Raw genomic sequence first — 57,303 nt, 5'->3', positions numbered from 1 at the left:
CCCACGTGTCCACCAGTCAGCTCAGCCGAGTCGAGAACGGGGAGCAGCCGGCCGGCCCGTCCGTCCTCGCTTCCGTAGCCCGTGCGCTCGGCGTCACGCTGTCCGTGCTGCACGGCCAGCCCTACCTCCACATGCTCCAGAAAGACCAGCTCGACCAGCTGCTCGCACCCAGACGGAATCGTGACCGGGCGCACAACATGCAAGCGGAGGTCGCGCGTACGACGGTGATCACCGCCTACCGGCTCGGCTTCATGGACCTCACCCGGCTGTCGCCGTGTCGCACCAGACCGCCGACATCCCGTCCATTCACGGCATGGCCGGCCATCTGCTCGTCATCGCGGAGCGGTCGACCAACTGAGACACCGGGTTCGCAGCCCACAGCCGACTGCGCCCAACTCCGTGGTGTCAGTCCACCGTTCGACAGCAGGCGCTCGTCGTAACGCGTAAAACCTCGCCGCCGCCAGGCCGACGGCAGTCGCGGCCTGAGACCATCGGCATCATGGGCAAGCACCGCCGACCCGGGCCACCGAACCAGCCGTCCCGCGCCACCGCGCACGTCGACCCCCACGATCCGCTCGCTACGTACGTCAAGAGGCGGCGTGCGCCCATGGACCAATAGCTTCATGGCGGTGGCGGCCACCTCCACCCCGGCGAAGCGAGGGTCCTGGAAGAATGGACTGGTTTCGCGTACGAACCAGTCGGCACCGCTCCCGATCTCGCTACGGCGCAGGCATGGCTGCATGATCTCGATCCCGGCGCCGTGGATGGCGAGGAGTAGAAGCACCGCCGAACCTACCCGATGGCAGCACATATGTCCGTCATGTGGTGTCCCGGATCTGATCGCGCATCACGTTCCGCAGGACCTACCGGACAGAAATCAGTTCGTCCCCGGCCTCGGCGAACGCGGACTCCAGGCCGTCCCGGTCCGCTTCGACGCGGACCAGCCTGCCGACGACCCTCCCTGGAGCCGGATGGTACGGCGGACGCTGCGGGTATCCGCGCAGGGGCCGGGGCCCAGGCTGTGGGGCGTGCTGCGGCGGCCCGCCTTCGGCTGCTTATACGCTCCGCGTCCGTGGGGTGGATGGCCGTGGCCGGCACGGCGTCGCGGTCCACCCCCAGGCATTGATGTGGGTCACCAACTTGCGGGCGAGGTCAAACCCGGCAGGTCCGCAGCCCGCTGCTCCCAGATGCCGAGACTGCTCCAGGTCGGCATCTTCCCGTTGGAGGATCAGGTAGGCCAGAGACCCGCCGACCACGAGAGCAGCGCTGCGTACCAGGATCGCCGACCGCCGAGCTCCCGCGTCAAGCTCGCAATGTGGCCACGCCGGGAGAGTGGTGCTCGGACCGCGCGGAACGTCCGCGAAGCCGAGGGGGCAGCGCAGTACGAAGCTGTAGCGGACGGCAAGGTGGCCGGTGTCAACACGACGGCCCCCACCGGAGCGGGGGCCGATCATGGGTGCTGGAGTGGGCCTAGATAAACAGTTGCCCACGCTGGATTGCACCGACGAACGATGACCACTCGTTCACGCCGAATGTGAGCGCCGGACCGTTCGGACTCTTGGAGTCACGGACGGGGACCATTTCATGCCCCACGAACGCCACCTCTACGCAAGCCGACTGCCCGTTACTGTAGCTGGATTTGAACCACGCCGTTCCGGTCAGATCAACCCTGTGCATATCTCCCTGCCACTTCGGAGATCAGACGCTTTGAATCCTGCGCATCAAGCGCTGTCTCCCAGATGTTCTTGAACGCTGCGTCGTAGCGCTCAACTTCATTTTCCTTGTCCAAGTACAGATCACCCGTGTAACCGTCTGCGTAGACGGTCGGGGGCTCCGTTTCACTGCCATCCGCGTTGAGCGGAAAGCGAAGCACCCCGAATGAACCTGACATGACGCCCAGGTGCAGTCCTGCCGTGAACGGCACTACCTTGATCGTCACGTTGGGCAGGCTCGCGCCTTCCATAAGGTGGACCAGTTGCCCCGCCATCACAGCCGTCCCGCCCACTGGCCGTCGCAACACTGCCTCGTTGAGCGCAACGTCGAATCGTGGCGGATCGGTAACTCTGGTGAGTAGTACTTGCCGAGCGATTCGAAGGTGGACGCGTTGTTCGATCTCGCCGTCGTCCTCTTCGGGATTGTCGGCACGCATGATCGTGCGCGCATATTCCTCAGTCTGAAGCAGACCAGGGATCAACTCGCTTTCGTACCAGACTATCCGTGATGCCGCCTCCTCCAATCCGATGAAAAGATCAAAGCCTTCAGGGATTACGTCCCCGTAGGCGTGCCACCAGCCGCGGGCTTTCGTCTCCTTCGCGAGACCCATCAGCGCCTCGGTGAGACTGGAGGGTGCGCCGTAGACCTTGCACATGGCCTCAACGTCATGACTGCGCAGCGAGGTCTGGCCCGTTTCGATGCGCCACATCTTCGCCTCTGACCACTCCAGTTTCCGCGCTGCCGCACGGACAGTCAGTCGCGACTGGTTGCGTAGATCACGCAGGTATCTGCCGAGTTGCCTACGCGGCACGGTTGACCCGGTCCGTCCGTCCGCCATCGGCCACCCCTTCCCGAGACTCAGTATGAAGCACTCCTGACACTCAAAATGAAAGCATTGCTCTGCTCGTTCCGCAATGAAAGTCAACAGATCGAGTCACGCAGCACGAAAACTCAAAATGAAGTCTTGCAAGTTGCTCAACTGATGGGCACTCTGGGGGGTGTTGAGCCGTCGACGCTCCCGCTCCGGGGCGGGACGGCTGACGAAAAGACCCCCGCGACCGTGCGACCGGTCCGGGGGCTTGGCCACCAGCTATTGAGGAGCTGACGACAGTGAGCATTATCTACATCTACACGTTCGTGTGGTGGATCCTGGACGTGTTAGCCCCCGGTACCGGCAGGCGGCGGGCGGGTGCGCGCGTCGCGCGCGTACCGGAGGCGTCCGCTGCGCCAGGTGCGCCACGGCTCCCGGCACCGCGTTCGCCGTACGGCCTTGAAACCACCTTGCGCGGCGAGCAGACGGCCATGGTCCGGCCGTACGTCTCTCTCGCCGAGCGGCACCACGAGCCGCTGCACGAGCGGGCGCAGCAACGTCGGCGCCGGGTCGCCATGGTCCTCGCGGCGGACTTCGGGATCGATCTCGACCGGCATGTGGTCGGCGCCGTGGCGGTGGCCGGGTGAGCGAGCGGAGCGAGCACCCAGTGACGGGTCCGGGTGGGACGCGCCCACCGGGACGGATGTGCGTGCGCTGCGGCGCGATCACCGAAACTCCGGTCGTGATCTCGGTGGTGCTCCAGAACTCCGGACCCGGCTTCACCTTCTACGCATGCCTGACATGTGCGGTGGATCGAGAACCCGGTCAGCGGACTCGGGTGGCACGGTGAACGCCGGCACCCCACCCGAGCCGGGCGCGTCCCGTATGACCATCGGGACGTACCGGGTCGGCCCGGACGGTGAACGCCTGGGCCCGACCCGGCGGCAGACTTACCGGCCCGTCCCCGACCCGGAACGGCTCGTCGACGCGCTCAGCTGGCCGCCGTGCCACTGCTTCCGCTGCCGGAGCGGCCAGGGCCCGCACGACCGATGACACCGTGACACAGGCGGCCGGTGAACGACCTCCAGGTGGTAGCCGTCACCAGCCGCACCCGGAAGCCGACCCGTTGCCTTGGAACCCCCCGGACCTCCGGTTCAGAAGGCCGCCGTGCGGTCCTCGCTGCGTGGGTCGGTCACCTGGTGCCCGGCGTAGCGGCCCGTGCGTACGTCACGGCGCCAGGGCCGTGCGTAGGTCACTGATGCGGCGGCGGCCTCGGAATCCTCGTCGAGGTCCGCGACCGCCACGGACGGCGAGCCGTCCGTGGGGCACCGCTCAAGCCAGTCGCCGCCCGGGGCGATGATTCCGGACGGCGCGGTGGAGCTGTGCTGCGCGGGCACCGAGAAGCTGACCCAGTAGCCGTTGACCGCGGCATGGCCCTGGGCCTGGACGGCGGCGTTGCCCGGAAAGACGCCGGTCGTGGAGAGCAGGACGCAGTCGACGTCCAGCTTCTCGTACTCGGCGAACAACTCCGGGTAGTGGATCTCCGTACCGAGCAGGCAGCCGAAGCGCACGCCGTCGACGTCGAAGGTGACCGGCGAGGCGCCCGGCGCGTACAGGTGGGAGACCTTCGTCGTCGACAGCAGGCGCTCGTCGTACCGCGTGACGACCTCGCCGCGGTCGGAGACGACGTAGAGGCTGTTGTGCGGTCGGTTCGGCTCGGTCAAGCGGTGTACCGAGGCGATCACCGTCCACAGCCGCAGCTCACGGGCAACATCCGAGATCGCGGCCAACTCCGCTTGCAGAACGGGCCATTGGCACCGGCTCCAGTCCGCCGGGCCGACCGTGTCCGGGCCGTCGACGGACATGACCCGCTTGCCGGGAAAGCAGATCGCGCCTTCCGGGAAGTGCACGATCCGCGCGCCCTGATCACTCGCCTGACGCATCAGGGCGCGGACCTGACGGCCGCTTTCGCGTAGCGCGTCGGCGTCTCGGGGGTCGTCGCGCACGGGTGTCTGCGCCACGGCGAGCCGTACGTTCTTGGGATTCTTTGCTTCCGGCATGACGTCTCCTGGGGGAGTCGAGCGGAAGTGCCGGAGGGCGGACGTGTAGGACTCGCCGGTCTTTGCGGCGCGGGCACGCACCCGGCGTTTGAAGTTCCCACGGGCTGTCATCGCGGCCTTCCAAGCCTTGAGCGGCGGCTCCCCAGCAACCCCGCCCGAGGCCGTCGGGCTGCGACAACGGCCTGAGACGCTGGTCCCTTTGCCTCCGCTGGAAGACCGCGCTGGGGGCGGGTCGTGGGAGGTTCGGCGTAGGCCACGCGGTCGCTTATCATGCCGTCGCTCACCGGCTCCGTCAATCAGGGGCCGTGGTGTGGCGTGAGGTCGGTAGCGGTCGCGACGGTCGTGAGGTCACGTGGCGACAGGAACGGCAGGCACGCGGGCACGCGCCCGGCCGGCGGCCCCGTTGCCGGTTGTTCCGGGGCCGCCGGCCGCCTCGCTTCCCGGCCGGTGCGAAACGGCGGTTACTTCTGCCAGCCGATGGTCTCCGGCAGGGGGGTGCCGAAGATGGTGGCGCCGACGTTGGCCAGGCCGTCCTTGACGCCGTAGATGGACGGGCCGCTGTACAGCGGCAGGAAGGCGTACTGCGCCAGTTCCTTGCGCTCGATGGCGTTGGCCTCGGCGGTCTGCTTGTCGGGGTCGGAGATCTGGGCCGCCGCGTGGATCTCCTTGTCCAGCTCGGGAGTTCCGGCGCCGGTGAGGTTGGAGTCGCTGTCCGTGCCGTAGAACTGGTTCAGGTAGCGGGCGCCGAAGGGGTCCATGGAGCGGTTTCCGGACAGGAAGAGGTCGAAGTCCCGCTCGCTGAGGATCTTGGCGAAGTCCGCTTCGTCGGCCTTCTTGATGTCGAGCTGGATGCCGACCGGCTTGAGCATCGCGGCGAAGGCGTTGGCGGTGGCCTTGTTCAGCGGGTCGTCGCCGAGCAGGGTGTAGCCCACCGTGAGCTTCGTGCCGTTCTTCTCCCGGACTCCGTCGCCGCCGGCCTTCCAGCCGGCGGCGTCCAGGATCTTCTTCGCGTCGTCCGGGTTGTACTTGAACACCGCCGAGACGTTGTCCGAGTAGCCCTTCTGGAAGCTGTAGAGCAGGGCGGAGCCGGGAAGCGGCTCGGAGTAGTCCAGGCCCTGGAACTGGATCTTGGCGATCTGCTCCCGGTCGACGCTCTCCAGCAGCGCCTTGCGTACCTGGGCGTCCTTGAGGACCGTCGACTTGGTGTTGACGTACAGCGAGTACTCGAAGGGACTGCCGCCGCTGCGGACCTCGGTGCCCTTGACGCCGCTGATCTGCTTCAGGTCCTCGGCGCTGCCGGTGGCGGCGTAGTCGGTCTGGCCGTTCTTGAAGGCGTTGATCGCGGCGGCCGAGTCCAGGTTGACATAGATCCGCTTGTCCAGCTTGCCCTTCTTGCCCCACCACTTCGGGTTGCGGACGAAGGTGACGTTGCCGGTCTTGGTGTCGAACGTTCCGACGGTGTACGGACCGGCGCCCCACTCGGGGTGGGCCTTCTTCACGTAGGCGTCGTTGTAGGCGTCGACAGAGGCGGCCTTGGGGTTCAGGAACGTCGTGAACAGGCTCGACCACCAGGGATCGACGCCCTTGAAGTCGATGACGGCCTGCTTGTCGTCGGCGCCGCGGGTCACCGAGGTGATGTTGCTGTACCCCTCGGTGCTGCTCGCGTTGTAGTCCTTGTTCTTGCCGTTGTTGGCCTGCCAGGTCGCCTTGACGGCCGTCCAGTCGATCGGGGTGCCGTCGTTGTAGGTGGCCTTCGGGTTGATGGTGAGGACCACCCGCTGGTTGCCGCCGCTGTCCGTGACCTTGACGTCGCTGAGGTAGTCCGGGTTGTACTGCACCTCACCGGTGGGGGAATAGGTGATGACGTCCGGGTTGTACCAGAACCAGATGCGGGAGGCGGTGAGGGTGGCGTTGGCGTTGAACGGGTTGCCCTGGTCGTCGAAGGTTCCGGCGGTGGTGTAGGTGCCGCCGTCCTTGATGTTGTCGTAGGGCTGGGGGTTGTAGTCGGTCTTCGCCGAGGCCGCGGCGGGCGTCGCGCCCTTGCCGCTCGTTCCGCTGCCCGACGAGCCGGACCCGGAGGAACTGCAGGCGGTGACGGTGAGGGCCAGGGCCGCGGTGACCGCGGCGGCAGAGGCAATTCTCGATCCCATGGCGTGGATCCGTTCTTTCGCAGGATGGGGCGGCGCCGTACGGCGCGGCGCCGGTGAGGCAGGGGCCCGCGGTCAGCGGGCGTGGCAGGCGTGGCGGTGGCCGGAGCCGGATGCCGCCGGGCCGAGGACGGGGCGTTCGGTGCGACAGCGCTGTCGCAGCCCGTCGTCGAGCAGCCGGTACAGCGGACAGCGGTCGACGAAGACGCAGCCCTGCGGCAGGCGCGCCGCACTCGGCTGTTCGCCCTCCAGCACGATGTGCTCCCGGGAGCGCTCAAGCCCCGGGTCGGGCACCGGGATGGCCGAGAGCAGGGCTTCGGTGTACGGATGCCTGGGGTCCGTGAAGAGGTCTTCGGTGGGGCCGGTCTCGACGATGTGGCCGAGGTACATGACCGCGATGCGGTCGGACACGTGCCGCATCACCGCGAGGTCGTGCGCGACGATCAGATAGGCCAGGCCCAGTTCACGCTGGAGCTTCTTGAGCACATTGACGACGCCGGCCTGTACGGAGACGTCCAGGGCGGACACGGGCTCGTCCAGGACCACGATCCGCGGCCCGGTCGCCAGTGCCCGGGCGATACCGACCCGCTGGCGCTGACCGCCGGAGAGCGCCGCCGGGAAACGGTCCGCCACCGACGCGTCCAGTCCGACCAGGTCCAGGAGTTCGGCCACCCGCGCCCTGATCTCCGGCCGGTCGCTGCCGATCGCCTGCAACGGCTCGGCGAGCAGGTGGAAGACCGGCAGCCGCGGGTCGAGGGAGCCCATGGGGTCCTGCATGACGATCTGCACCGCGCGACGCAGCTCCCGTGCCCGCTCGGGAGAGCCCGGCGCGGCCACGTCCGTGCCCGCGACCTCGATCCGGCCGGACTCGGGTTCCTTGAGCCGCATGATCTCCAGCAGCGTCGTGGTCTTCCCGCTGCCGGACTCGCCCACCAGGCCGAGGGTCTGGCCGGCCCGCAGTTCGAAGCCGACGTCGCTGACCGCGTGCAGCGTGCCGACCCGGCGCTTGAGGAACGCGCCCTGGGTGACCGGGAACGTCTTGGCCAGGCCGGAGACCCGGAGCACCACCTCGCCCGGTGAGCCGGTGTCGCGGCCGTGCTCCCCGGCGTCCGCGGCGGCGGGGAAGGACGTGTCCGCCGCGGCCGGGAAGATCGAGTCCGCGGCCAGCCGGCCGTCGGCGATCTCGTCGGCGCGCAGGCAGGCGACCTCCCCGTGCCCGGGGACCGGGACCAGCGCCGGTTCCTGTGTGCGGCAGCGGTCGACGGCGGCGGGGCAGCGGTCCGCGAAGGGGCACCCCGCCGGGAGTCCGACCAGCGAGGGGGGCTCGCCCCCGATCGGCACCAGCGGCCGGTCCGCGCGCGCGTCGGGCCGTGGCACGGCGCCCAGCAGCCCGACCGTGTAGGGCATGGCCGGGTGCCCGAACAGCTCGTGCACACCCGCCTGTTCCACGATCCGGCCCGCGTACATGACGGCGACGTCGTCGGCGTACCCGGCGACCACCCCCAGGTCGTGGGTGATGAGCACGACGCCCGCACCGGTCTCGGCCTGCGCGGTCCGCAGCACGCCCAGGATCTGCGCCTGCACGGTCACGTCGAGGGCGGTCGTGGGCTCGTCGGCGACGATGACCTTCGGCGAGTTCGCCATCGCCAGGGCGATCACGACGCGCTGGCGCATGCCCCCGGAGAACTCGTGCGGGAACGAGCGTGCCCTGCGCTGCGGTTCGGGGATGCCGACCAGGTCCAGCAGTTCGAGCGCGCGGTTCCAGGCGGCCTGCTTCGTCAGGTCCTGGTGCACCCGCAGCGCGTCGGACAGCAGCCTGCCGACCGAGAAGATCGGGGTGAGCGCGGACAGCGGGTCCTGGAAGACCATGCCGATGTCGTTGCCGCGCACCGCGGACAGCTGCCGGTCGTTCAGCCCGACCAGGTCGCGGCCGCCCAGCAGTACCCGGCCCGACACCCGGGCGGCGTCCGGCAGCAGTCCCATGACGCCCATCGCGGTCGCGGACTTGCCCGACCCCGATTCGCCGACGATGCCGAGCGTCCGCCCGGGCAGGACGTCGAAGCTCACCCCGCGCACGGCTTGGACCGGACCGGTCTCGGAGGGGAAGGAGATGGTCAGGTCCCGCACCGACAGCACCGGGGCCGGAGTGGCCGGTGCCGCCGCCGAGGGTGTCCCCGTGACCGTGGATGTCATCGCCGGCCTCCGGAGGCCGCGGTGGTCGATGTCGGGTCGAACGCGTCGCGCAGTCCGTCGCCGATGAGCGTCATCGACACGGTCAGCAGCACCACCAGCCCGGCCGGGAAACCGAACAGCCACGGGGCGCTGGTGATGGTGCCGGTTCCGTCGGCGAGCATGGTGCCCAGCGACACGTCCGGCGTCTGCACCCCGAAACCGAGGAAGGACAGGGCTGTTTCACTGAGCACGGTGGCGACGACTCCGAGGGTCAGGTTGACGATGAGCAGGGACCCGAGGTTGGGGATGATGTGCCGCACGACGATCCGCCACGGCCGTACGCCCATGAACTCGGCGGCCAGCACGTAGTCCCGTTCGCGCAGGGAGGTGGAGACCGCCCAGATGACCCGTGCCGTCGACATCCAGCCGAACACGGTCAGCACCAGGACGAGCACCCGCCAGTCGCCGGCGAGGCGGTGCGAGACCAGGGCCAGGATCAGGAACGACGGCACGACGAGCAGGAAATGGATGACCGTCAGGGTCAGCTTCTCCACCCGTCCGCCGAAGTAGGCGGCGCCCGCGCCGATCACGGCGGCGAGCACGATCGTCAGCACCGAGACGGTGACCGCGATCACCAAGGAGCGCTGGAGGCCGTGCACGGCCTCGGCGTAGACATCGTTGCCACCCTGGTTGGTGCCGAAGTAGTGCGCCGCGCCGGGCGGCTGGGTGAGCGCCGTGAAGTCGGTGTCGGTGTACGCGTAGTGCGTGAACAGACCGCCGAACACGGTGAACAGGACCAGGAGTACGAAGATCGCCACTCCGAACAGGGCCCCGCGGTTGCGGGCGAACCGTCGCAGGTAGAGCCGGCCGCTGCCGAGCCGGGGCGTGGGAGGGCCGTTCGTGGCGCCGGGATCGAGCGGTTCGGGCAGGGGGGTCACCGTGGTCGCCATGTCAGCTCACCCGCACCCGGGGGTCGAGGAGGACGACCGCGATGTCGGCCAGGACCGCGCCGATCGCGGTCATGGCCGCGCCGAAGGCGGCGACAGCGACGGCACCGTGCACGTCGTTCTTGCTGATCGTCTGGATGAAGTACTGGCCCATGCCGTTCCAGCCGAAAACGGTCTCGGTGATCACCGCACCCGTGAAGATCGCCGGGATGCTGAACGCCACCGACGTGGCCGTGGGGATCAGCGAGACACGCAGCGCGTGCCGGCGGATCGCCTGCGCGCGCGTCAGTCCGGTGGCGCGCGCGGTGCGCACGAAGTCCGAGTTGATGTTGTCCAGGAGCAGCGAACGCTGGGTCAGGTGGTAGCCGACATAGCCCAGCAGGGTCAGGCTCAGCGTCGGCAGGATGAGGTGCTGCAACCGGTCCGCGACCGTCGGCCACAGTCCGGTGACGGTCGGCGACTTCTCCCCGGCGACGTACAGGAAACGCCAGCCGAGGTGCTGGTTCAGCCAGATCCCGGCGAAGACGACCGCCAGCGCGGCGACGGCCGCCGGTACGTTGAACAGGAACACCGAGACGAGCTGGGTGATCCGGTCCCACCAGCCGTACTGCCGGGAAGCGGTGAACACGCTCAGCGCGACACCCGCCACCACGGACAGCAGCGTGGCCGCGGTGACCAGCTGGCCGCTGACCAGGACCCGGAAACCGATCTCCGAGTCGACCGACACCCCGACCGGGGACTTTCCCCAGTCGAAGTGCAGGACCACGTCGCTGAACCAGTGCCACCACCGGTCCGCCAGCGGCACCCGCGGATCCAGGTTGTACGGCGCCAGGGCGCGGTCGATCTGCTCCTGGGTGCGGACCGGGCGCAGTCCCTGGTAGTTGGACCGCGGGTCGAGGAACCACGAGGCCAGCACGTAGGTCACATTGGTGGCGACCACGATCATCGCCAGCCACCCCACGGCCTTGCGTGTCACATGGCGGAGCACGGGCCCGCCTTCCCGCGGGAGCGGGATGCGACGGCGGTTGCCGCGCGGCGAGTTGGCGGGTGTGCACCGGATCTGGACATCGTCGAGCTGCTTTCTGACAGGCGGGAGTGCGCGCGCCTGTTGAGGCAGTGGTGCACTCGTTCCAAGGCCCCGCTGCTTTCCGTGGAGAAAGTCGGGGCCGAGGAACGATTTTTAGGCCATGGTCGTTTTCACGCCAGCTTTCCAAGGTTCCTGCCATGTGATCGCAATACCGGCGACACAAATGGCGGGATGCCGAGCCGATTGACGCCTGTCCGGATAACGCCCAGTGACGGCCGCTTCACCGAACCCGGACGGGCGTCACCCCGTCGGTCACTCGACGACAAGCTCCACCGGCACGTTGCCGCGGGTGGCGTTGGAGTACGGGCAGACCTGGTGGGCCTGTTCGACGAGCGTGCGGCCGGTCTCCGCATCCACGGTGTCGGGCAGTTCGACCCGCAGCGTCACCTTCAGGGCGAAGCCCTCGCCCTGCTTGCCGATGCCGACCTCGGCGGTCACCGAGGCGTCGCTGACGTCCACCTTGGCCTGGCGGCCGACGGCGCCGAGGGCGCTGCCGAAACAGGCGGCGTACCCGGCGGCGAACAGCTGCTCCGGGTTGGTGCCCTGGCCGTTGCCGCCCATCTCCACCGGGAAGGCCAGGGGCAGGTCGATCCGGCCGTCGGAGGAGACGGCGCGGCCCTCACGGCCGTGGGTTGCGGTGGCGACGGCGGTGTAGAGCGCGTCCATGGAAGACCATCCCTCTCGAAGTGACGTTCGCGTTCCGGCGGCTCCTGTCCGGCCGCCCTCACGACCACAAGTAGAGCACACAATTCAATTGCGCACAACTAAATGGCCCACTAGAGCTATCCTGGAGCCATGACCGCCACCGACACCGCCACCGACACCACCACCGACACCAGCACCGACGAGGCGGACTGGCTCCGGCTGGACCGCCAGATCTGCTTCTCCCTGCACGCCGCGTCCCGCGCCTTCAACGGCGTCTACCGGGTGGTCCTGAAGGACCTCGGGCTCACCTACCCGCAGTACCTGGTGATGCTGGTGCTGTGGGAGCACGGCGACCTGCCCGTCAAGAAGCTGGGCGAACTGCTGCGGCTCGACTCCGGCACACTGTCCCCCCTCGTCAAGCGGCTGGAGGGGGCCGGCCTGGTCCGGCGCGAGCGCAGCACGCGCGACGAGCGGTCGGTCCAGGTGCGGCTGACCGAGGAGGGCACCGCGCTGCGCGAACAGGCGTTCCGGGTACCGCGCCGCATCGGCGCCGCCACCGGCTTCGACCTCGCCGAGATCGACGAACTGCGTGCGCGCCTGGACCGGCTCACCAGCGCGCTGGACGCCGCGGCGGCGACGATGTCGCGGGAGCGACCCGAGGTTCGGTAGCGACCCGAGGTTCGGGAACGACCCGAGGTTCGGGAGCGACCCAAGGTTCGGGAACGACCCGAGGTTCGGGAACGACCCGAGGTTCGGGAACGACCCGAGGTTCGGGAACGACCCAAGGTTCGGGAACGACCCAAGGTTCGGGAACGACCCGAGGTTCGGGAACGACCCGAGGTTCAATGGCGATCGGAGGTTCAATGGCGATCGGAGACTCCGGTGGCGACTGGGGACTCGGTGGCGACCGGAGACCCGGTGGCGCGCGTGCGGCGGACGTACAGCCGCAGCAGCACCCGCTTGCCCACCGACTGCTCGCGCAGCGCGAACTGGTCGTTGACGACGGCGAGTTTGAGCCGGTCGACGGGGTTGCGCGGGGAGCCGGGCGACTCCACGACCCGCCGGTCGGCGACCACCCACACCCGGTCGAGCGCGGCGAGCCTGTGCCGCAGGATCCGCGGGTCCACCTCCGTGCCGTAGAGCGTGCCCGACACCGGCGCCCCCGCCGCCAGCGCCACGTCCCGCGTCCCGCGGAACCCGGCCGGATACGCCAGCGCGGTGGCGCGGGCGGGTCCCGGCAGGAACAACACGGCGTCCCCGGGGCGCAGTTCGCGGGCGGCCGCGCGCGAGACGGCGGCCAGGTTGTCGGGGCGGTGGTCCGGCGAGCGGTCCGCGCGCAGCAGCGGGAGCTGGTGGACGAGCGCGGCGGCGACCGCCAGGGCACCGGCGGCGGTGAGCAGCGGCGAGCCGGACCGCGCGCGCCCCAGCAGCCCGGCGAGCCGGTCCGCCCCGGCGGCCACCAGCAGCGGGAGACCGGCCAGCGCGTACAGCACATAGCGGTCGACGTACAGCGGCGAGAGGCGGGAGACGAGCATCAGCACCGCCGGTGGCAGCACCGCGAGCGGCAGCGCGACCGCCGCGCAGGTCAGCTCGCCGGGCCGGCCCACCGGCCGGGTCAGGCCCAGCACGGCGAGCGCCAGACAGGTCCAGAACACCGCGGGCGCCGGCCCCGCGAACTCGTGCAGCAGGGTGTCGGCGCTGTGCAGACCGGGCTCCCGCAACCAGGCGACCTGCGCCGACTGGGCGTGCGAGACGAGCACCATGGGCAGCACCGCGAGGACGACGCCCCCGGCCGCGCAGGCCCAGCGGCGCCACACCCGGCCCGCCACCCGCGCGAGCGCCAGCGTGCCGGCGTGGGCGAGCAGCAGCAGGACCGCGAACTCGTGCAGCAGGCAGGTGACGCCCAGGACCGCGGCGTACGCCCACCAGAGGCGGCCACCCGGCGCCCGCCACCGGAGTTCACCCGAATCGGGGGTTTCGCGGATCGCCCGCACGAGCAGCAGCGTCGCGCCCGCGGCGCCGGCCGCGACCAGGGCGTACGAACGGCCCTCCTGGGCGTAGTGACCGGTCATCGGCGTCACCGCGTACAGCAGCCCGGCCCACAGCCCGGCGCGCGGTCGCACCAGCCGGGCGCCGAGCGCTGCGACCAGGGCCGCGGTCGCCGCCGCGGCGCACACCGAGGGCAGCCGCAGCAGGACCTCGCCCGGACGGGGGGCGAGGACGGCGTGCATGGCCAGGTAGTACAGGCCGTGCACCGCGTCCACGTCGTGCAGCAGCCGCCAGATCTGCGGCACCGAGCGCCGCGCGACCTGGAAGGTGACGGCCTCGTCGCGCCACATGCCGCCACGGTCGAGCCCCCACAGCCCGAGCGCGAGCATGACAGCCGCGGGGGCGGCCACGACCCCGGCACGCCGGACGCGGTTCGACGGCCGGATCAGCAGGCGCCCGATGTTCGCCACGGTGTTCACCACGGTCCCGATCTTTTGCGATTAGCCAACCTTTGCCGGGCATTGACGGCGTATCGGCATGAATACACCATCCGCGCGGCTTACGCTCCCGGATGATGAACCGCCGTCATTTCCCCCTCCCGCCCCGCGCCCCGCTCGCCGCCCTCTGGCTGGCCACCCGCGCGCTGATGCTGTGGCTGCTCGCCCACGACGCCGCGCCGCTCCTGGGCCGGGGCGCGGTGGGCCGTGAGGTGTGGCGCCTCTACCAGCACTGGTACGGGCTGCTGTCGCACGGCACCTTCCCGGCCCACGACACGCTGTGGCAGTACCCGCCGGGCGCGGGCGCCGTGCTGCTGTCCCCGGCGCTGCTGCCTGGCCTGACCTACTTCCAGGCGTTCGTGGCCCTGACGCTGGCCGCCGACGCGGTGATCACGCTGGCGCTGGCCCGCGCGGGCACCCGGCCGGGCCGCAGCCCGCGCGGGGCGTGGCTGTGGACCGGCGGCCTGCCGCTGCTGCTGCACCTCCCGCTGGCCCGGTACGACGTGCAGGTCACCGCCCTCGCCGTGCTCTCCCTGCTGACGCTGTCGCGCTCCACGCGCGCGTGCGGGGTGTTCGCGGCGCTGGGCGCGCTGGTGAAGGTCTGGCCCGCGCTGGCGCTGCTGGGCACGCCGCGGGGGCGGGCGACGCGCTCCGCGTGGCCCTGGGCGGCCGTGACCGGCACGCTGGCCCTGGGGCTGTTCGCGCTCTGGTTCAGCGATCCCCTCTCCTTCCTGCGGCAGCAGAGCGGCCGGGGCGTGCAGATCGAGTCCCTGGGCGGTACGGCGCTCAGCCTGGCCCGGCACGCCGGCTGGCCGGGACGCGTCCACTACCGGTACGGCGCGATGGAGTTCACCGGCCCCTACGTCTCCACGGTCGCCGGCGCCTCCCTCGCGCTCTCGGCCGCCGCCTGCTGCGTCCTGCTGCTGTGGCGCGTGCGGGCCCGGCGCTGGAACGAGGCGACGCCCTTCGACGCCGCCCTGTGCGCCGTCCTGCTGTTCACGGTCACCAGCCGGGTCATCAGCCCGCAGTACCTGATCTGGCTGCTCGGCCTGGCCGCCGTCTGCCTGACCTCGCGCCACACCGCCCAGCGCCCGGTCGCGGCACTGGTGGTGGCGGCGGCCGCGGTCAGCTCCGTGGTCTATCCCACGCTGTACGGCGAGGTCGTCCACTGCACCTGGACCGGCTCCCTGCTGATGGTCCTGCGCAACGGCCTGCTGGTGACCGCCGCCGGACTCTCCTTCGTCCGGCTGTGGTGCTCCACCCGGCCGCGGTCCGCAGGGCAGCGCCCGCCGTCGACACCCCGGCCGGCCGCGACGGCACTCCCCGTCGGCCACTGAGCACACACCTCCTGACGGGAGAGCACGGACATTCCCACGACATCGGAGCCGCCGGCGGCGAGCGTCGTCGTCATCGGTCACAACGACGCCGCCCATGTGACGGAAGCGGTCCGCTCGGCACTCGCCCAGGGACCCGCCGTACGGCAGGTGGTCGCCGTGGACGACGGCTCCACGGACCGCAGCCCGAAGGTCCTGGCGCGGCTGGCCGCCGGCGAGCCACGGCTGGCGGTGCTGTGCCGGGCGGCCAACAGCGGGGGCTGCGGCAGCCCGCGCAACGACGGCCTGGCCGCGGTGACGTCCCCATACGTGATGTTCCTGGACAGCGACGACGTACTGCCCGCCGGCGCGGTGGCCGCGCTGCTCGCGGCGGCGGCCCGGACGGGCGCCGAGGTGACGGCCGGCCGCTGCGTGCGCCGCGAACTGCCCTCGGGCCGCGAACACCCGTGGCAGCCGGACCTGTACGCGGCGCACGCCGTCGTCGCGCACCCCTCCCGGCGCCCGCGTCTCGTCCACGACACGCTCTGCGTCAACAAGCTCTACCGCACCGGTTTCCTGCACGAGCACGGCATCCGCTTCCCCGAAGGGCCCTTCCGCTACGAGGACTTCGTCTTCGCCGCGCGCGTGCTGGCCGCCGCGCCGCGCATCGCCCTGGTGCCCGAGACGGTGTACGTGTGGCAGGTGCGCCGCGCCGCCGACCGGCTCTCGCTCTCCCTCGACCGGGCGGACATCGGCAACTGGCGGGCCCGCACCCGGGCCTGCGCGCTGGCCCACGCCATCCTGCTGGGCGCCGGGCACAAGGAGCTGGCGCGCGCGGCACGGGCCAAGTTCCTCGACCACGACCTGCGGATGTACGCGCGCGAGCTGGCGTTGCGCGACGCGTCGTACCGGCGCGCGTGGTGGGCGCACACCCGGGCGTACCTGGAGCAGTACGACGTGGCCGACTTCGAGGTCGACCCGGCCGCGCCCGGCCCGCTGCTGGCGCGGGTCGTCCTGGCCTCCCCCGGGCCGCGCGACCTGGGCCGCCTCGGGGAACTCGCCGCCCGCCCGGCCCGGCTGTGCCCGCCCTACGCCCGCACCCCGGACGGCACCCCCATCTGGTCCGAGGACCTGCCCCGGGTCACTCTCACCCCGCTGCTGACCCGCCCGGTCCGGCTCCTGCCGCTCGCCGTCGACGCGGAACTGCGCCCCCGCGCGCGTGCCACCCGGCTGCGGCTGCGCCTGCACGAGCTGTACGGGCGGGTGGCGCGGGCGGATCCCACGGAGGTGGCGGCGGAGTGGCGGTCCCGGGCAGACGGGCACCCGGTGCAGCGCCGTACCGCCGCCCTCACGCCCGCCGCCGACGGCACCTGGTCGGCCGCCGTCTCCGTCGACCTGGACGCGCTGGGCGGGCCGGGCGCGGGCACCTGGGATCTGCGGCTGCGGGTCCGCTTCGCCGACGGCGCGCACCGCGACCTGACCGCGCACGCCGTCACGGGCGCCGGCCGGCTGCGCCGCCGTGCCCTCCCGAGCGCCCGGCACGGACTGCTGCTCGTCCACCCGTACGCCACCCTCTCCGGCGCGCTGGCGCTGCGTGTGGCGCCCGGCGTCCGCGGTGCCGTGCCGGTGATCGGCGCGCGGCTGCGCCGCCTGCTTCACTGGAGGCGTTCCGACCAAGAAGGGGATTACCGCAGATGACCTGGCTGATCACCGGAGGCGCCGGCTACATCGGGGCGCACGTCGTACGGGCGATGACCGAGGCGGGAGAACGGACGGTGGCGTACGACGACCTGTCCACCGGCCGGGCCGCGCGGCTGCCGGAGGGGGTCCCGCTGGTCGTGGGCTCCGTCCTGGACGGCGACCTGGTGGCGCGCACCCTGTCCGAGCACGCCGTCACCGGTGTCGTCCATCTGGCGGCCAAGAAGCAGGTGGGCGAGTCGGTGGCGCGTCCGCTGCACTACTACCGGGAGAACGTCGAGGGCCTGCGGGTCCTGCTGGAGGCGGTGACGGCGGCCGGGGTCCCGTCGTTCGTCTTCTCGTCCTCCGCGGCCGTGTACGGCATGCCCGCCGGGGCCGGGGACGACGCCCTGGTGACGGAGGAGACGCCGTGCGCGCCGATGTCCCCGTACGGCGAGACCAAGCTGGCCGGCGAGTGGCTGGTGCGCGCGGCGGGCCGGGCGGCGGGGCTGTCGACGGCGTCGCTGCGCTACTTCAACGTGGCGGGCGCGGCGGCCCCCGAACTGGCGGACACCGGTGTCTCCAACCTGGTCCCGATGGTCTTCGAGAAGCTCACCGAGGGCGCGGCGCCGTGCATCTTCGGCGACGACTACCCGACGCCGGACGGCACCTGTGTGCGCGACTACATCCACGTGGTGGACCTGGCCGAGGCGCATATGGCCGCGGCCCACGCCCTGCGGGCCGCGCCCGGCCGTGCGCTGACCCTCAACATCGGCCGCGGGGAGGGCGTCTCGGTGCGCGAGATGATCGACCGGATCAACGCCGTCACCGGTCACGACCGCCCCCCCGTGCTCGCCCCGCGCCGCCCCGGCGACCCGGCCCGGGTCGTGGCCTGCGCGGACCGCGCCGCCGCGGAACTCGGCTGGAAGGCCAAGCACGGCGTCGAGTCCATGCTCACCTCGGCCTGGGCGGGCTGGCAGCACCACCATCCGGACGGCCGCTGAGGCCGACGGGCCGGAGGGGCCGAAGGGGCACCGGAACCACACCGCGGCGGGGGCCGTGCGCGGACCGCTCACGCCCCGAATGTTTATACTGGGCGTTGTCTTTGAATAAAGGGGTCCAGTATGAGTGTGACGACGATCGACCTGGACGACGACGCACTGGAAAAGGCCATGCGCGTGGCCGGCGGAGGCACCAAGAAGGACGTGGTCAACGCTGCGCTTCGTGAATACGCGGAACGCCACGAGCGGGCCGCTCTCGTCGCCAAGCACTTCCGAGCCGCACAGGAGTGGGACTACGAGGGCTGGCAGCGTCTGCGCGCCGAGGACGAGCGGGATGCGGGTTGATCCACTATCTGCTCGACTCCTCGGCCCTGTGGCGCCTCCAGCGTGAGGAACATCTGAGGGACGCCTGGCTGGAGACAACCGTCCTTCGGGCCATGGGTTCGTGCGCCCCCCAGCGGGCCGAGTTCCGACGCTCGGCCCGCAACGCTGCCGAGTACGAATCCATGGGTGAGATGTTCACGGACCTCTACCCGGACGTGCCGCTCCCCAAGAGGCTCTGGGACTGGGTCGACGCCGCCCAGTACACCCTTGCCGGGAACGGGGCCGTCAGCGCGGCGAGCCCGTTGGACCTCATGATCTGCGCGACCGCCGCACACCACGGACTGATCGTGCTGCACGACGACGCCGACTTCGTGACCATGGCCCGCTTTCTGCCCGACGTCGGCGAACGCAGCGTACGCAGCGTCCCGGGCAGGTAGCGCGGCTCGCCGGACGGCATGACCGACGCCCTGGGCGTCACCGGGTCAGCGGCCCGGCGCCGGCGCGCGGTTCACAGCGCGCGCAGGGCCTCGGTGGTCGCCCGCGTCAAGGACGCCAGATACCCCTTCGGGAGCTTCGGCCCGCGGATGACCACCGAGCGCCAGTACAGGGGCCCGGAGATCAGGTCGAGGGCCAGTTGGCGGTCGGCTCCGGCCCGGATCTCGCCCCGCTTCTCGGCCGCCGCGAGGATCGTGCTGGCGACGCCCTCCTGCCCGTCGCGCAGGGCCTTCTGCATGGCCTCGGCGATGTCCGGGTTGCGCGCGGCCTCGGCCTGGAGGTCCGGGATGACCTGGGAGGCGACGGGATGGCGCAGCGCGCGCGAGGTCACCTCGTACAGCAGCCGCAGGTCGCCCTCCAGGCTGCCGGTGTCGGGCGTCGGCAGGCCCATCACCGCGACCGCGGAGACGACGTCGAGGACCAGGTGCAGCTTGGACCGCCAGCGGCGGTAGACGGCGGTCTTGCCGACACCGGCGCGGCGCGCGATGCCCTCGATGGACATCCGGGCGTAGCCGACGGACGCCAGCTCCGCGAAGACGGCGGCGCGGATGGCCTCGGTCACGTCCTCCCTCAGGACAGCCGCCCCGGCGGGGGGCCGCCGGCGGGGCCGCGCGCCTGGCTCGTCGGCATTCGTCGTCATGCAGTCCAGCATAGGGCGTTACGACGAAACGGTTGCGTTCCGACGTCAACTCGGCTTACGCTCCCGTTGCGACGATACGGTCCCGTCCCGACGTAAGAGAACGTGAAGAGACGTACGGGGAAACACGGAGAGACGGACCACCGGCCGGACGCACGCACCCCCCTCCCCCCGAGCGAAAGCAGCGGATGTGAGCCAGGTCCTCCACACACCGCCCCCGACGACCGCCCCGGCCGACGACGACCTGGCGGCGCTCGCCGCCCGGCACGGGCTCACGGTCAGCGGTGCCCGACCCACCCTGCCCGAGTACGTCCGCGAGCTGTGGGACCGGCGCCACTTCATCACCGCCTTCTCGACCGCCAAGCTCACCGCGCAGTACAGCCAGGCGAAGCTCGGCCAGGTCTGGCAGGTCATGACCCCGCTGCTCAACGCGGCGGTCTACTACTTCATCTTCGGTGTGCTGCTCGGCACCAAGCACGGCGTGCCCGACTACATCCCGTTCCTGGTCACGGGCGTGTTCGTGTGGACGTTCACGCAGAGTTCGATCATGGCGGGCACCCGGGCGATCTCCGGCAACCTCGGCCTGGTGCGCGCCCTGCACTTCCCGCGGGCCGCGCTGCCGATCTCCTTCTGCCTCCAGCAGCTCCAGCAGCTGCTGTTCTCGATGGCCGCGCTGGTCGTCATCCTGCTGTGCTTCGGCGTCCCGGTCTCCCTCTCCTGGCTGCTGGCGATCCCGGCCCTGGTCCTCCAGTTCACGTTCAACGCCGGCGTCTCGATGATCATGGCCCGGATGGGTGCGAAGACCCCGGACATCGCCCAGCTGATGCCGTTCGTCCTGCGCACCTGGATGTACGTGTCCGGCGTGATGTGGAGCATCGACCGGCTGACCAGCAAGGACGACCTGCCGCACGCGGTGACGGTCGCGCTGGAGACCAACCCCGCGGCCGTCTACATCGACCTCATGCGGTTCGCGCTGATCGACAGCTTCCACGCGAGCCAGCTGCCCCCGCACGTGTGGGCGGCGGCGATCGGCTGGGCCCTGCTCGCGGGCGTCGGCGGCTTCATCTACTTCTGGAAGGCTGAGGAGACGTACGGCCGTGGCTGAGAACCTGAACGACACGAACATCCCCACCGTCGTCGCCGACCGCGTCGACATCGTCTACCGGGTCAACGGCACCGGCGCCGGCCGCGGCACCGCGACCGCCGCCCTCAACCGGATGCTGCGCCGCAAGAACGCCGAGAAGGCGGCCGGCGTGCGCAGGGTGCACGCGGTCAAGAGCGTCTCGTTCGTCGCCTACAAGGGCGAGGCCGTCGGCCTCATCGGCACCAACGGCTCCGGCAAGTCGACGCTGCTGAAGGCCGTCGCGGGCCTGCTCCCGGTGGAGAACGGGCACATCTACACCGACGGCCAGCCCTCCCTCCTCGGGGTCAACGCGGCCCTGATGGGCGACCTGACCGGCGAGCGCAACGTCTACCTCGGCGGGCTCGCCATGGGCATGTCCCGCGAGCAGATCAAGGAGCGCTACCAGGACATCGTCGACTTCTCCGGCATCAACGAGAAGGGCGACTTCATCACCCTGCCCATGCGGACGTACTCCTCGGGCATGGGCGCCCGGCTGCGCTTCTCCATCGCCGCCGCCAAGGACCACGACGTCCTGCTGATCGACGAGGCCCTGGCGACCGGCGACCGGTCCTTCCAGAAGCGCTCCGAGGCCCGCATCCGCGAGCTGCGCAAGAGCGCGGGCACGGTGTTCCTGGTCAGCCACAACAACAAGTCAATCCGCGACACCTGCGAGCGGGTCCTGTGGCTGGAGCGCGGCGAGCTGCGCATGGACGGGCCGACGGAGGACGTCATGAAGGAGTACGAGGCGTTCACCGGGGACAAGAAGCCGGCCAGGCCCGCGCCGAAGCCGCAGCCGAAGGCGTCCGTGCCGCCGCAGGACAAGCCCAAGGACACGCCGCAGAACAAGCCCCAGGACACGCCCCAGGACAAGCCCCAGGACAAGAAGGTCGCCCAGCCCTCCTGACCCACGACCGGCGTAACCCGGGCCGCCCCATTCCTCCGATCAGTGACACTATGACCTGAAAAGGTGCGGCCTGGAGACGACGAGGCGAAGGAGTCCACGCGATGCCCGAGCTGAGCATCATCGTCCACGGGCCCGACACCCAGGGGCACTTGACGGAGCTGCTCGACTCCCTCGCCGCCCGCCCCCTGCCGGACACCGAGGTGATCGTGGCCGCGGTCGGCGACTGGGCCCGGGAGACGGCCGAGGGGCATGCCTCCCGGGCGGTGGTGCTGCCCCTGCCGGACGGCACGGGCGAGGCGGCGGCCCGGTCGGCGGGGGCCGCGCGGGCGACCGGCCGCTGGCTGCACTTCGTACCGGCCGGGGACGGCCTGCCCGCGGGCGCCCCGCGCCTGGTCGCCGAGCGCGCCGCAAAGCTGCCGGACACCGTGGACGTGCTGCTCCTCGACCACACCTCCAGCACCTGGCGGACCAGCGGCGTCCGCTCCGCCGACGGTCCGCTGCTGGCCCGCGCCGGCCGCGCCGAGCCGGCCCTCGACACCGCCCCGGACCTGCTGCGGCTCGCCCCGCTGCTCGGCAACCGCGTCCTGCGCGCCGACTACTGGCGGGCCCACCAGGACCGGCTCGCCGCGGGCGACGAGGCGTTCACCGCGTTCGCCGCCCTCCTGCACGCCCGCCGCGTCGCCTGTCTGAACCAGGTCGGGTACGACAGGCGCCCGCCGCGCCCCGAGAGCCTGCCGCCGGTCACCGCCGAGCGGCGCTACGCCGTCGTCGACCGCTACGAAACGCTCCTCGCGCTCGTGAAGGACCGCCCCGCCGTCCGCGCGGTCCTCTACGACGTCATGGTCCGCGACCTGCTGCGCACCTTCGCCCGGGAGGACATGCCCGACCCGGTGGCCCGTGAGTTCTTCCGCCGGGCCTCCCTCGCGGCGGTCCGCCACCGCCCCGCGGGACACCGCCGTCCCGGCGGGCTCGACGGCGTCCGCCACGGCCTGCTCGAAGAGGGCGCGTACACCAGGTACCGCGCCTTGCAGGCCGCGGGCCGCACCCGCCGGGCGGCCGGATCGGCGGCGCTCACCGGCAAACGCCGGCTGGGTACGAAGGTCCGCGACCAGCAGTACCGCCGGGCCCTCGGCCGCCGGGTGGACCCCGACCTCGCCGTCTTCTCCGCCTACTGGAACCGCGGGGTCGCCTGCAACCCGGCCGCCGTCGCCGCCGAACTGGCCCGCCGCGCCCCCTGGATCCACCCGGTGTGGGTGGTGACGAAGGACAACGCCCCGCTGCTGCCGCCCGGCACCGACCACGTGCTCCCCGGCACCCGCCGCTACTGGGAGGTGCTGGCCACCGCCAAATACCTGACCAGCAACGTCAACTTCCCGGACGCGGTGGTCAAACGCCCGGACGCGATCCACCTCCAGACCCACCACGGCACCCCGCTCAAGCGGATGGGCCTGGACCAGACGCGGTACCCGACCGCCGCCCGCGGCATGGACTTCGCCAAGCTGCTGGCCCGCGTCGACAAGTGGGACTACAGCGTCTCGGCCAACAGCCACTCCACCCGCAGGTGGCAGCGCGCCTACCCGTCCCGCTACACCTCCCTCGACTACGGCTATCCGCGCAACGACGTCTACTACCACGCGGGCGCCGCCGAGGTCCGCGCGGTCCGCGACCGCCTGGGCATCGCCCCGGGCCGCACCGCCGTCCTCTACGCCCCCACCCACCGCGACTACGAGGCCGGCTGGACCCCCCGCCTCGACCTCGCCGCGCTCGCCGACCGGCTCGGCGAGAACACGGTGCTGCTGGTGCGCGCCCACTACTTCTACGGCACGGCCGCCACCGCCCTGACCGGCCTGCGCCGCACCGGCCGGATCATCGACGTCTCGTCCTACACCCCCGTCGAGGACCTGTGCCTCGCCGCCGACGCCCTGGTCACGGACTACTCGTCGATCATGTTCGACTACGCCAACCTCGACCGCCCGATCGTGATCTACGCCGACGACTGGGAGACGTACGCGAGAACCCGGGGCGTGTACTTCGACCTGCCGGCCGAGGCGCCGGGCCAGGTCGCCCGCACCCAGGAGGACCTGGCCGAGGTGTTCGCCTCGGGCGCCTGGCGGGACGAGGCCGCGGCGAAGGCACGCGCCGTCTTCCGGCGCCGGTTCTGCGAGTTCGACGACGGGCACGCGGCCGAACGCGTCGTACGCCGGGTGTTCCTCGGCGAGAGCGACCAGGCGCTGCCCCCGGTGGTCCCGCCGGCGGACCGCACCCCGGCACCGAGCCCCGAGGAGGCCACGGCATGACCCCCGACGTCACGGTGACGGTGATCGTCCACAACGACGCGGCACGGCTCCCGAGAGCGGTGGCGTCCGTGCGCCGGCAGACCCACCGGAACATCGAGATCATCATCAGCGACGACCACTCCACCGACGAGACCCCGTTCGTGGCCCGCGCGCTCGCCGCGCAGGACGACCGCGTCCGCTGTCTGCGGCTGGCCCGCAACAGCGGCGGTTGCAGCGCCCCGCGCAACCGGGCCCTGGAGACCGCCCGCGCGCCCTACCTGATGTTCCTCGACAGCGACGACGAACTCCCGGCGACCGCCGTCGGGTCGCTGCTCGCCGCGCACCGCGAACGCGAGGTCGACTTCACGATGGGCGCGGTGCGCCGGATACGGGCGGACACCGGCCGCCGCTCGACCTGGATGCCGCACCTGGTCGCCGAACGCCGCACGCTGGCCGGCATCGAGGACGACCCCCGCCTCTTCTTCGAGCACCTGTCCACGAGCAAGATGTACGCCCGCACCTTCCTGGACCGCCACGACCTGCGCTTCCCCGAAGGCATCCACTACGAGGACCAGTTGTTCACCGCGCAGGCGTACTGCCTGGCGAAGGCGTTCACCATCATCCCGGAGCCGGTGTACCACTGGTACATAGCCCCGTACGCGACGGCCGACGCGGCGTCCATCTCCAACCAGCGGGACCGGCTGGACAACGTCCGCGACCGCATCCACGTGCAGCGGCTGATCGACGCCTTCCTGACCGACAGCGGGCACGCGGCGCTGCGGGAGGACAAGGACTACAAGTTCCTCAAGCACGACTTCCGGCTGTACGCCGGTGACCTGCCCTACCGGGACGAGGAATGGCTGCGGGCCTTCGCGGAGCTGACCGTCCCGTACGTCTCGGCGCTCGCCCCCGGCGCGTTCGCCCGGCTGCCCCGCACGGAACGGGTGGTGCTCCAACTGGTCCGCGAGGGGCGGCCGGCCGAGGCGCAACTGGCCGCGCGCGGTCTGGGGCACGGGGTGGCACCGCGGCGCGTGACGACGGACGCGGCGGGCGGCGGCACCTACTGGGGCGAGCGGATCCCGGCCACCGGCTGGGCCCGGCGCGAACTGGAGGTGACCGACCTGGAGCTGGCCACCCGCCCGTTCCCGAGCGCCCGGCTCCGCCACGAGATAACCGAGGTGACGCCCGGCGCGGGCGCCTGTCTGAACCTGCGGATCCGTACCTACGACCCCGGGCTGCGGCTCCCGGTCGGCCCGCAGCGGGCCGCGCTGCTGCTGACTCCGGGCCGGCGCCGGCTCACGGTCCCCTTCCGGCTCACCCCGGTCCGCCCGGGTGTCTTCGAGGGCCAGGTCCGCCTCGACCTGGCGACGGCCCCGGTCCCGCTGCACGGCTTCGCCGGCGTCCGCCACCCGGTGCTGCGCATCGAACACCAGGGAGCGGCCAACGCGTCCGTGCTCCTGGCCCCCCTGTCCTTCCCCGCGCTGACCACGCACGTCGGCTACCGCTCCGGCACCGCCCCGCACGTCCTCACGGTCGAGCCGGAGGGCCGCAATCCGGGCCGGTTGCAGATCCGCTGGCGCCCGGCGGGTGTGACGGCCCGGCTGACCCGGCCGCTGGCACGAGGTCTGGCCCGCCCGGCCGTACGCCGGGCCACCCGGCTCCTGACGGGCCTGCCGCGCTGACACCCGCCCGGCTCCACGCACCCGCCCGCGCCTCGACCGGGCCGCTCCGCCGTCACCGGGGCCCGGCCCCGCCACCCGCCGGCACCCGGGCCCGGTCCACCGCCCGCCGCCCACCGCCCGTCATCCCGCCCACCGCCGGGCCGGCCCCCTCATCGCACCCCCGCCGCCCAAGCTCAGCGCACCGCGTACAGCACCTGTCCGCCCGGCCCGTCGGCCACCTTCCGCAGGCCCGGGTCCGGTGCACCGCCCGCCCGGTCCACCACCCAGCGCACCCCGTACTCCCGGGCGATCCCGCGCCGCTCGCCGACCGGGGTCCCGGCGGCGAAGTACCGGCGCACCGCCGCGTCCCGGCGGCCCGCGTCCGGCAGGAACACATCGGGGTAGCCGGGCGCGACCGTGTACGGCCCGTACGCCGGGATCTGCCGGGCCGGGAAGGTGCGCGCCATGACCACGTCCCCGTACTTCACCCACGGGGTGATCCACCGGTATCCCGTCCAGGGCGCCCGGTACTTCGCGGCGACCGCCCCGGGCAGCGCCGCCCGCCCCACCACGTACCCCAGGGTCCCCGCCTGCGTCCAGGCCCCCGCCAGCAGCGCGGCGCCGAGCACGCACGCCCACGCCGTCCGCACGGACCGCCGCCCGGCCGAGACGACTTCGAGCGCCGCCGCGAGCTGTGCCGGGATCAGCGCGGCGGGCAGCGCCCGGCCCCACGAGTAGTGCCCGCTCACCCCGCCCGCCGCGAACACCACCGCCCCCAGCACGAAGAAGACCACCAACGGGTCCCGCCCATCCCGTCGCAAGCGCAGCCCCAGCGCCACCACCCCGAGCAGCGCCAGCCCGAACCGGCCGAGCAGATCCCGGTAGAGCGGCCGGTGCACGGCCTCCAGACCGGCCCCGGCGGAGAACAGCGCGTAGAAGTCGTAGTACGGCCATGCCCACAGCACCGCGAGCCCCAGCAGCACGGCCGCGCCGAGCCGCAGCAGCACCTCCCGCGCGGGCCGCGCCGCGACGACGGTGGCGAGCGCGCCGAGCGAGGCCACCACCCCCGAGAACTGATGGACCAGCAGGATCACCGCCCACAGCGCCCCGAGCCCCAGCCACGTCCCCCAGCCGGCGTCCCGGCGCAGCGCGCGGGCCAGCCACGCCCAGAAGTGGAAGGCCAGCCCGAGGGCGAACACGCTCGGGTACGACACCGTCAGCGCGAGCGAGTTCAGCCCGAGGAAGCCGCTCCACTCGAACAGCAGCGGCCCCCACAGGAACAGCAGGCACAGCAGCGCCACGGCGGGCGCCACCGGCCGGTCGCTCAGCGTGCGGACATACCGCCACACGCCCGTCACCAGCAGCGTGAGCCCGGCGAGCGCGCCGACGCGCAGCACGACGAACACCGAAGGACCGGTGGCCTTGGCGACGATGCCCAGCACCAGCATCCACGGCGAGTAGTAGGGGCTCGGGGTGTCCGCGTCGACCAGCGGACTGCCGGGGCGCGGCAGGCTGTGCCGCAGCCGTTGCAGGGTCGCCGCGTGCATGCCGAGATCGCCCGCCCAGGGCAGGCGGACGATCACCAGGAGCAGGAGGACCAGGACGAGCGCGACGGCGGCCGGCGCGACGGCCCGGCCGACTGCCGCCGCAGCGCCGCCGCTAGGCCGCGCGACGCGCATCCTGCTGGAACACCCAGGTGCGGTAGACGAGGAAGCGGAAGGCAGAGGCGAGGACGATCGACAGCGCTTTGACGGCATTCGATTCCAGCGGGCTGTGCAGTCCGAGGCCGTGATATCCGAGCCAGAACAGGCCGCTTTCCATGACCACGCCGAGCCCGCTGAAGACGAAGAACAGTACGATTTGCCGACGGGTGCGCCGCTCCCGGTCGCGATAGGTGAAATAGCGGAAGCCGACGTAATTCGTGGCCATGGCGATACAGCTGGCCAGCACCGTCGCGATCATCGCCGGCCAACCCAGCCCGTGCAGCAGCAGGTTGAAGACCAGCAGATTCACCAGGACACCGCTGCCGCCGACGATCCCGAACTTCACGACTTCGAGGACGACGCGGGCGACCGGCCGGGACCGGGTGGGGGTGGCCTCCGCCGGACGGGTTCCGGTGAGATGCGCGAGATTCGCTGTCACACCGCAGACCATATCCGAAACGTCCCGATTAGCAGGAAACGGTAAATTCACCGGACGGTTTTGACTAGGCGACGGAAAGAAAGCGGGCGCCCCGCGCCGTTTCCGGCCCGGGGCGCCCAGTGCGCCGTACGGCGGCTTTCCGACCGCCGCGCCACGTCCTACGAATGCGAGCGCAGCAGCGTCCGCATCGTCCGCATCGCCACCGACAGGTTGGCGAGGTCGAAGGAGTCCGAACCGCGGATCTCCTCCAGGGTGGTGCGGGCCCGGCTCAGGATCGCCGTGTTCTTCTCCTCCCACGCCTTGAACCGCTCCTCGGGCGTCGCGCCCGCGTCACCGACGGCCAGCACCTCCGCGGTCAGCTCGGCGTGGGTCGAGTACAGGTCCTCGCGGATGGAGGCGCGGGCCATGGACTGCCAGCGGTCGGCGCGGGGCAGCTCGATGATCCGGTCCATCAGCTCGGTGATGGCGAGCCGGTCGGCGAGGTCGTAGTACACGTCGGCGACCTCCAGCGGCTCCCGGCCCATGCGGTCGGCGACCGAGACGATGTCGAGCGTCGGGAACGCGGCGGAGAACCCGGACACCGGCGTGGCCAGTTCGCCCGGGACGCCCGCGCCGGTCAGCTCGTCGTAGATGTGCTGGTACCACTCCAGGTCCGCGCCGCGCAGCAGGTTCGGCAGCTGCTGCCAGACCTTCCCGGCCCGCTCGGCGAAGAACTCGACGGTCTCGGCGAGCTGGAGGGGCTGCGGCCGGTTGTTCAGCAGCCAGCGCGTGCCGCGCTCGACCAGACGGCGCGAGTGCAGCCGGATCCGGGTCTGCACGGCCGCCTCGACCTTGTTGTCCAGATCCTCCACCGCGTCCCACACGAGCGCCGACCGGAAGATCGTGCGGGCCGCGGTCTGCGCCCGGACGATCTCCTCCAGCGAGGCACCGGTCTCCTCCCGCAGCCGGTGCAGATAGGTCGTACCGCCCGTGTTGACCGTGTCGTTGACCAGCACGGTCGTGGTGATCTCACGGCGCAGCGGGTGGCTGTCGATCCGCTCGGGGAACCGCTCGCGCAGCGCCTTCGGGAAGTAGGTGTCCAGCAGGCCACGCAGATACGGGTCGTCCGGCAGCGAGGTGCGCAGCAGCTCCTCGGCGACCGTGATCTTCGTGTACGCCAGCAGGACCGCGGTCTCCGGGCCGGTCAGGCCCTGTCCCTGGGCCAGCCGTTCACGGATCTGGCGGTCGGCGGGCAGGAACTCCAGCGCCCGGTCGAGGTGGCCCGCGCGCACCAGGTGGCGGATGAACCGCTGCTGGGCGTTGAGCATGTCCTTGGACTGGGCCAGCGCGTTGGCGATCGCCGTGTTCTGCGCGTAGTTGTTGCGCAGCACCAGGGCGCCGACCTCGTCGGTCATCTCGGCGAGCAGCTTGTTGCGCTGCTTGACCGTCATGTCGCCGTCCGTGACCAGGCCGTTGAGCAGGATCTTGATGTTGACCTCGTGGTCCGAGGTGTCCACGCCCGCGCTGTTGTCGATCGCGTCGTTGTTGATCTTGCCGCCCTGGGTGGCGAACTCGATCCGGCCCAGCTGGGTCAGGCCCAGGTTGCCGCCCTCGCCGACCACCTTGACCCGCAGGTCCCTGCCGTCCACCCGGATGGCGTCGTTGGCCTTGTCGCCGACGTTCGCGTCGGTCTCGCTGCTCGCCTTGACGTACGTCCCGATGCCGCCGTTCCACAGCAGGTCGACCGGCGCCTTCAGGATCGCCTTCATCAGATCGGCCGGGGTCAGCTTGACCACGCCGGGCTCGATGCCGAGGGCCTCGCGGATGTGCGCGCCCACCGGGATCGACTTGGCGGTGCGCGGGAAGACCCCGCCGCCCGCCGACAGCAGCCCGGTGTCGTAGTCGGCCCAGCTGGAGCGGGGCAGCTCGAACAGCCGGCGGCGCTCGGCGTAGGAGGCGGCGGCGTCCGGTTCCGGGTCGATGAAGATGTGCCGGTGGTCGAAGGCGGCGACCAGGCGGATGTGTTCGCTCAGCAGCATGCCGTTGCCGAACACGTCGCCGGACATGTCGCCGATGCCGACGACCGTGAAGTCCTCGGCCTGCGTGTCCACGTCCAGCTCGCGGAAGTGTCGTTTCACCGACTCCCAGGCGCCGCGGGCGGTGATGCCCATGCCCTTGTGGTCGTAGCCCGCGCTGCCGCCGGAGGCGAAGGCGTCGCCGAGCCAGAAGCTGTACGACTGGGCGACCTCGTTGGCGATGTCGGAGAACGTCGCGGTGCCCTTGTCGGCCGCCACCACCAGATAGGTGTCGTCCTCGTCGTGGCGCACCACGTCCGGCGGGGGCACGACCGCGCCCGCGACCATGTTGTCGGTGATGTCGAGCAGCGCCGAGATGAACGTCTGGTAGCTGGCAACGCCCTCGGCCAGCCACGCGTCCCGGTCCGCGCTCGGATCGGGCAGCTGCTTGGCGACGAAGCCGCCCTTGGCGCCCACCGGCACGATCACGGTGTTCTTCACCATCTGCGCCTTGACCAGGCCGAGGATCTCGGTGCGGAAGTCCTCACGCCGGTCGGACCAGCGCAGACCGCCGCGCGCGACCTTGCCGAAGCGCAGGTGGACGCCCTCCACCCGCGGCGAGTACACCCAGATCTCGTACGCCGGACGCGGCGCCGGCAGGTCCGGGATGGCCTGCGGGTCGAACTTCATGGACACGTAGTCGTGCGGCCGGCCCCGGGAGGCGTCCTGGAAGAAGTTCGTCCGCAGTGTCGCCTTGATGACGGTGAGGAAGGAGCGCAGGATGCGGTCCTCGTCGAGGCTGGCCACCTGGTCGAGGGCGGCCTCGACCTCTTCGAGCAGGGCGTCGACGAGTTCGTGCCCGGCCCGCTGGCGCTCGGGCGCCATCCGGGCCTCGAAGAGGGAGACGAGCAGCCGGGTGGTGTGGACGTTCGTCCGGAGGGTGTCCTCCATGTAGTCCTGGCTGAAGGTGGACCCGGCCTGCCGCAGGTACTTGGCGTACGCGCGCAGCACCATCGCCTGCCGCCAGGTCAGTCCGGCGCCGAGCACGAGGGCGTTGAAGCCGTCGTTCTCCGCCTTGCCGGTCCAGGTCGCGGCGAACGCCTCCTGGAAGCGCTCACGGCCGTCGTCGCCCAGGTAGTCGCCGTTGCCGCCGCCCAGCGACTTGGGGATGCGCAGGCCGAAGTCGTAGATCCAGGAGGTCGTCCGGTCCGCGCAGCGCAGCTCGTACGGCCGCTCGTCGATCACCTCCACGCCGAGCCGGTTGAGGACCGGCAGCACCGCGGACAGCGAGATCGCGGCGCCATGGCGGTAGATCTTGAAGCGGCGTTCGTCGGGGGCGGCGCCCACCGGCTCGTACAGGCTGAGCGCGAAGTCCTTGCCCGCCTCCTCGCCGAGCCGCTCCAGGTGGACCAGGTCGGCGACGGCCGCGCGCGGGGTGTGGTCGGCCTTGTAGCCCTCGGGGACGGCGTTGGTGTAGCGGCGCAGCAGTTCGGCGGCGCGCTCCTCGCCGCACTCCGCGGTCAGCGCCTCGGCGAATCCGTCGGCCCAGGAGCGGGCGGCCTCGACGAGCCGGGCCTCGATGCGCTCCCGGTCCGTGTCGGACAGCTCGGGCAGCTCGGTGCCGGGCGCGACGCGGACGACGAAGTGCAGCCGGGAGAGGACGGATTCGGTGTTCCAGGCGGTGAAGTCGACGCTGGTGCCGCCCAGTTCCTCCTTGAGGATGTCGATGATCCGCAGCCGGACGCCGGTGGTGTAGCGGTCGCGGGGGAGGTAGACGAGGGCGGAGTAATAGCGTCCGTACTCGTCCTGCCGCAGGTACAGCCGCAGCCGCCGGCGCTCCTGGAGATACAGCACGGAGGTGGCGATGGAGCGCAGTTCGTCCACGCGCGTCTGGAACAGCTCGTCGCGCGGGTAGGTCTCCAGGATCTGGAGCAGGTCGCGGCCGTCGTGGCTGTCGGGCGAGAACCCGGCGCCCTTGAGCACCTGGGCCACCTTGCGCCGGATCACGGGCACGCGGCGCACGGACTCGGTGTACGCGGCCGAGGAGAACAGCCCGAGAAAACGGCGCTCACCTACGACGTTTCCGTCCTTGTCGAACTTCTTGACGCCGACGTAGTCGAGGTACGACGGCCGGTGCACGGTGGCCCGGCTGTTGGCCTTGGTCAGCACCAGCAGCTTGTGCTCACGGGCCTTGGCCCGGGCGTCGGTCGGAAGCCGCTCGAAGGAGGGGCTGACGGGGTGGCTGTCCTCACCGGAGTGCTGCGGGTCGGAACGCAGGATGCCGAGGCCGGTGCCGGGCACGGCGGCCAACGAGTCGTCCCCGTACAGCTGGTACTCGCGGAAGCCGAGGAAGGTGAAGTGATCGGCGGACAGCCAGCGCAGCAGCTCGCGGGCCTCCTCCACGTCGGGCCGGGGCAGATCGGCCGGGAGCGGCTCGTCGGCCAGCCCCTCGGCGATGCGCAGCGCCGCGTCCCGCATCTTCTCCCAGTCCTCGACGGCCTCGCGGACGTCGGACAGGACCCGCAGCAGATCGGCGGTGATCTGCTTCAGGTCGGCGCGGTCGGTCTCGCGGTCGATCTCCACGTGGATGAAGGACTCGATGTGCGCGTCGTGCGGGAGGTCGCCACCGGTGTACGGGCCGGGCAGCACCTCGATGAGCTTCCCGGTGAGATCCCGCCGGACGACGAACTGGGGGTGGATGACGACGTGGATGCCGCGCCCCTGGCGGCTCAGCTCATTGGTGACGGAGTCGACGAGGAAGGGCATGTCGTCGGTGACGACTTCCACGACGGTGTGGCTGCAGGTCCACCCGTTCTCCTCGACGGTCGGGGTGTGCACCCGGACGTTGGCCGTGCCCTGGGGACGGGTCTCGGCGAGTCGGTAGTGGGAGAACGCGGCTCCGAAGACGTCGACCGGGTCACGGTCGCCGAGGTCCTCCGGTGCGGTGTGCAGGTAGTAGCGCTGGAGGAACGCGAGCACGGACTCGTGGTCCGTCGTGCCCTCGTCCGTCGTCCCGGTCGGTAGGTACCCCCCGACCGGGCTGTTCTCAGCTACCCGGGCGGCCCGTTCGAGCAGCTCGGCCTTGGCTTCGTCCAGCTTGGTCTGCATTGTCCTCTGGCTCCTGTCGCGCGCCGTTGCGTGACGTAGAAGGAAGTACGGTCTCTTCCCCTCCGGCGTAACGCCACGACCCGGGGTGTCCGGTTCGCTTCGACGCTATGCCGCAAGGTGAGATGAGCGGGGTGATTTTCGCCAATGTCCACGCGCCCGACGGGTGTGACGCTGCTCTCCGTGGCGCCCTGACCCGGGATGCGCGTGGCGCTTCGGGGCTCCTTGCGCCCCGGCTCCGCCCACAAGGACCAGCGACCGCCGCCCGGACACGGATGTCCTCCGTGCTCACCGGGCGCAGGGCAGGGGCAGCGACTGCGCCCCCGCGAACTATCGCGCTGATCACGACCCCAAGGCTATCGCTCCTCACCCAGGGCCCGTCATGAGCCGTATGTGTACAAATCCGGGGGGCGAACTTTGACGTTCTGCACAGCACCGAACCGGCCACGCCCAGCCATGACCACGACAGGACACGCCGACATAGCCGTGCCCCGACACGGCGGCACGGCGGCACGGCCGTGGGCCGACACGGCGGCACGGCGACACGACCGTGGGCCGACACGGCACGGCGACACGACCGTGGGCCGACACGGCACGGCGACACGACCGTGGGCCGACACGGCGTGGGGGCCAACGCCGCTACACCCCGGCACGACGACACGGCCAAGGCCCACGCCACTACGACCCGCACGGCTACGGCCTCGGCGCCGCGGGCGCAATCCCGGGTTCACGGCCTGTACCCGGGCCCGGGTTCCGTTCCCGGGCCCACCTGTCCCCGGCCGGCCCACGTCCCGCCCCCGACCGGACTCGGGGCCGGCCTGACTCGGGGCCGGCGGGGAACAGGGCCGGCGGAGATTGCGGCAGCAGGCGGCGGCCCAGGTCCGCGGATGAAGTCCGGGGGCAGGATGGATGCGGAGACGGACGCAGTCCGCGGGTCGGTGCGGGACCCGGGCCCGGGGCCGACCGCACGCAGGCCCGCAGCCGAAACGCACGCTCGCGGCCGGAACACAAACCCGCGGCGGGTGAAAGTGGCGCAACCCCTTGCCCGCGCGGCAGGCTGGATCCACGTTGAGCAGGAACAGCGCGCCACCGACCACGGAGAGCGCACCGCCCACGCGACCGGTGCACGCCCGAGAGGAGCCGCCCGCCATGCCCCCGAAGATCCTCATCGTGACCGGCGACGCAGCGGAGTCACTGGAGGTCATGTACCCCTACCAGCGCCTCCGCGAGGAGGGCTACGACGTCGACATCGCCGCCCCCACCCGCAAGAAGCTCCAGTTCGTCGTCCACGACTTCGAACCCGGCTTCGACACCTACACCGAGAAGCCCGGCTACACCTGGCCCGCCGACCTGGCCTTCGCCGAGGTCGACCCCGGCCAGTACGCGGCCCTGGTGATCCCCGGCGGCCGGGCGCCCGAATACCTCCGCAACGATCCCGAACTCCGCAAGATCCTCAAATCGTTCTTCGACGCGGACAAGCCGGTCGCCCAGATCTGCCACGGCCCCCTGCTGACGGCCGCGATCGACAGCCTCCGCGGTCGGCGCGTCACGGCCTACCCCGCCCTGGAACTCGACATGCAGTCCGCCGGAGCCGTCTTCCAGGACGCCGAGACCGTCGTGGACGGCACGCTGGTCTCCGCCCGCGCCTGGCCGGACCATTCCCGCTGGATGCGGGAGTTCCTGACCGTGCTGCGCTCGAAGGCCCCGGTGACCTGAGCCCCGCCCGCGGTCCACGGGCCGGCGACCCCGGCCGGCTGACTGCTGGTCCCGGGCCCGGGAAGCGCGTCCCGCCCCCGGACCCGCGGACGCCGGTCCCTGGCCCGCGGTCCCCCGGCTCGGGCTTCGGGCCCGGCCGGGTCAGGCCGCCGGCCGTTCCGCCTCCGCCACGGCCTCGGCCAGCGTGTCCACCACGGGCACACCCGCCTCCTCCAGGCTGGCCCGGCTGTGCGAACCCCCGGTGTAGAGCACGGCCCGCGCCCCCACGTGCCGTGCCGCCACCGCGTCGTCGGCGGCGTCCCCGATCACCACCGTGCGCGCGGGCTCCACACCGGTGAGCGCCTCCAGGTGCCGGACCATGTGCTCGGCCTTGCTGCCCCCGGACGGCCCGGTGCGGCCCTCGACGCGTATGAAGTGCGTCTCGATTCCGAACCCGCGTACCAGCGGTACCAGTTCCTCATGGCCGTACATGCTCAGCAGCGACTGGCTGTGGCCCGCCGACCGCCAGCCCGCCAGCAGGTCGGCCGCCCCTTCGGTGAGCGAGCACCGCGTCCGGTGCTCGCTGTAGTACTGGTGGAAGACCACATCCATGACCTGCCACTCCGCCTCGGTGGGCAGCCGCCCCATCAGCCGCTCGTAGAACTTCGGCACCGGCACGCAGTACATCGCCCGGTACTGCTCCAGCGTGATCGGCTCAAGGCCCAGCTCGGCGGAGGCGGCGTTCGTCGCCCCGATGATCGCCTCGTTGTCGTGGAACAGCGTGCCGTTCCAGTCCCAGACGATGTGTGTGCTCCCGTGCGTCCCCATGCCGAAAAACGTACCGCGCGCCACTGACAATCAGCTGAACGCCAGGTCACCCCCGGTCACCGTGGTCAGGAGAGCCCCACCAGAGCGGGAATCTCCTGGGTCGCGTACCAGAGCAGTTCGTGGTCCTCGGCCCCGTCCACGACGAACTGTGCGTCGTCGTCCCCGCCCTCCGCCGCCGGGAGCGCCGTGACCGCCGCGGCCACGTCCGCCTCCGCGTCGGCCGCGTCTACGTGCACCGCCGCCGCCTTGGCCAGCGGCACCGGCCCGGTCACCCGCACCTCGCCCAGGGCCGCCGGATCGAGCCCGCGGTCCGGGTCGGGCATCGCGGTGCCGTCGGGCACGTCCACGGCGACCACGACCCGGCGCCGCCCGGCCCCCGGCTCCCCCGCCGCCAGTTGTCGCAGCGAGGCCAGCGCGGCGCGGCTGAGCGCCGCGTACTCCAGTTCCTCGATGTCGTCGGAGAGGTACCACTCGCGCAGCGCGGGCGTCACGGCGTACGCGACGAACGGTCCGCTGCCCAGCTCACCCGTCCTGTGCGCCTCGGCGAGACCGGGGAGGGTCAGGGGGACGTAGACGCGCATGGCCGGCCGCTCTTTTCGTGGTGGACGCTCCGCTGGGGCACCGAGGAGGGCGGTCCCGCGCCTCCCGGAGCGCCTTCAGGATACGTGGGGGTCACTGTCCGGGTCCCCTTTCGGGTCCCCGTCGGGGCCCGCGAACGCGTCCACCCGGTGCCCGTCGGGTCACCCGGCGCCACCCCGTCACCGCTGGGTTTCCACCCCCTCGATCACCCGGATAGGTGAATTCCGCGCGCCCTCGCCGCGGGCCCGCGGAGCCTTGCCCGGACCGGCCACCGCCCCGTACAAGATCCCCAGCAGCAAGTTACCGCCCGGTATCCGCCGGGCCCGCCGAACGGGGAGCCCCATGAACAAGGTCATGACCAGGACCGCCCAGCGCCGCCCCGGCAGCCGCCCGCCAGGCCGCCACGACTCCCGCCGCCCCGGCACCGCCCCGCCCCGCACCCCCTCGCCTCGCGCAACGGCCGCCGGCACCGCGGCCACTCGCACCCCGGCCGGCCGCACCGCGACGCCGCACGCCCCGGCTCCCGCGGTCCCTGCCGCCCCCGCCCCCGTCCCTGTCGCCCCCGACCCCACCGTTCCCGGCCCGCCCACGAGCCGTACGGCGCCCATCCCGGCCGCGCCCCCACGCCCCACCGATCTCTTCGCAGACCGGCTCCTGGCCGTGCTGAGCGGCCAGCGTCCCGTCCACTGGATGCTCCGGCACACCGCGGGCCGCGCCTACGACGAGCTGGCCCGGCTCGCGGAGCGCGGTCCGCTGCGCACCCGCGGCACCCGCCCGGTCGTCCGGGACATCGGCTATTACGTCCCTCGCCGGGGCGCCATCGAGGCGTTCGCGCGCATCGGCGCCGGCGACCAGCTGCGCGCCATGGCCTTCCGTCTGGAGCGGGGCCCCGACCTGCGCTGGCGCTGCACGGCGGTGGAACTGGGCGGCCCCCGCGCCCCGCACACCGACGGCTGAGCACTCCGCTTCCCGGAAACACCGGAGGGCCGGCCCACCCCTGGGTGGACCGGCCCTCCGGACCGGACGCTACGGCGTTCCGGGCGCCGTCACTTCTTGCGGCGCCGGCCGCCCTTGGCCTGGCGGCGGCGCTCCGCACGCGTCAGACCGTCGGACTCGGAGCGCACCGGCTCGTCGTCGTCATAGGTGAAGTCGCCCTCGACGATGCCGCCCTCACCGTCCACCGTCGCCGCGGAGAAGTGCAGGTCCCGCCGCTGCGGCGCGTCGAGGCCCTTGGCACGGATCTCCGGACGGGAGCCCGCCTGTGCCGGCACCACGTCCTGAACGCCGCCTCCCTCTTCCTCCGCCTGGGCGTCCTCGACCGGGACCTCCTCGACCTGCTGCTCGACCTGGACCTCCAGGTTGAACAGATAGCCGACGGACTCCTCCTTGATGCCGTCCATCATCGCGGTGAACATGTCGAAGCCCTCGCGCTGGTATTCGACCAGCGGGTCCTTCTGCGCCATCGCGCGCAGGCCGATGCCCTCCTGGAGGTAGTCCATCTCGTAGAGGTGCTCGCGCCACTTGCGGTCGAGGACCGACAGCACGACCCGGCGCTCCAGCTCACGCGTGATCTCGGAGCCGAGCTGCTCCTCACGCGACTCGTACTGCTCGTTGATGTCGTCCTTGATGGACTCGATGATGAACTCGGCGGTCAGCCCGGCCCGGTCGCCGGCCGCCTCCTCCAGCTCGTCGACGGTGACCTTCACCGGGTAGAGCTGCTTGAAGGCGCCCCACAGCCGGTCCAGGTCCCAGTCCTCGGGGAAGCCCTCGGCGGTCTCCGCGCCGACGTAGGCCGCGATCGTGTCGTCCATGAAGTGCTGCACCTGCTCGCGCAGGTCCTCGCCCTCCAGGACACGGCGCCGCTCGCCGTAGATGACCTCGCGCTGGCGGTTGAGGACCTCGTCGTACTTCAGGACGTTCTTACGGGTCTCGAAGTTCTGCGTCTCGACCTGCGACTGGGCGGACGCGATCGCGCGCGTGACCATCTTGTTCTCGATCGGCACGTCGTCGGGCACGTTCGCCATCGACATCACGCGCTCGACCATCTGGGCCTTGAACAGGCGCATCAGGTCATCACCGAGCGACAGGTAGAAGCGGGACTCGCCCGGGTCGCCCTGTCGGCCGCTGCGTCCGCGCAGCTGGTTGTCGATGCGGCGCGACTCGTGCCGCTCGGTGCCCAGCACATAGAGGCCGCCGGTCTCCTCGACCTCTTCCTTCTCCGCCTTGACGGCCTCCTCGGCCTTGGCCAGGGCGGTGGGCAGCGCCGCGGCCCACTCCTCGATGTGCTCCTCGGGGTCGAGGCCGCGCTGCCGCAGCTCCGCCTCGGCCAGGTCCGCGGGGTTGCCGCCGAGCTTGATGTCCGTACCACGGCCGGCCATGTTGGTGGCCACGGTGACGGCGCCCTTGCGGCCGGCCTGGGCGACGATGATGGCCTCGCGGTCGTGCTGCTTCGCGTTCAGCACCTCGTGCTGGATGCCGCGCTTGCTGAGCTGCTGCGAGAGGTACTCGGACTTCTCGACCGAGGTGGTGCCGACCAGGATCGGCTGGCCCTTCTCGTGCTTCTCGGCGATGTCGTCGACGACCGCCTCGAACTTGGCGACCTCGGTGCGGTAGATCAGGTCCGACTGGTCCTTGCGGATCATCGGCTTGTTGGTCGGGATCGGCACCACGCCGAGCTTGTAGATCTGGTGGAACTCGGCGGCCTCGGTCATCGCCGTACCGGTCATGCCGGACAGCTTCTTGTAGAGGCGGAAGAAGTTCTGCAGGGTGATCGTGGCGAGCGTCTGGTTCTCGTCCTTGATGTCCACCCCTTCCTTCGCCTCGATCGCCTGGTGCATGCCCTCGTTGTAGCGGCGGCCGGCGAGAATACGGCCGGTGTGCTCGTCGACGATCATGACCTCGCCGTCGATGACGACGTAGTCCTTGTCGTTCTTGAACAGTTCCTTGGCCTTGATGGCGTTGTTCAGGTAGCCCACCAACGGGGTGTTCACCGACTCGTAGAGGTTGTCGATGCCCAGCCAGTCCTCGACCTTGGTGACCCCGGACTCGTGGATGGCGACCGTGCGCTTCTTCTCGTCGACGTCGTAGTCGCCGGTCTCCTCGACGCCCTTGAGGGGGTTGCCCGCCTCGCCGCGCTTGAGGCGCGTGACCAGCTTGGCGAAGTCGCTGTACCACTTGGTGGCCTGGTCGGCGGGGCCGGAGATGATCAGCGGCGTACGGGCCTCGTCCACGAGGATGGAGTCGACCTCGTCGACGATGGCGTAGTTGTGGCCGCGCTGGACCAGCTCGTCCTGGGACCACGCCATGTTGTCGCGCAGGTAGTCGAAGCCGAACTCGTTGTTCGTGCCGTACGTGATGTCGGAAAGGTACTGCTCGCGGCGCTCGGCCGGCGTCATGCTCGCCAGGATGCAGCCGACGGACAGGCCCAGGAACTTGTGGACGCGGCCCATCATCTCGGAGTCGCGCTCGGCCAGGTAGTCGTTGACCGTGACGATGTGGACGCCGTCCGCGGAGAGGGCGTTGAGGTACGCGGGCAGGGTGCCGACGAGCGTCTTGCCCTCACCGGTCTTCATCTCGGCCACGTAGCCGAGGTGGAGGGCGGCGCCACCCATGATCTGCACGTCGTAGTGCCGCTGGCCGAGGACGCGCTTGGCGGCCTCACGCACGGTGGCGAACGCCTCGGGAAGCAGGTCGTCCAGGCTCTCCCCGTCGGCATACCGCTGCTTGTACTCATCGGTGAGGGCCCGCAGCTCGGCGTCGGAGAGGTCGACGAAGTCCTCTTCGATGGAGTTGACCTGGTCCGCGATGCGGTGCAGCTTGCGCAGGATCTTGCCTTCGCCTGCACGCATGATCTTCGTGAGGACGGACACTGGGTTGGTCTCCTTGCCGGTCGGGCCTGGGACGGTCGGTTTCCATTTGAACTGAGCAACGGCCATCGTATGCGAGGACCCCGTCGAGCCGGGAGCCCTGTCGTGGGGCAACGCCTTCAATCAGGAACAACGGTCGGAGGTCGTGGATGGTGCCGTACCCGGGCAGTGAATTGCGCGAATTGTGATCACGCGCTCACGCACCGCAAACCGATGGCTTTCCGCGGGCCCCGCGACCAGAATCACCCGATGGACCCCGTCACCCTCACCACCGCCCGCCTGCTGCTGCGCACCGTCGGACCACGGGACAACGACGCCGTCCACGCCGCCGCGCAGGACCCCGACATCCAGCGCTGGACCACGATCCCCTCGCCGTACCTCCCCGAGCACGCCCGCGGCTTCACGGAGCAGCAGGTCCCCGAGGGCTGGGCGACCGGTTCCATGTACACCTTCGGTGCCTTCCTCCCCGCCGGTGACCTGGTGGGGATGCTCGGTCTGACCATGCGGTCCCTGGGCACGACCGAGATCGGCTTCTGGGCCGCCAGGGAACACCGGGGCCGCGGCTACATCACCGAGGCCACCCTCGCCGCCGCCCGCTGGGCCTTCACCGACCTCCACGTCGACCGTGTCGAATGGCGCGCCGAGGTCGGCAACCACGCCTCCCGCGCGGTGGCCGAACGCACCGGCTTCACCGTCGAGGGCACCCTGCGCTCCGCGATCAACAACAAGGGCGTACGCCGCGACTGCTGGGTGGGCTCGCTGCTGCCCTCGGACCTGGGCCTGCCGTCGACGGCGCCGTACCTGCCGACGCGACGCTGATCCGCCGACGCGACCACGGCGGCAGCCCGCAGGCGTGGCGATGACCCGTAGCGCAGGCGAGACGATGACGCGCACCACAGACGCGGCGATGACACGCAGGCGTGGCGATGACCCGCGGCGTGGCAATGCCCCTCAGAGCCGTGAAATCGCAGGTCAGCCCGCATTGTCAGTGCCGCCGTCTATGGTGCGGAAGCATGACGACCCTCCCGCCCCCCACCGCAGAGCTCTCCGCGGACGACGCCCGCCGCATCGCCCTGCGCGCACAGGGCTTCCTCGGCTCCCCCGACCGCAGAGCAGGCGTCCGTGGTGTCCTCCGTCATCTGGGTGCGGTCCAGCTCGACACGATCTCCGTCCTCGCCCGCTCCCATGAACTCGTTCCGTACGCCCGCCTCGGCGCGGTCGGCCGCAAGACCGTGGAGCGGGCCTACTGGACCGACACGCACGCCTTCGAGTACTGGTCCCACGCGGCCTGTGTCCTCCCCGTCGAGGAGTGGCCCCACTTCGCCTTCCGCCGCCGCGCCTACCGCGGTCGCCCGCACTGGAACCACGAACTCCCCGACGGCACCTACGAGCAGGTCATCAAGCAGTTGCGGGCCGAGGGTCCGCTGACGGCCACGGAACTGGGCGGCGCGAAACGCACCAGCGAGTGGTGGGACTGGTCCGGCTCGAAGGTCGCCGTCGAGCGCGCGCTGATGTACGGGGAGGTGGTGTGCGTGGAGCGCCGCGGCTGGAAGCGGGTGTACGACCTGGCCGAGCGCGCGATCCCGGGCCCTCTCCTGCACGACGAACTGGACGACGCGGAGTGCGTGCGCCGCCTGGTCCGCCTGGCCGGCGAGTCCCTGGGCGTCGGCACCCGCGCCGACATCGCCGACTACCACCGCCTCAAGGGCGAACAGGTGGACGCGGTGATCGCCGACTCCGGCCTGGTCCCGGTCGCGGTGGAGGGCTGGTCCAAGCCGGCCTGGGCCGATCCGGCGGCGCTGGCGACACCGCCGCGCGGCCGTCACCGCACCACGCTGCTGTCGCCGTTCGACTCCCTGATCTGGGAGCGCGCCCGCACGGAACGGATCTTCGGCTTCACCCACCGCCTGGAGGCGTACGTCCCCAAGCCCAAGCGTGTGTACGGCTACTTCGCCATGCCGGTCCTGGCCGGCGGCCGGCTCGTCGGCCGCGTCGACCCGGCCCGCGAGGGCCGCACCCTGGTCGCCAAGCAGGTCACCCTGGACGGCGCCAAGGCGGTCCCGGGCGTGGCGCAGGCCCTGGTCGAGGCGGCGAGCTGGGTGGACTGCACGGACGTGCGGGTGGAGCGGGTGGACGCGGCCGAGCTGCGCGAACCGCTCGTCGGCGAACTCGCCCGCCTGCTCGGCTGAGCGTCAGCGGATCTCCAGGATCTTCTCCCGCATCGCGTAGACCACGGCCTCCATCCTGGAGTGCAGTTGCAGCTTCTCCAGGATGTTGCGCACATGGTTCTTCACGGTGTTCTCGGAGATGTACAACTCCTTGGCGATGTCGCGGTTGTTCATCCCCGTGGCCACGAGCTTGAGCACTTCGAGTTCGCGGTCGGTCAGCCGCGGCGCCGGCACCAGCCGGCGCTCGTCGGTGCGCTGGATCATCGACTTGAACTCGGTGAGCAGTTTCGACGCCATGGACGGGCTGATCTGCGACTGCCCGTCCGCCACGGCGCGAATGGCCGTGGCCACCTCGTCCGTGGAGATCTCCTTGAGCAGGTATCCGGTCGCGCCCGCCTTGATCGCGTCGTAGAGGTCGGCCTCCTCGTCGCTGATCGTCAGCATGATGATCTTGGCGCTGGGCGCCACCTCCTTGATGGAGGTGCACGCCTCGATCCCGCCGCGCTTGGGCATCCGCACGTCCATGAGCACGATGTCGGGCAGCAGGTCGGCGGCCTTGTCGACGGCCTCGGCGCCGTCGCCCGCCTCCCCCACGACCTGGATGTCCTCCTCGGCGGCGAGCACGATCTCCAGACCACGGCGGAAGAGGGCGTGGTCGTCCACGACCAGGACTCTGATCGGCTCCTTGCGCGCAGAGCCCGCCCCCGGGCCCGTACCGACGACGCCGTCGGCGTCCGCATCCCGCATCGGTCCGAAGCTGTCCGCCATCGTTCCTCCCCCTGAGGCTGTGGCCTGTGGTCCTGTGCCATCGCCAACCCAAGGCAACGGCCCACCGGTTGGGCCGGTCCGGCCATGATTTCATGCCTGGACGACGCCGCGGTGACGAGCGGGGCGCGAAGTGGTCGCACACCGGTGCCCCTGGGGGCGCACACGCGCTCCAGGGGCACCCGCTCAACCGTCGGCCGGATCGTCAGCCGCCCAGCGTGCCACCAGCCGCGGGGAATTCCGCCCGCGCGATCATCGGGTCCGTGCTGAGGTGGATGACCCCGTAGTCGTAGGCGTGCCGCCGGTAGACGACGCTCGGTTCCTTGGTCTCGGAGTCGATGAACAGATAGAAGTCGTGGCCGACAAGTTCCATCTCGTAGAGGGCCTGGTCGAGGCTCATCGGGGAGGCGACGTGGGTCTTCTCACGGACGACGAGGGGGCCTTCACCCTTCACTTCCAGCGGGCCGATCTTCTTCGTGGGCACTCCGTCCGTCTCTTCCTCGTGGACGGGGTGGCCGTTCCCGTTGAGCGTTGCCGCTCCCGGGACGTGGTCGGGGACCTCGGCGGCCGGGACCCGGCGGGCGCCGCGACGCGAGAACCGCTTGTCGTGCTGCTTGCGCAGCCGGGCGCCCAGCTTCTCCGCCGCCAGGTCGAGTGCCGCGTACGGGTCGCTGGCCGCTGCCTCCGCCCGGATCACCGGACCGCGGGAGCGGAGCGTGATCTCCACTCGGTCACAGCGGTCGGCCTGTCGGGGGTTGGGCTCCTTGGACACCTCGACGTCGAGGCTGATCACCTTGCCGTCGAGCTTCTGGATCTTCTCCAGCTTCAGCTTCTCGGCCACGTGCTTGCGGAACCGCTCGGGCACCTCGGTCTTGCGGCCCTTGACGACGATGTCCACGCAGAACTCCGTTCCCGGATCGCTCCGCTGCGACGGCGGAGCTTCTCCCTTTTGCACCAGGCTCCGGTGAACCCGGAACCCCGGAACTTCGGACTCGGTGACGTCCACCTCCTCCCCCATGGGCAAGATCTCCGCCTGGCCGGCGCGGGTCATTACGGTTAACCGCAGCCACGGCAATCGGATATCGGAGGCATAGCCTGCGGCTTTCCCTCACAACCGAACATATCTCGCCCGTACGGATGTCGTCACCCTCTACTGCGGCGTACCTCCGATCAAGTGAATAGACCCCCTTACTACCTGCAACAACGTAAGTTCGGAGTCAGTACCGGATTATTTCGAAGGAATCCGGCGGGGCTGCGATCACTGCCGCGCGGATCAATCGTCCGGCGCCGTTCGTGTCCGCCATTCCCGCTCCTTCGTAGGTCGCGTTACGTCTCTCTTCCTGCGATCCGCCGATCCGTTCCTCCCTTCCTTCCCGAGTTGCGCGCTCGTACACAATCCTTCTCCCTATCTCCTCAGCCGGTGCCTCCCGCACGGCCCGTGCCGCCTCCGTCAGCGACGCGCCGGTCGTCAGCAGATCGTCGACCAGCACCAGGTGACCGCCGGCGAGCAGCCGGGCACCGCCCGCCATGACCTCCAGCGCGCCCGCGAGATTGCCCTGACGCTGCCGGGAGTTGAGCCCCGACTGGTCGGCCACGGCCCGCCGCTGCCGCAGTACACCGGCCACCCGCGCCCGCCGTCCGCTCCGCCGCAGCTCACCGGCGGCGGCGAGGGCGATCCGGCGCACCGGATCGTGACCACGCGCCCGCACGGCCCGCCGCGCGGACGGCACCGGGACGAGCAGCACGGGCGCGTCCCTCCGCCCGCACCCCGCGCGCACCGCCCGGGCGAGGGCGGCGCCGAGGGGCCGCGCCAGTGCCAGCGCGCCGCGTTCCTTGTGCGCGAGGAGGGTCGCCCTTACCTCGTCCGCGTACGGAGCCGCCGCGTGCACGACCGGCAGCCCGGGCGGTTCCGGCACCGGCCGCACCCGGCTCGGTGCGGCCCCGGTGAGGGCGGCACGGCACTCCGGGCAGAGCACCGTGCGAGACCTGCCGCAGCCCGCGCACTCGGTCGGCAGCACCAGGTCGGTGAGGTCCTGCAACCACCCCGGCATGCGCACCACTGTGCCAACGCGGGAGCCACCCGGCCACCCCTGTGGACAACTCCCTGTGGACAACTCCGCGCAGGTCGTAACGACAGTCACTCACACGAGTTACAGCGCCGCCCGCGGAGACCGGAACGGCCCGGCGCCCGGCCCCGACGAACGCCGGAGGCGTCAGTCCGGTGAACCCCAGCCGTGGCCCGGCCGAGTCCACACCTCAGCCTGGAAGAACCCACACCGCAGGCTGGAAGATCCCCTGCCTCAGGCCGGCCGAGCCCGTGCCGCCGCCCGGGCGCGCCGATACGCGGCCCAGCCCGGCCCGGCCGGTCGACGTGGCGCCTCCACCCCGACCGGCGCGTCGGCCATCACCACCGCCACCACCGCCGGGCAGCCCCCCGCGCCCCGACGCACCCGCCCCCTCACCCCGGATAGATCGGCGCCGTCCCGTCCTTGACGACCTTCTGCCACTGCGCCCCTGACGGCAGCCGCACGATCCCGTCCTCCGAGTACGCCACCAGCGGCACCCGCTCGTCCTCGGACGCGGTGATCGCCTTCACCCCGGTCAGCGCGGCGGGTGCCTGGCCCTCCGGCACGGAGCCGTCGACCTGGACGTAGGACATCTGCTGCACGCCCCCCTGTTCGCGCCCGACCACCACCAGCCGGCTGTCACCGGCCCACGACATGGTGGTGACCTCCTCCAACCACGGAGCCGCGGACCGCAGTTCGACGACCGCCGGTCCCTCGCCCGAGGTGTCGTCGCGCTCGATCCGCCCGATGAGCAGGGACTGCCGGCCGTCCTTCTCCACGACCAGCGCCATCCGTGCCCCGTCCGCGGCCACCCGGATGTCCTTGATCTGACCGGACAGCCCCGGAACCCGTACCGACTCCGGTTTCCCCGAGCCCTGCTTCAGCATGAGCAGCCGTGGATCCAGGTGATTCCGGTCGGCCACCCACAGATCACCCTGTGCGTCCCAGGTCGGCGTGGCGAGCCGGTCGTCCTTGGTGGTGCCGGTGCTGGTCACGACGGCGGAACCGAGCGAACCCCCGGGGGTCAGCGCCGTGACGTACAGCGATGTCCCGTCGCTGCTGACCCCGGCGGCGGTGTGCTCGTCGCGCGAGACCGCCACGGACCCGAATTCCTTGTCGCCCTGACCGAGCGCGCCCGGCACCGGCACGGCGGTGGTGCTCGTGCTGCCGCCCGCGATCCGCACCAGCCGGTGCTTGCTGTCGAAGAAGTACAGGTAGCCGGGGCCCTTCGCGGGGCTGTGCCAGGCGACGGTCTCGGCCCGGTCGGCGCTCAGTTCGCACAGCGTCCTGTCGTCCGGCCCCTGCAACTCGACCGAGTCCACGGTGGGTGTCAGGTTCCGCAGGGTGAACAGCAGTTGCGTCGCCATCTCCGCGCACTGCGGCTCGCCGGCCCGGGCCGCCTGCCCGTTCAACGGGACCGTCAGCCTGTTCTGGTCGTCGGGCGTCAGCGCGCTCGCGCCCTTCTGCAACGCCGCCCCCGTCGGGAAACTCGACCGCACCGCAGGTCCGACCCAGTTCGTGGGCCCGTTCAGCAGCGAGCGCACCACCTGGGTCATCGGATCCACCCGGGTGCGCAGGAAGACCGGGTCGGCGACGGCCACCGGCTCCCCGCCGGGCCCGACCGAGCTGTGCGACGCGAAGTAGTACTTGTTGACCGGGGTGTAGTTCCGCTGGAAGTCGGACTTGCCCATCACGACGCCCTGCGGCAGCGTGTCGATGCGCCACTGCCCGGTCTTGGTGTCCCGGCTCAGGTGCAGCCGCTTGGCGTACGCCCCCTTGGCGGGCGCGTACGCCTGCTGCGCGTCGACGGTGGCGACCCTGGTCCCGGCCAGTACGTAGGAGAGGCTGCCGGGATCCTCCCGCGCGGCGGCGCCCTGGTCGGACTCGGTGCTCGGCCCGTCAGCGAGCACCGTGGTCCCCTGCTCCGGCCGCCACTTCCGCGCCGCGGCCGGGGTCAGATACTTGCGGGCCGTGTCGTAGCTCGGGTCGTCACTGGTCAGCGCCTCCAGGAAGCCCTGCACGATCTCGCCGGGCGCGGCGTTCTCCTGGGGCGGCATGGCGAACACGCGCACCTGTGTGTCCTGCCGGGGCGTCGACTCGACGTCCCGCAGGTCACCGCTGTCCGGCATCGAGGCACACCCGGCCAGCAGTACGGCACCACAGGCGGCGTACACCACCGCGCGCACCGGACGACGCCGGACGCCCCCCTCGCGGTCAGCGCCCACGAAATGCCTCCCCTGAGGTGTTCGAATCCCCCGCTCCCGTCGCCGTGTCCCGGCTCGCTTCGTCCCGGCTCGCGTCCGACGCGGCCTCCGCGGCTGCGGGCGCGTCGTCCATGCGCCGGACGGTTCCGGACTGCCGGGGCACCACGCGCGCCCCGTTGCCGGGCAGCGCCGTCGGATCGGCGGCCGGAGTCACGGTGGCCGTCCGCTGCGCGAGCGGGGCGCGCGACGACAGCGACGGCACCTGCCCGCCCGAGGGCTGCGCCGGCACCATGGCCCGCCTGTCCTCGCCACCGTGCGGCACACCGGCCCCGCCCTGTTCCGCGTTGCGCCGCGAGTCCTTCGGCTCCAGCGGTATCGGCGAGCCCCGAAGCGGCTCGTCCGCGGTCCGCGGCAGCGTCAGCCGGAACTGCGATCCACCGCCCGGCTCGCCCCATGCCTGGAGCCAGCCGCCGTGCAGCCGCGCGTCCTCCAGGGCGATGGACAGTCCCAGACCCGTGCCGCCCGTGGTACGCGCGCGTGCCGGATCGGCCCGCCAGAAACGGCTGAAGACCCGGGTCGCCTCGCCGGGCTTGAGCCCGACTCCGTAGTCGCGCACCGCGACCGCGACGGCGCCGCCGGCCGCGGCCAGCCTGACCACGACGTCCTTGCCCTCGCCGTGCTCCACCGCGTTGACGACGAGGTTGCGCAGCACCCGCTCCACACGCCGGGCGTCCGCCTCCGCGACCACGGGCTGCTGGTCGCCGACGACACGTATCCGGCTGCCCTTCCGCTCGGCCAGCGGCTCCGCCCCGCTGACCACCCGCCGTACGACCTCCCGCAGGTCTATCGCCTCGGCCTCCAGCGCCGCCGCGCCCGCGTCGAACCGGCTGATCTCCAGCAGGTCGGCGAGCAGCGACTCGAAGCGGTCCAGCTGGTCGGCGAGCAGCTCTGCCGAACGGGCGGTCACCGGATCGAAGTCCTCGCGTGCCTCATGGATCACGTCGGCGGCCATACGCACGGTCGTCAGCGGGGTGCGCAGCTCGTGCGACACGTCGGAGACGAACCTCCGCTGCATCCGCGACAGGTCCTCCAACTGCTGGATCTTCAGCTGCAGGTTCTGCGCCATCTTGTTGAACGCCTCGCCGAGACGCGCGATGTCGTCCTCGCCGGTGACCTTCATCCGTTCCTGCAGACGGCCCGCCGACAGTCGCTCCGCGATCCCGGCCGCCATCCGCACGGGCGTCACGACCTGCCGCACCACCAGCCACGCGATGGCCCCGAGGAGTACGACGACGAACAGCCCGGCGGTCGCGAGCGTGCCCTTGACCAGGCTCAGCGACTTCTCCTCCTGCGTCAGCGGGAAGAGGTAGTACAGCTCGTACGGGTCCCCGTTCGGGTCGTTCACCTGTTTGCCGATGACCAGCGCGGGCTGGGACGCCTTGCCGTTGCTGTAGACGACACGGGTGTAGCTCTGGGCCGCCGTCGTACTGGTGTGGACCCGCGCGCGCAGATCCACGGGCACGCTGGCGGACGGGTCGACGTACCCGGAGCCGCGCGGGCTGCGCCCGCCGCCGCTGTCGTCGCCCGCGGGGAGCGTCACCACGTCGAAGGCGCCCTGGCCGCCGCTGGACAGCGACTCCACGAGGTCGCTCATCCACTGGATGACGTTCTGCGACTGCCGGCCGTCGACCGCCGAGCTGTCGTCCCCGGTGCTGTTCGATGCCTCGTCGGCCTGCTGCTTGGCCACCGCGAACCCGCCGGTGGCCTGGCTCTGCGACGCCTTCACCTTGGCGTCCAGCAGGCCGTTGCGCACCTGCCCGATGACGACGAAACCGAGCAGCAGGACGACGCCCAGCGACATCAGCAGCGTCGTGACGACGACCTTGAGCTGGATGTTGCGCCGCCACAGCCGCATGACCGGCAGCAGCGGCCGGCGCACCCAGCGCACGAACAGGCGCAGCACCGGGCTGCCCCGCACTCCGCCCTGCAACAGCCCGCCTTCGAGGAGGCGTCCCCAGCCCGACCCGGCCGTCTTCCGGCCGACAGGCCGCCCCGGACTCTCCCCGGGACGGCCGGGAGCCGAAGCGGCACTGTCTCCCGACACGTCAGCTCGGTCCGGCCTTGTAACCGACGCCACGGACGGTCACCACGATCTCCGGCCGCTCCGGATCCTTCTCGACCTTGGACCGCAGCCGCTGCACGTGCACGTTCACCAGCCGCGTGTCCGCCGCGTGCCGGTAGCCCCACACCTGTTCCAGCAGCACCTCGCGGGTGAACACCTGCCACGGCTTGCGGGCCAGCGCCACCAGCAGATCGAACTCCAGCGGCGTCAGCGCGATCGACTGCCCGTCCCGCTTCACGGAGTGCCCAGCCACGTCGATGACCAGGTCACCTATGGTGAGCTGCTCCGGAGCCGGCTCCTCCGACCTGCGCAGCCGCGCGCGGATCCGGGCCACCAGCTCCTTCGGCTTGAACGGCTTGACGATGTAGTCGTCGGCGCCCGACTCCAGGCCCACGACCACGTCCACGGTGTCGCTCTTGGCGGTGAGCATCACGATCGGCACACCGGACTCCGCGCGGATCAGCCGGCACACCTCGATGCCGTCCCGGCCGGGCAGCATCAGGTCGAGCAGCACCAGATCGGGCTTGGTCTCGCGGAAAGCGGCGAGCGCCTTGTCGCCGTCGGCTACGAAAGACGGCTCAAAACCTTCACCTCGCAGCACGATGCCGAGCATCTCGGCCAGCGCGGTGTCGTCATCGACGACGAGGACTCGTCCCTTCATAAACGACATCATCCCATTCTCATAACGGCGAAGGTGGCGCAGGTGAGCAGGCTCACCGGCCAGTGACGATAGTCGTACGGGACCGTCACTGTCTGCCCCTGTCCTTCGACACCGGTGTCAGCGACGGACACCGCCCCTGGCAACGGCGGAGTCGCCGCGGCAACGGCGGAGCGCGTGCCGCTCCGGCCGCCCGCCGGCGGCGCGGTGGTCACAGGCGGTCGCGGCCCTCGCCCCGCGACGGTGCGCCACTGACGTCATACGGCTACGGCCCCCCTCGTGCCGGTGGCAGGAGCGGCCCCGCTTCGGTGAAAGAGGGCAGCCCACTTCGGCAGGCCGAGCAGGACCACTTCGGCGAGCCCAGAACACGCCCGCACGACCCCATACCTGTTCCGCCCCCCGACATCCCCTCAATCCCCTCAGTCCCTCAGTCCTCTCAGTCCCCTCAGTCCCTCAGTCCTCTCAGTCCCCTCCGTCCCCGCCGCCCACTACTCCCCCTCCTTTCTCATGCCCCGGTCCGCTGACCGACCGAGCCGGAGATCAGCTCCGCGAGCACGGCGCCCGTCACGGGTGAGACGACGCCCGCGTCGGTGACGATCGCCGTCACCAGTTCGGGCGGCGTCACATCGAACGCCGGGTTGTACGCCTGCGTTCCCAACGGCGCCACCACAACCCCGCCGCCCGCTCCGCCGACCGGTGCCCACGGCGCAGTGAGCTCGGTCACCTCGTATCCGGGCCGCTGCTCGACCTCGATGGACGCCCCGTCCGGCGTGTCCGGATCCACCGTCGTCACCGGCGCCACCACGATGAACGGCACGTGGTGGTACCGCGCCAGCACCGCGAGCGGATAGCTGCCCACCTTGTTCGCCACCGACCCGTCGGCCGCGATGCGGTCGGCACCGATCAGCACCGCGTCCACCTCTCCCGCCGCGAACAGCGATCCGGCCGCGCTGTCGGTGAGCAAGGAGTACGCCATGCCGGTGCGGGCCGCCTCGTACGCCGTCAGCCGCGCGCCCTGCAACAGCGGACGCGTCTCGTCCACCCACAGCCGGCGCAGCCGCCCTTCCCGGTGCACGGCGAGCGCCACGGCGAGCGCGGTCCCCTCCCCGCCCGACACCAGTGACCCGGAGTTGCAGTGCGTGAGGATCCGGTGTCCCCCGCCGGGCAGCAACTCGTCGAGCAACGCCAGCCCGTACCCGGCCATCCGGGCGGATGCCTCGGCGTCCTCCCGGTGCATCGCCCGCGCAGCGGCCAGCGCGGCCGCCGCCGCCCGCTGCGGGTCGCCGCCCTCGGCGAGCGCGGCCCGGTGGGCGGCCTGTGCCCTGCGCACCCCGACGGACAGGTTCACCGCGGTGGGCCGGGCGGCCTGGAGCGCGCCCGCGGCCTCGTCCACGTCGAAACCCCGCACGGCGGCGAGCGCGACGCCGTACGCCCCCGCGATGCCGAGCAGCGGCGCCCCGCGCACGGCGAGCGCACGGATCGCCTCGACCAGAGCCGGCGCGTCGGTGCACACCAGCTCGACCTCCTCGGTCGGCAGTCTGGTCTGGTCGAGAAGGACCAGTACGGGCCCTTCGGGCGGCTCCTCCCAGCGGATCGCCGGTATCTCGGTCGCGTGCCTGCCCTCGCCGGTGTGCGCGTCCTGATCAGCCATGCGGTCAGTCTGCCCCGTATCCCACGGACAATTGAAGGTGCAGCCCCTACCGCAGCCGGTCCCCTGCCCTCCGCCCCATGGCACGATGGCTGCCAACCTGCCGCCGCGACCGCGGACGGGCACCGAGAAGGAGCATCGATGAACGACACTCCGGGCTGGGCCTCGCCCGGATCCACCCCGTCCAACGGGCAGGAACCGGGCGCGTCCGGTCCTGTCGACCCCGCCGGCCGGCCGGTGCCCGCACAGCCCGCCGACCAGCCGGGCGCGGACCCACAGGCCCCCGGCTCGAAGTGGTCCGAGGAGCAGCCGCCACCCGGCCAGTGGTCCGCGCCCGCCGGCGCCCCGGCCCCGGGCCAGGCACCGCCGCCCCCACCGCCCGGCCCGGGCTGGGGCGGCCCGCACCCGGGCGGCCAGGGAGGTCACGGCGGCTACGGCGGCCCGGGGGGCTACGGCGGGTACGGAGGAGCCGGCGGCTACGGAGGCTGGGGCGCGGGCTGGGGCGGCCCCCCGCCCGCGGCCAAGCCCGGCGTCATCCCGCTGCGCCCACTCGGTGTGGGCGAGATCCTCGACGGCGCCGTCTCCACCATGCGCACCTACTGGCGCACGGTCCTGGGGATCTCGCTGACCGTCGCGGTCGTCACGGAGATCGTCGGCATCCTCCTCCAGGGCTTCGTCCTCGACGACACGGCGACCACCGACACCCTCAACGACCCGAGCGCCAGCTTCGACGAACTCTCCCGCGCCATGGGCGAGGCCACGCTCAGCTCCGTCGCCGTCCTGCTGATCTCCTCCATCGGCACCATCGTCGCCACCGCTCTGCTGGCGACCGTGACCAGCCGGGCCGTCCTGGGCAGGCCCGTGACCACCGGCGAAGCCTGGCGGGACGCCCGCCCGCGGATCGGCAGGCTGATTGGCCTGATCTTCCTGCTGCCGCTCATCTCCCTCGGCATCATGCTCTGCGGGGCGCTGCCGGGCATACTCGTGGGCGTCGCCGGCGCAGGGGACGCCGCCGTCTTCCCGCTCCTCGTCCTCGGCCTGCTCGCGGCGCTCGTCGTCGTGATCTGGCTCATGGTCCGCTTCTCGCTGGCCTCGCCCGCGCTGGTGCTGGAGCGGCAGGGCATCCTGAAGTCGATGAGCCGCTCCACAAAGCTGGTCCGCGGCTCCTGGTGGCGGGTCCTCGGCATCCAACTGCTCGCCGGGATCATCGCGAACATCATCGCGTCGATCGTCATCATCCCCTTCGCCCTGATCGGCGCCGCGCTGAGCGGCGACGGCCTCTCCGGTTTCCTCGGCGGGACCGGCGGCGTCGGCTGGACGTTCCTCATCATCAGCGGCGTCGGCTCGGTGATCGGCTCCATGATCACGTTCCCGATCAGCGGGGGCGTCAGCGTGCTCCTCTACATCGACCAGCGCATCCGCCGCGAGGCCCTCGACCTCGAACTGGCCCGCGCCGCCGGGGTCCAGGACTACGGCGCGCCCGCGCCGGGCCCCGTCCCGGGGAGCTGACGCGGTGAGCCTGCCGGGGGGAGTACTGAGCACGGTGCCGGTCGTGCCGCACGCCGTCGGCCCCGCCGTCCGCAGCCTGCTGCGAGCGGGCGACACGGCCCTGCTGTCACTGGCGGGCTCGGGCGACGAGCCGCCGGTGACCACCCCGCGCGATCCCGCGCGGGAGGCCGCCCGGCGCGAACTGTCCAAGGGGATGTACCACGAGAACGACCCCAGTCTGCTCCAACGGGCCCTGAACGCCTTCTGGGACTGGCTCGGCAAGGTGCTCGACGCCGCCGCCTCGGCGACACCGGGAGGGACGCTCGGCCTGGTCGTGGTCGTGCTGGCCGTCGTCGCCGTACTGGCCGCCCTCTGGTGGCGCCTGGGCACCCCGCGCCGCCGCCCGGTCTCCGTCCCCGCCCTCTTCGACGACCGTCCCCGCAGCGCTGCGGAACACCGCGCCGCCGCCGAGGCACAGGCCGCCCAGGGCCACTGGAACCAGGCCGTCCAGGAACGCATGCGGGCCGTCGTCCGCGCCCTCGAAGAACGCGCCCTGCTCGACGCCCGGCCCGGCCGCACCGCCGACGAGGCGGCCGCGGAGGCCGGTCGCGCCCTGCCCGCGCACACGGACCGACTGCACGCCGCCGCGCGGGAGTTCGACGACGTCACGTACGGCGGCCGCCGGGCACACCGGCAGACGTACGACCGGCTCGTCGAACTCGACCGCGACCTGGAGCACGCCAAGCCCGCCCTCGCCACCAGCAGCCACAGCACGGCCCCCAGCAGCCGCCAGGGGGCCGCCGGATGACCACCGGGGCCACCCTCCCGTCCACCTCGGCCTCGCTCACCAACCGCCAGGTGTGGACCCGCACGCGGGGCATCGTCCTCGCGCTCGTCCTGCTGCTCGCGGGCGCCGTCGTGATCGCCGTCATCCGCTCCGATGCCCGGCACGGCGCCCTCGACCCCCGCTCCGCCGACCCCTACGGCAGCCGCGCTATCGCCGAGCTGCTCGCCGACCACGGCGTGTCCACGCGCGTGGTCACCACACTGGACGAGGCCCGTACCGCGGCCGGCCCGGACACCACCCTCCTGGTCGCCGTGCCCGACCTGCTCACGCCCGGCCGGCAGACCGCGCTGCACTCCGCCACCGCCGGGTCCGGTGGACGCACCCTCCTCGTCGCCGCCGGCAGTCCGTCCGTGGAACGCCTCGCGCCCGGCGTGACCGCGGACCCCGCCACCAGCTTCGGCTCGACCCTCAGCCCCGAGTGCGCCCTGCCCGCCGCCGTCCGCGCGGGCGCGGCCGACACGGGCGGCGTCCGCTACACCACCACACGCCTCGACGCCGACACGTGCTACCCCAGCCGGCGCCTCGCCACCTTGGTACGTGTCCCCGCCCCTTCCGGGAGCGGCGACACCGTCGTCCTCGGCGCGCCCGACATCCTCTACAACAACCGCCTCGACGAGCAGGGCAACGCCTCGCTCGCCCTTCAACTCCTCGGCTCCCGCCCCCATCTGGTCTGGTACCTCCCCTCCCTCTCCGACACCCCGGCCACCGGCACGGGCGACCAGAAGGACTTCCTGGACCTGCTTCCCTCCGGCTGGCTCTGGGGCACGCTGCAACTGTTCATCGCGGCGGTCCTCGCCGCCTTCTGGCGGGCACGCCGGCTCGGCCCCCTCGTACCCGAAAGACTTCCGGTCGCGATCCGTGCCTCCGAAACCGTCGAAGGCCGCGCCCGCCTCTACCGCAAGGCCGACGCCCGTGACCGCGCCGCCGCCGCTCTCCGTTTCACCACCCGCACCCGCCTCGCCCCCCTCGTCGGCGTCCCCGTCGCCCAGGCGCACGCGCCCGAAGCCCTGCTGCCCGCCCTGTCCGCCCACCTCCACGGCGACGCACAGGACCTGCACCCCCTCCTCTTCGGGCCCCCGCCCGGCGACGACGCAGCCCTCATCGCCCTCACCGACCGACTCGACGCCCTCGAAAGAGAGGTACGCCGTCCATGATGGACCCGACCACTGACAACGCCGGGAACACCGGGGATCCGGGCGACGCCCGCGCCGCCCTGGAAACCCTGCGCGCCGAGATCGCCAAAGCCGTGGTCGGCCAGGATCCCGCCGTGACCGGTCTCGTCGTCGCCCTGCTGTGCCGTGGACACGTCCTGCTGGAAGGCGTCCCCGGAGTCGCCAAGACACTCCTGGTCCGCGCCCTCGCCTCCGCGCTCGAACTGGAGACCAAGCGCGTCCAGTTCACCCCCGACCTCATGCCGAGCGACGTCACGGGCTCCCTCGTCTACGACACCCGCACCGCCGAGTTCTCCTTCCAGCCCGGCCCGGTCTTCACCAACCTGCTGCTCGCCGACGAGATCAACCGCACGCCTCCGAAGACCCAGTCCTCCCTGCTGGAGGCGATGGAGGAACGCCAGGTGACCGTCGACGGAACCCCCCGGCCCCTCCCGGAGCCATTCCTGGTCGCGGCCACCCAGAACCCCGTCGAGTACGAGGGCACCTACCCCCTCCCCGAAGCCCAGCTCGACCGCTTCCTGCTGAAGCTGACGATCCCGCTGCCCGCCCGGCAGGACGAGATCGATGTCCTCACCCGCCACGCGGCCGGCTTCAACCCGCGCGACCTGCGCGCCGCCGGCCTGCGCCCCGTGGCGGGCCCGGCCGCCCTCGAAGCCGCCCGCGCGGCGGTCGCCAAGACGACCGTCTCCCCCGAGATCATCGCCTACGTCGTGGACGTCTGCCGTGCCACCCGTGAGTCGCCCTCCCTCACCCTGGGCGTGTCCCCGCGCGGCGCCACCGCCCTGCTCGCCACCGCACGCGCGTGGGCGTGGCTGACGGGCCGCGACTACGTCATCCCCGACGACGTGAAGGCCCTCGCCCTGCCGACCCTCAGGCACCGTGTGCAGCTACGCCCCGAGGCCGAGATGGAGGGAGTGACGGCCGACTCCGTCATCAACGCCATCCTCGCCCACGTCCCGGTTCCCCGCTGATGCCGCTCACCGGACGCGCCGCCCTGCTGGCGGCCCTCGGCTCCGTGCCCGTCGGTATCTGGGATCCCGGCTGGACGGGCATCCTCGCAGTCAACGGCCCGCTCGCCGTGGCCTGCGCCTGCGACTTCGCCCTCGCCGCACCCGTACGACGGCTGATCCTGAGCCGCTCCGGAGACACCTCCGCGCGCCTGGGCGAGACCGCCGACGTGACGCTGACCGTCACCAACCCGTCGCGCCGTCCGCTCCGGGCCCGGCTGAGGGACGCCTGGCCACCCAGCAGCTGGCAGCCGGGCACGGAGATCGCGGCCTCCCGCCACCGCCTCACCGTGCCCCCGGGCGAACGCCGGCGCATCACGACCCGGCTGCGCCCCACCCGCCGCGGCGACCGCCAGGCCGACCGCGTCACGATCCGCTCCTACGGCCCCCTCGGTCTGTTCTCCCGCCAGGGAACCCACAAAGTGCCGTGGACGGTACGGGTCCTGCCCCCCTTCACCAGCCGCAAGCACCTCCCGTCGAAGCTCGCGCGACTACGCGAACTCGACGGCCGCACCAGCGTCCTGACCCGCGGTGAGGGCACCGAGTTCGACAGCCTGCGCGAATATGTCCCTGGCGATGACACCCGCTCCATCGACTGGCGGGCGACGGCACGCCACACGGCCGTGGCCGTCCGCACCTGGCGTCCGGAACGGGACCGCCACATCCTGCTGGTGCTGGACACCGGCCGTACCTCGGCCGGCCGGGTTGGCGACGCCCCGCGCCTGGACGCCTCCATGGACGCCGCTCTGCTCCTCGCGGCGCTCGCGGCCCGCGCCGGCGACCGTGTGGACCTCCTCGCCTACGACCGCCGGGTACGGGCTCTGGTCCAGGGACGTAAGGCAAGCGACGCCCTCCCGTCCCTGGTGGCCGCGATGGCGACGCTCGAACCCGAACTCGTCGAAACGGATGCCCGAGGACTGGCCGCCACGGCGCTCCGTACGGCGCCTCGCCGTTCCCTGCTCGTCCTGCTCACGTCCCTGGACGCGGCGCCGGTCGAGGAGGGCCTGCTTCCCGTGCTCGCGCAACTCACTCAACGGCACACGGTCGTGGTGGCCTCGGTCGCCGATCCCCGTATCGCCGAGATGGCGACCACCCGAGGAGACGTCGACGCGGTCTACGAGGCCGCTGCGGCGGCTCAGGCGCAGGCCGAACGGCACCGTACAGCGGAACAACTGCGTCGTCACGGCGTGACGATCGTCGACGCCACACCGGACGACTTGGCCCCGGCGCTGGCGGATGCGTACCTCGCTTTGAAGGCAGCGGGCCGACTCTGACCAAGTACCGTGCCAGAAATCCACCCAGACAACAGGCACGGTCAGCCCCGCGACCCCCTAAACGCAGAAATCCCCCGTGCCCAAGAGCACGAGGGATTCCCCACATTTAGTTCGGCGGCGTCCTACTCTCCCACAGGGTCCCCCCTGCAGTACCATCGGCGCTGTAAGGCTTAGCTTCCGGGTTCGGAATGTAACC

45 protein-coding genes, 1 rRNA gene and 1 pseudogene (1 of these 47 only partly in view) are annotated in these 57,303 nt (G+C 71.5%); 23 read left to right on the top strand and 24 right to left on the bottom strand.

Features of this window, described 5'->3' with window-relative positions:
* Together ACFY2B_RS24850 and ACFY2B_RS24845 are read left to right on the top strand one after the other, a co-directional pair.
* On the top strand, window positions 1-440 hold the 3' portion of the coding sequence (locus tag ACFY2B_RS24850) for a helix-turn-helix domain-containing protein (RefSeq protein WP_390765287.1). 91 nt of this gene lie to the left of the window's left edge; the window shows 440 of its 531 coding nt (coding positions 92-531); its start codon lies off the left edge, out of view; the stop codon is at window positions 438-440.
* Window positions 441-643: 203 nt separating this feature from the next.
* Window positions 644-778: pseudogene (locus ACFY2B_RS24845) on the top strand (DUF6087 family protein); the annotation flags it as partial.
* Between the two features lie 692 nt (window positions 779-1,470).
* On the opposite strand, the gene ACFY2B_RS24840 reads toward ACFY2B_RS24845, so the two are convergent.
* Window positions 1,471-1,677: a DUF397 domain-containing protein gene (locus tag ACFY2B_RS24840; RefSeq protein ID WP_390765286.1), complete on the bottom strand. Its 207-nt coding sequence runs from the start codon at window positions 1,675-1,677 to the stop codon at window positions 1,471-1,473.
* The gene (locus tag ACFY2B_RS24835; protein WP_390765285.1) at window positions 1,664-2,551 is read right to left on the bottom strand and encodes a helix-turn-helix domain-containing protein; all 888 of its coding nucleotides are present in this window, start codon (window positions 2,549-2,551) and stop codon (window positions 1,664-1,666) included. The genes ACFY2B_RS24840 and ACFY2B_RS24835 overlap by 14 nt, the downstream gene beginning before the upstream one ends.
* A 272-nt stretch (window positions 2,552-2,823) precedes the next feature.
* On the opposite strand from ACFY2B_RS24835, the gene ACFY2B_RS24830 reads away from it, so the two are divergent.
* Both ACFY2B_RS24830 and ACFY2B_RS24825 read left to right on the top strand, forming a co-directional pair.
* A complete protein-coding gene (locus ACFY2B_RS24830) occupies window positions 2,824-3,171 on the top strand; it encodes a hypothetical protein (RefSeq protein ID WP_390765284.1) in 348 nt (115 codons plus the stop codon).
* A 238-nt stretch (window positions 3,172-3,409) separates the two neighbouring features.
* On the top strand, window positions 3,410-3,577 hold the full coding sequence (locus ACFY2B_RS24825) for a hypothetical protein (protein ID WP_390765283.1): 168 nt from the start codon (window positions 3,410-3,412) through the stop codon (window positions 3,575-3,577).
* Window positions 3,578-3,678: 101 nt separating this feature from the next.
* Here the strand turns inward: ACFY2B_RS24825 and ACFY2B_RS24820 are convergent, their stop codons facing one another.
* From ACFY2B_RS24820 to ACFY2B_RS24795, 6 genes are all read right to left on the bottom strand, one after another.
* Window positions 3,679-4,584, bottom strand: a complete 906-nt coding sequence (locus tag ACFY2B_RS24820; protein ID WP_390765282.1) for a carbon-nitrogen hydrolase family protein — start codon at window positions 4,582-4,584, stop codon at window positions 3,679-3,681.
* Window positions 4,585-5,045: 461 nt separating this feature from the next.
* Window positions 5,046-6,734 carry an ABC transporter family substrate-binding protein gene (locus tag ACFY2B_RS24815; protein ID WP_390765281.1) on the bottom strand — a complete coding sequence of 563 codons (1,689 nt, stop codon included), beginning with the start codon at window positions 6,732-6,734 and terminating at the stop codon, window positions 5,046-5,048.
* A gap of 72 nt (window positions 6,735-6,806) precedes the next feature.
* Window positions 6,807-8,924 (bottom strand): dipeptide ABC transporter ATP-binding protein, encoded by a 2,118-nt coding sequence (locus ACFY2B_RS24810; RefSeq protein WP_390765280.1) that lies wholly within the window; start codon window positions 8,922-8,924, stop codon window positions 6,807-6,809.
* Window positions 8,921-9,853 carry an ABC transporter permease gene (locus ACFY2B_RS24805; protein WP_390765279.1) on the bottom strand — a complete coding sequence of 311 codons (933 nt, stop codon included), beginning with the start codon at window positions 9,851-9,853 and terminating at the stop codon, window positions 8,921-8,923. The genes ACFY2B_RS24810 and ACFY2B_RS24805 overlap by 4 nt, the downstream gene beginning before the upstream one ends.
* Window position 9,854: 1 nt before the next feature.
* Window positions 9,855-10,838 carry an ABC transporter permease gene (locus ACFY2B_RS24800; RefSeq protein ID WP_390765278.1) on the bottom strand — a complete coding sequence of 328 codons (984 nt, stop codon included), beginning with the start codon at window positions 10,836-10,838 and terminating at the stop codon, window positions 9,855-9,857.
* A gap of 351 nt (window positions 10,839-11,189) precedes the next feature.
* Complete coding sequence (locus ACFY2B_RS24795; RefSeq protein WP_390765277.1) at window positions 11,190-11,603, bottom strand: organic hydroperoxide resistance protein; 414 nt, start codon at window positions 11,601-11,603, stop codon at window positions 11,190-11,192.
* 129 nt (window positions 11,604-11,732) lie between these two features.
* Here ACFY2B_RS24795 and ACFY2B_RS24790 point away from each other — a divergent pair, with 129 nt between their 5' ends.
* The gene (locus ACFY2B_RS24790) at window positions 11,733-12,251 is read left to right on the top strand and encodes a MarR family winged helix-turn-helix transcriptional regulator (RefSeq protein WP_390765276.1); all 519 of its coding nucleotides are present in this window, start codon (window positions 11,733-11,735) and stop codon (window positions 12,249-12,251) included.
* 191 nt (window positions 12,252-12,442) lie between these two features.
* Here the strand turns inward: ACFY2B_RS24790 and ACFY2B_RS24785 are convergent, their stop codons facing one another.
* The gene (locus ACFY2B_RS24785) at window positions 12,443-14,053 is read right to left on the bottom strand and encodes a hypothetical protein (RefSeq protein WP_390765275.1); all 1,611 of its coding nucleotides are present in this window, start codon (window positions 14,051-14,053) and stop codon (window positions 12,443-12,445) included.
* An 89-nt stretch (window positions 14,054-14,142) separates the two neighbouring features.
* Between ACFY2B_RS24785 and ACFY2B_RS24780 the strand changes: the two genes are divergently transcribed.
* The 5 genes from ACFY2B_RS24780 (at window position 14,143) to ACFY2B_RS24760 (ending at window position 18,820) form a co-directional block, all read left to right on the top strand.
* Window positions 14,143-15,405 carry a glycosyltransferase 87 family protein gene (locus tag ACFY2B_RS24780; RefSeq protein WP_390765274.1) on the top strand — a complete coding sequence of 421 codons (1,263 nt, stop codon included), beginning with the start codon at window positions 14,143-14,145 and terminating at the stop codon, window positions 15,403-15,405.
* A gap of 96 nt (window positions 15,406-15,501) precedes the next feature.
* Window positions 15,502-17,079, top strand: a complete 1,578-nt coding sequence (locus ACFY2B_RS24775; protein WP_390765273.1) for a glycosyltransferase family 2 protein — start codon at window positions 15,502-15,504, stop codon at window positions 17,077-17,079.
* Complete coding sequence (galE, locus tag ACFY2B_RS24770; protein WP_390765272.1) at window positions 17,076-18,062, top strand: UDP-glucose 4-epimerase GalE; 987 nt, start codon at window positions 17,076-17,078, stop codon at window positions 18,060-18,062. The genes ACFY2B_RS24775 and galE overlap by 4 nt, the downstream gene beginning before the upstream one ends.
* A gap of 120 nt (window positions 18,063-18,182) precedes the next feature.
* Entirely contained in the window at window positions 18,183-18,404 is a 222-nt protein-coding gene (locus ACFY2B_RS24765; RefSeq protein ID WP_390765271.1) for a type II toxin-antitoxin system VapB family antitoxin, read from the top strand.
* Window positions 18,401-18,820 (top strand): PIN domain-containing protein, encoded by a 420-nt coding sequence (locus ACFY2B_RS24760; protein WP_390765270.1) that lies wholly within the window; start codon window positions 18,401-18,403, stop codon window positions 18,818-18,820. The genes ACFY2B_RS24765 and ACFY2B_RS24760 overlap by 4 nt, the downstream gene beginning before the upstream one ends.
* Window positions 18,821-18,891: 71 nt before the next feature.
* Here ACFY2B_RS24760 and ACFY2B_RS24755 read toward each other — a convergent pair whose 3' ends face one another.
* Window positions 18,892-19,518, bottom strand: a complete 627-nt coding sequence (locus ACFY2B_RS24755) for a TetR/AcrR family transcriptional regulator (protein WP_390765269.1) — start codon at window positions 19,516-19,518, stop codon at window positions 18,892-18,894.
* A 187-nt stretch (window positions 19,519-19,705) separates the two neighbouring features.
* On the opposite strand from ACFY2B_RS24755, the gene ACFY2B_RS24750 reads away from it, so the two are divergent.
* From ACFY2B_RS24750 to ACFY2B_RS24735, 4 genes are all read left to right on the top strand, one after another.
* Window positions 19,706-20,620, top strand: a complete 915-nt coding sequence (locus ACFY2B_RS24750; protein ID WP_390765268.1) for an ABC transporter permease — start codon at window positions 19,706-19,708, stop codon at window positions 20,618-20,620.
* Entirely contained in the window at window positions 20,613-21,542 is a 930-nt protein-coding gene (locus tag ACFY2B_RS24745; protein ID WP_390765267.1) for an ATP-binding cassette domain-containing protein, read from the top strand. Before ACFY2B_RS24750 ends, ACFY2B_RS24745 begins: the two co-directional genes overlap by 8 nt.
* A 101-nt stretch (window positions 21,543-21,643) precedes the next feature.
* Window positions 21,644-23,839: a CDP-glycerol glycerophosphotransferase family protein gene (locus ACFY2B_RS24740; protein WP_390765266.1), complete on the top strand. Its 2,196-nt coding sequence runs from the start codon at window positions 21,644-21,646 to the stop codon at window positions 23,837-23,839.
* Window positions 23,836-25,500, top strand: a complete 1,665-nt coding sequence (locus ACFY2B_RS24735; protein ID WP_390765265.1) for a glycosyltransferase — start codon at window positions 23,836-23,838, stop codon at window positions 25,498-25,500. The genes ACFY2B_RS24740 and ACFY2B_RS24735 overlap by 4 nt, the downstream gene beginning before the upstream one ends.
* 173 nt (window positions 25,501-25,673) lie before the next feature.
* Here ACFY2B_RS24735 and ACFY2B_RS24730 read toward each other — a convergent pair whose 3' ends face one another.
* The 3 genes from ACFY2B_RS24730 to ACFY2B_RS24720 all read right to left on the bottom strand — a co-directional run bounded on the left by ACFY2B_RS24730 (window position 25,674) and on the right by ACFY2B_RS24720 (window position 32,723).
* Complete coding sequence (locus tag ACFY2B_RS24730) at window positions 25,674-27,158, bottom strand: hypothetical protein (protein WP_390765264.1); 1,485 nt, start codon at window positions 27,156-27,158, stop codon at window positions 25,674-25,676.
* On the bottom strand, window positions 27,139-27,621 hold the full coding sequence (locus ACFY2B_RS24725; protein ID WP_390765263.1) for a GtrA family protein: 483 nt from the start codon (window positions 27,619-27,621) through the stop codon (window positions 27,139-27,141). Before ACFY2B_RS24725 ends, ACFY2B_RS24730 begins: the two co-directional genes overlap by 20 nt.
* Window positions 27,622-27,779: 158 nt before the next feature.
* Window positions 27,780-32,723, bottom strand: a complete 4,944-nt coding sequence (locus tag ACFY2B_RS24720) for an NAD-glutamate dehydrogenase (protein ID WP_390765262.1) — start codon at window positions 32,721-32,723, stop codon at window positions 27,780-27,782.
* 1,146 nt (window positions 32,724-33,869) lie between these two features.
* Between ACFY2B_RS24720 and ACFY2B_RS24715 the strand changes: the two genes are divergently transcribed.
* Window positions 33,870-34,436: a DJ-1/PfpI family protein gene (locus tag ACFY2B_RS24715; protein ID WP_376523695.1), complete on the top strand. Its 567-nt coding sequence runs from the start codon at window positions 33,870-33,872 to the stop codon at window positions 34,434-34,436.
* A gap of 141 nt (window positions 34,437-34,577) precedes the next feature.
* Here ACFY2B_RS24715 and ACFY2B_RS24710 read toward each other — a convergent pair whose 3' ends face one another.
* Window positions 34,578-35,243: an HAD family hydrolase gene (locus tag ACFY2B_RS24710; protein WP_390765261.1), complete on the bottom strand. Its 666-nt coding sequence runs from the start codon at window positions 35,241-35,243 to the stop codon at window positions 34,578-34,580.
* Between the two features lie 65 nt (window positions 35,244-35,308).
* Complete coding sequence (locus ACFY2B_RS24705) at window positions 35,309-35,824, bottom strand: DUF6912 family protein (protein ID WP_390765260.1); 516 nt, start codon at window positions 35,822-35,824, stop codon at window positions 35,309-35,311.
* Window positions 35,825-36,164: 340 nt separating this feature from the next.
* Between ACFY2B_RS24705 and ACFY2B_RS24700 the strand changes: the two genes are divergently transcribed.
* Entirely contained in the window at window positions 36,165-36,779 is a 615-nt protein-coding gene (locus ACFY2B_RS24700; protein ID WP_390765259.1) for an Rv3235 family protein, read from the top strand.
* An 89-nt stretch (window positions 36,780-36,868) separates the two neighbouring features.
* On the opposite strand, the gene secA is transcribed toward ACFY2B_RS24700, so the two are convergent.
* Entirely contained in the window at window positions 36,869-39,691 is a 2,823-nt protein-coding gene (secA, locus tag ACFY2B_RS24695; RefSeq protein ID WP_390765258.1) for a preprotein translocase subunit SecA, read from the bottom strand.
* A 246-nt stretch (window positions 39,692-39,937) separates the two neighbouring features.
* On the opposite strand from secA, the gene ACFY2B_RS24690 reads away from it, so the two are divergent.
* Entirely contained in the window at window positions 39,938-40,507 is a 570-nt protein-coding gene (locus ACFY2B_RS24690) for a GNAT family N-acetyltransferase (RefSeq protein ID WP_390765257.1), read from the top strand.
* 194 nt (window positions 40,508-40,701) lie between these two features.
* A complete protein-coding gene (locus ACFY2B_RS24685) occupies window positions 40,702-41,877 on the top strand; it encodes a winged helix-turn-helix domain-containing protein (protein ID WP_390765256.1) in 1,176 nt (391 codons plus the stop codon).
* Window positions 41,878-41,880: 3 nt separating this feature from the next.
* Here ACFY2B_RS24685 and ACFY2B_RS24680 read toward each other — a convergent pair whose 3' ends face one another.
* The 7 genes from ACFY2B_RS24680 to mtnA form a co-directional block, all read right to left on the bottom strand.
* Complete coding sequence (locus ACFY2B_RS24680; protein ID WP_390765255.1) at window positions 41,881-42,624, bottom strand: response regulator; 744 nt, start codon at window positions 42,622-42,624, stop codon at window positions 41,881-41,883.
* Window positions 42,625-42,826: 202 nt separating this feature from the next.
* Complete coding sequence (gene hpf / locus ACFY2B_RS24675; RefSeq protein WP_390765254.1) at window positions 42,827-43,519, bottom strand: ribosome hibernation-promoting factor, HPF/YfiA family; 693 nt, start codon at window positions 43,517-43,519, stop codon at window positions 42,827-42,829.
* Window positions 43,520-43,838: 319 nt separating this feature from the next.
* Window positions 43,839-44,672: a ComF family protein gene (locus ACFY2B_RS24670; protein ID WP_390765253.1), complete on the bottom strand. Its 834-nt coding sequence runs from the start codon at window positions 44,670-44,672 to the stop codon at window positions 43,839-43,841.
* A 407-nt stretch (window positions 44,673-45,079) separates the two neighbouring features.
* On the bottom strand, window positions 45,080-46,912 hold the full coding sequence (locus ACFY2B_RS24665) for an LpqB family beta-propeller domain-containing protein (RefSeq protein ID WP_390765252.1): 1,833 nt from the start codon (window positions 46,910-46,912) through the stop codon (window positions 45,080-45,082).
* Window positions 46,902-48,995, bottom strand: a complete 2,094-nt coding sequence (gene mtrB / locus ACFY2B_RS24660; RefSeq protein ID WP_390765251.1) for an MtrAB system histidine kinase MtrB — start codon at window positions 48,993-48,995, stop codon at window positions 46,902-46,904. Before mtrB ends, ACFY2B_RS24665 begins: the two co-directional genes overlap by 11 nt.
* 1 nt (window position 48,996) lies before the next feature.
* Complete coding sequence (gene mtrA, locus ACFY2B_RS24655) at window positions 48,997-49,686, bottom strand: two-component system response regulator MtrA (RefSeq protein WP_191870552.1); 690 nt, start codon at window positions 49,684-49,686, stop codon at window positions 48,997-48,999.
* A gap of 490 nt (window positions 49,687-50,176) precedes the next feature.
* Complete coding sequence (gene mtnA, locus ACFY2B_RS24650; protein WP_390765250.1) at window positions 50,177-51,322, bottom strand: S-methyl-5-thioribose-1-phosphate isomerase; 1,146 nt, start codon at window positions 51,320-51,322, stop codon at window positions 50,177-50,179.
* A 138-nt stretch (window positions 51,323-51,460) separates the two neighbouring features.
* Here mtnA and ACFY2B_RS24645 point away from each other — a divergent pair, with 138 nt between their 5' ends.
* From ACFY2B_RS24645 to ACFY2B_RS24625, 5 genes are read left to right on the top strand one after another with little or no spacing between them, the layout of a single operon-like run.
* Window positions 51,461-52,828, top strand: coding sequence for a hypothetical protein (locus ACFY2B_RS24645; RefSeq protein ID WP_390765249.1), 1,368 nt, complete (start codon window positions 51,461-51,463; stop codon window positions 52,826-52,828).
* A gap of 4 nt (window positions 52,829-52,832) precedes the next feature.
* Window positions 52,833-53,615, top strand: coding sequence for a DUF4129 domain-containing protein (locus ACFY2B_RS24640; RefSeq protein WP_390765248.1), 783 nt, complete (start codon window positions 52,833-52,835; stop codon window positions 53,613-53,615).
* Window positions 53,612-54,808: a DUF4350 domain-containing protein gene (locus ACFY2B_RS24635; RefSeq protein ID WP_390765247.1), complete on the top strand. Its 1,197-nt coding sequence runs from the start codon at window positions 53,612-53,614 to the stop codon at window positions 54,806-54,808. The genes ACFY2B_RS24640 and ACFY2B_RS24635 overlap by 4 nt, the downstream gene beginning before the upstream one ends.
* Window positions 54,808-55,797, top strand: coding sequence for an AAA family ATPase (locus ACFY2B_RS24630; protein ID WP_390765246.1), 990 nt, complete (start codon window positions 54,808-54,810; stop codon window positions 55,795-55,797). The genes ACFY2B_RS24635 and ACFY2B_RS24630 overlap by 1 nt, the downstream gene beginning before the upstream one ends.
* Complete coding sequence (locus tag ACFY2B_RS24625; protein ID WP_390765245.1) at window positions 55,797-57,107, top strand: DUF58 domain-containing protein; 1,311 nt, start codon at window positions 55,797-55,799, stop codon at window positions 57,105-57,107. Before ACFY2B_RS24630 ends, ACFY2B_RS24625 begins: the two co-directional genes overlap by 1 nt.
* A 109-nt stretch (window positions 57,108-57,216) precedes the next feature.
* On the opposite strand, the gene rrf is transcribed toward ACFY2B_RS24625, so the two are convergent.
* Window positions 57,217-57,303 (bottom strand): 5S ribosomal RNA (gene rrf, locus ACFY2B_RS24620); the annotation flags it as partial.

This window comes from Streptomyces sp. NPDC001270, assembly GCF_042896695.1.
Taxonomy (GTDB): domain Bacteria; phylum Actinomycetota; class Actinomycetes; order Streptomycetales; family Streptomycetaceae; genus Streptomyces.
Note: the sequence above shows the minus strand (reverse complement) of the source record. Positions and strands in the feature narration are given on the sequence as shown.

What these genes read in the sequence shown, in the direction of transcription:
- ACFY2B_RS24840 (WP_390765286.1), bottom strand. Translation starts at nt 1,677, where the DNA reads ATGCACAGGGTTGATCTGACCGGAACGGCGTGGTTCAAATCCAGCTAC.
- ACFY2B_RS24835 (WP_390765285.1), bottom strand. Translation starts at nt 2,551, where the DNA reads ATGGCGGACGGACGGACCGGGTCAACCGTGCCGCGTAGGCAACTCGGC.
- ACFY2B_RS24825 (WP_390765283.1), top strand. Translation starts at nt 3,410, where the DNA reads ATGACCATCGGGACGTACCGGGTCGGCCCGGACGGTGAACGCCTGGGC.
- ACFY2B_RS24820 (WP_390765282.1), bottom strand. Translation starts at nt 4,584, where the DNA reads ATGCCGGAAGCAAAGAATCCCAAGAACGTACGGCTCGCCGTGGCGCAG.
- ACFY2B_RS24815 (WP_390765281.1), bottom strand. Translation starts at nt 6,734, where the DNA reads ATGGGATCGAGAATTGCCTCTGCCGCCGCGGTCACCGCGGCCCTGGCC.
- ACFY2B_RS24810 (WP_390765280.1), bottom strand. Translation starts at nt 8,924, where the DNA reads ATGACATCCACGGTCACGGGGACACCCTCGGCGGCGGCACCGGCCACT.
- ACFY2B_RS24805 (WP_390765279.1), bottom strand. Translation starts at nt 9,853, where the DNA reads ATGGCGACCACGGTGACCCCCCTGCCCGAACCGCTCGATCCCGGCGCC.
- ACFY2B_RS24795 (WP_390765277.1), bottom strand. Translation starts at nt 11,603, where the DNA reads ATGGACGCGCTCTACACCGCCGTCGCCACCGCAACCCACGGCCGTGAG.
- ACFY2B_RS24790 (WP_390765276.1), top strand. Translation starts at nt 11,733, where the DNA reads ATGACCGCCACCGACACCGCCACCGACACCACCACCGACACCAGCACC.
- ACFY2B_RS24780 (WP_390765274.1), top strand. Translation starts at nt 14,143, where the DNA reads ATGATGAACCGCCGTCATTTCCCCCTCCCGCCCCGCGCCCCGCTCGCC.
- galE (WP_390765272.1), top strand. Translation starts at nt 17,076, where the DNA reads ATGACCTGGCTGATCACCGGAGGCGCCGGCTACATCGGGGCGCACGTC.
- ACFY2B_RS24765 (WP_390765271.1), top strand. Translation starts at nt 18,183, where the DNA reads ATGAGTGTGACGACGATCGACCTGGACGACGACGCACTGGAAAAGGCC.
- ACFY2B_RS24755 (WP_390765269.1), bottom strand. Translation starts at nt 19,518, where the DNA reads ATGACGACGAATGCCGACGAGCCAGGCGCGCGGCCCCGCCGGCGGCCC.
- ACFY2B_RS24740 (WP_390765266.1), top strand. Translation starts at nt 21,644, where the DNA reads ATGCCCGAGCTGAGCATCATCGTCCACGGGCCCGACACCCAGGGGCAC.
- ACFY2B_RS24735 (WP_390765265.1), top strand. Translation starts at nt 23,836, where the DNA reads ATGACCCCCGACGTCACGGTGACGGTGATCGTCCACAACGACGCGGCA.
- ACFY2B_RS24730 (WP_390765264.1), bottom strand. Translation starts at nt 27,158, where the DNA reads ATGCGCGTCGCGCGGCCTAGCGGCGGCGCTGCGGCGGCAGTCGGCCGG.
- ACFY2B_RS24720 (WP_390765262.1), bottom strand. Translation starts at nt 32,723, where the DNA reads ATGCAGACCAAGCTGGACGAAGCCAAGGCCGAGCTGCTCGAACGGGCC.
- ACFY2B_RS24715 (WP_376523695.1), top strand. Translation starts at nt 33,870, where the DNA reads ATGCCCCCGAAGATCCTCATCGTGACCGGCGACGCAGCGGAGTCACTG.
- ACFY2B_RS24710 (WP_390765261.1), bottom strand. Translation starts at nt 35,243, where the DNA reads ATGGGGACGCACGGGAGCACACACATCGTCTGGGACTGGAACGGCACG.
- ACFY2B_RS24705 (WP_390765260.1), bottom strand. Translation starts at nt 35,824, where the DNA reads ATGCGCGTCTACGTCCCCCTGACCCTCCCCGGTCTCGCCGAGGCGCAC.
- ACFY2B_RS24700 (WP_390765259.1), top strand. Translation starts at nt 36,165, where the DNA reads ATGAACAAGGTCATGACCAGGACCGCCCAGCGCCGCCCCGGCAGCCGC.
- ACFY2B_RS24690 (WP_390765257.1), top strand. Translation starts at nt 39,938, where the DNA reads ATGGACCCCGTCACCCTCACCACCGCCCGCCTGCTGCTGCGCACCGTC.
- ACFY2B_RS24685 (WP_390765256.1), top strand. Translation starts at nt 40,702, where the DNA reads ATGACGACCCTCCCGCCCCCCACCGCAGAGCTCTCCGCGGACGACGCC.
- ACFY2B_RS24680 (WP_390765255.1), bottom strand. Translation starts at nt 42,624, where the DNA reads ATGGCGGACAGCTTCGGACCGATGCGGGATGCGGACGCCGACGGCGTC.
- ACFY2B_RS24670 (WP_390765253.1), bottom strand. Translation starts at nt 44,672, where the DNA reads ATGCCGGGGTGGTTGCAGGACCTCACCGACCTGGTGCTGCCGACCGAG.
- mtrA (WP_191870552.1), bottom strand. Translation starts at nt 49,686, where the DNA reads ATGATGTCGTTTATGAAGGGACGAGTCCTCGTCGTCGATGACGACACC.
- mtnA (WP_390765250.1), bottom strand. Translation starts at nt 51,322, where the DNA reads ATGGCTGATCAGGACGCGCACACCGGCGAGGGCAGGCACGCGACCGAG.
- ACFY2B_RS24645 (WP_390765249.1), top strand. Translation starts at nt 51,461, where the DNA reads ATGAACGACACTCCGGGCTGGGCCTCGCCCGGATCCACCCCGTCCAAC.
- ACFY2B_RS24635 (WP_390765247.1), top strand. Translation starts at nt 53,612, where the DNA reads ATGACCACCGGGGCCACCCTCCCGTCCACCTCGGCCTCGCTCACCAAC.
- ACFY2B_RS24630 (WP_390765246.1), top strand. Translation starts at nt 54,808, where the DNA reads ATGGACCCGACCACTGACAACGCCGGGAACACCGGGGATCCGGGCGAC.
- ACFY2B_RS24625 (WP_390765245.1), top strand. Translation starts at nt 55,797, where the DNA reads ATGCCGCTCACCGGACGCGCCGCCCTGCTGGCGGCCCTCGGCTCCGTG.